At 73.0% G+C, this 56,328-nt stretch carries 47 protein-coding genes (2 of these 47 running past the window's edge); 15 read left to right on the forward strand and 32 right to left on the reverse strand.

Going from position 1 to position 56,328, the window contains the following annotated elements; genetic code table 11:
* The 4 genes in view from ACZ4VF_RS06660 to sbnA are tightly spaced (at most 44 nt apart) and all read left to right on the forward strand, a layout consistent with a single transcriptional unit that may run on beyond the window.
* A protein-coding gene (locus ACZ4VF_RS06660) for a non-ribosomal peptide synthetase (RefSeq protein ID WP_467923529.1) crosses the window boundary here: on the forward strand, positions 1–2,604 show its 3' portion. 648 nt of this gene lie to the left of the window's left edge; 2,604 of the gene's 3,252 nt are visible here — the last part of the coding sequence; the start codon falls outside the window, past its left edge; the stop codon is at positions 2,602–2,604.
* A gap of 44 nt (positions 2,605–2,648) precedes the next feature.
* Positions 2,649–3,653 (forward strand): TauD/TfdA family dioxygenase, encoded by a 1,005-nt coding sequence (locus tag ACZ4VF_RS06665; RefSeq protein ID WP_467923530.1) that lies wholly within the window; start codon positions 2,649–2,651, stop codon positions 3,651–3,653.
* Positions 3,650–4,720 (forward strand): 2,3-diaminopropionate biosynthesis protein SbnB, encoded by a 1,071-nt coding sequence (gene sbnB / locus ACZ4VF_RS06670; RefSeq protein WP_467923531.1) that lies wholly within the window; start codon positions 3,650–3,652, stop codon positions 4,718–4,720. Before ACZ4VF_RS06665 ends, sbnB begins: the two co-directional genes overlap by 4 nt.
* 36 nt (positions 4,721–4,756) lie before the next feature.
* Positions 4,757–5,779 carry a 2,3-diaminopropionate biosynthesis protein SbnA gene (gene sbnA, locus ACZ4VF_RS06675; protein WP_467923532.1) on the forward strand — a complete coding sequence of 341 codons (1,023 nt, stop codon included), beginning with the start codon at positions 4,757–4,759 and terminating at the stop codon, positions 5,777–5,779.
* Positions 5,780–5,794: 15 nt separating this feature from the next.
* On the opposite strand, the gene ACZ4VF_RS06680 is transcribed toward sbnA, so the two are convergent.
* The 9 genes from ACZ4VF_RS06680 to ACZ4VF_RS06720 all read right to left on the reverse strand — a co-directional run bounded on the left by ACZ4VF_RS06680 (position 5,795) and on the right by ACZ4VF_RS06720 (position 15,774).
* Positions 5,795–6,964, reverse strand: coding sequence for an MFS transporter (locus tag ACZ4VF_RS06680; protein WP_467923533.1), 1,170 nt, complete (start codon positions 6,962–6,964; stop codon positions 5,795–5,797).
* Positions 6,964–7,479, reverse strand: coding sequence for a GNAT family N-acetyltransferase (locus ACZ4VF_RS06685; protein ID WP_467923534.1), 516 nt, complete (start codon positions 7,477–7,479; stop codon positions 6,964–6,966). Before ACZ4VF_RS06685 ends, ACZ4VF_RS06680 begins: the two co-directional genes overlap by 1 nt.
* On the reverse strand, positions 7,476–8,684 hold the full coding sequence (locus tag ACZ4VF_RS06690; RefSeq protein ID WP_467923789.1) for a type III PLP-dependent enzyme domain-containing protein: 1,209 nt from the start codon (positions 8,682–8,684) through the stop codon (positions 7,476–7,478). The genes ACZ4VF_RS06685 and ACZ4VF_RS06690 overlap by 4 nt, the downstream gene beginning before the upstream one ends.
* Positions 8,651–9,940: a DUF6271 family protein gene (locus ACZ4VF_RS06695; protein WP_467923535.1), complete on the reverse strand. Its 1,290-nt coding sequence runs from the start codon at positions 9,938–9,940 to the stop codon at positions 8,651–8,653. Before ACZ4VF_RS06695 ends, ACZ4VF_RS06690 begins: the two co-directional genes overlap by 34 nt.
* Positions 9,937–10,968: a phytanoyl-CoA dioxygenase family protein gene (locus ACZ4VF_RS06700; RefSeq protein ID WP_467923536.1), complete on the reverse strand. Its 1,032-nt coding sequence runs from the start codon at positions 10,966–10,968 to the stop codon at positions 9,937–9,939. Before ACZ4VF_RS06700 ends, ACZ4VF_RS06695 begins: the two co-directional genes overlap by 4 nt.
* A gap of 104 nt (positions 10,969–11,072) precedes the next feature.
* On the reverse strand, positions 11,073–12,584 hold the full coding sequence (locus ACZ4VF_RS06705) for a glycoside hydrolase family 3 protein (protein ID WP_467923537.1): 1,512 nt from the start codon (positions 12,582–12,584) through the stop codon (positions 11,073–11,075).
* A gap of 8 nt (positions 12,585–12,592) precedes the next feature.
* Positions 12,593–13,423: a carbohydrate ABC transporter permease gene (locus ACZ4VF_RS06710; RefSeq protein WP_467923538.1), complete on the reverse strand. Its 831-nt coding sequence runs from the start codon at positions 13,421–13,423 to the stop codon at positions 12,593–12,595.
* A complete protein-coding gene (locus ACZ4VF_RS06715; protein WP_467923539.1) occupies positions 13,420–14,418 on the reverse strand; it encodes a carbohydrate ABC transporter permease in 999 nt (332 codons plus the stop codon). The genes ACZ4VF_RS06710 and ACZ4VF_RS06715 overlap by 4 nt, the downstream gene beginning before the upstream one ends.
* A 78-nt stretch (positions 14,419–14,496) precedes the next feature.
* Positions 14,497–15,774, reverse strand: coding sequence for an extracellular solute-binding protein (locus ACZ4VF_RS06720; RefSeq protein ID WP_467923540.1), 1,278 nt, complete (start codon positions 15,772–15,774; stop codon positions 14,497–14,499).
* A gap of 302 nt (positions 15,775–16,076) precedes the next feature.
* Here ACZ4VF_RS06720 and ACZ4VF_RS06725 point away from each other — a divergent pair, with 302 nt between their 5' ends.
* Positions 16,077–16,901: a GntR family transcriptional regulator gene (locus tag ACZ4VF_RS06725; protein WP_467923541.1), complete on the forward strand. Its 825-nt coding sequence runs from the start codon at positions 16,077–16,079 to the stop codon at positions 16,899–16,901.
* Here the strand turns inward: ACZ4VF_RS06725 and ACZ4VF_RS06730 are convergent.
* The 3 genes from ACZ4VF_RS06730 to ACZ4VF_RS06740 form a co-directional block, all read right to left on the reverse strand.
* Positions 16,888–17,313 carry a DUF6299 family protein gene (locus ACZ4VF_RS06730; protein WP_467923542.1) on the reverse strand — a complete coding sequence of 142 codons (426 nt, stop codon included), beginning with the start codon at positions 17,311–17,313 and terminating at the stop codon, positions 16,888–16,890. The two genes, ACZ4VF_RS06725 and ACZ4VF_RS06730, sit on opposite strands and share 14 nt — an antisense overlap.
* Positions 17,314–17,449: 136 nt before the next feature.
* The gene (locus tag ACZ4VF_RS06735; RefSeq protein WP_467923543.1) at positions 17,450–17,848 is read right to left on the reverse strand and encodes a RidA family protein; all 399 of its coding nucleotides are present in this window, start codon (positions 17,846–17,848) and stop codon (positions 17,450–17,452) included.
* Positions 17,845–18,975: an acyl-CoA dehydrogenase family protein gene (locus ACZ4VF_RS06740; RefSeq protein WP_467923544.1), complete on the reverse strand. Its 1,131-nt coding sequence runs from the start codon at positions 18,973–18,975 to the stop codon at positions 17,845–17,847. The genes ACZ4VF_RS06735 and ACZ4VF_RS06740 overlap by 4 nt, the downstream gene beginning before the upstream one ends.
* Before the next feature lie 217 nt (positions 18,976–19,192).
* On the opposite strand from ACZ4VF_RS06740, the gene ACZ4VF_RS06745 reads away from it, so the two are divergent.
* Both ACZ4VF_RS06745 and ACZ4VF_RS06750 read left to right on the forward strand, forming a co-directional pair.
* Positions 19,193–20,785 (forward strand): AMP-binding protein, encoded by a 1,593-nt coding sequence (locus ACZ4VF_RS06745; RefSeq protein ID WP_467923545.1) that lies wholly within the window; start codon positions 19,193–19,195, stop codon positions 20,783–20,785.
* Between the two features lie 15 nt (positions 20,786–20,800).
* Positions 20,801–21,613, forward strand: a complete 813-nt coding sequence (locus tag ACZ4VF_RS06750; RefSeq protein WP_467923546.1) for a PaaX family transcriptional regulator — start codon at positions 20,801–20,803, stop codon at positions 21,611–21,613.
* A gap of 27 nt (positions 21,614–21,640) precedes the next feature.
* On the opposite strand, the gene ACZ4VF_RS06755 is transcribed toward ACZ4VF_RS06750, so the two are convergent.
* Together ACZ4VF_RS06755 and ACZ4VF_RS06760 are read right to left on the reverse strand one after the other, a co-directional pair.
* On the reverse strand, positions 21,641–23,962 hold the full coding sequence (locus ACZ4VF_RS06755) for a bifunctional salicylyl-CoA 5-hydroxylase/oxidoreductase (RefSeq protein ID WP_467923547.1): 2,322 nt from the start codon (positions 23,960–23,962) through the stop codon (positions 21,641–21,643).
* Positions 23,963–23,968: 6 nt separating this feature from the next.
* Positions 23,969–24,796: an enoyl-CoA hydratase family protein gene (locus ACZ4VF_RS06760; protein ID WP_467923548.1), complete on the reverse strand. Its 828-nt coding sequence runs from the start codon at positions 24,794–24,796 to the stop codon at positions 23,969–23,971.
* Positions 24,797–25,091: 295 nt separating this feature from the next.
* Between ACZ4VF_RS06760 and ACZ4VF_RS06765 the strand changes: the two genes are divergently transcribed.
* Positions 25,092–25,544, forward strand: coding sequence for an ATP-binding protein (locus ACZ4VF_RS06765; RefSeq protein WP_467923549.1), 453 nt, complete (start codon positions 25,092–25,094; stop codon positions 25,542–25,544).
* On the opposite strand, the gene ACZ4VF_RS06770 is transcribed toward ACZ4VF_RS06765, so the two are convergent.
* From ACZ4VF_RS06770 to ACZ4VF_RS06785, 4 genes are all read right to left on the reverse strand, one after another.
* A complete protein-coding gene (locus ACZ4VF_RS06770) occupies positions 25,504–26,952 on the reverse strand; it encodes an amino acid permease (protein WP_467923550.1) in 1,449 nt (482 codons plus the stop codon). The genes ACZ4VF_RS06765 and ACZ4VF_RS06770 overlap by 41 nt on opposite strands.
* A gap of 110 nt (positions 26,953–27,062) precedes the next feature.
* The gene (gene argF / locus ACZ4VF_RS06775; protein WP_467923551.1) at positions 27,063–28,085 is read right to left on the reverse strand and encodes an ornithine carbamoyltransferase; all 1,023 of its coding nucleotides are present in this window, start codon (positions 28,083–28,085) and stop codon (positions 27,063–27,065) included.
* 62 nt (positions 28,086–28,147) lie between these two features.
* A complete protein-coding gene (locus tag ACZ4VF_RS06780; protein WP_467923552.1) occupies positions 28,148–29,371 on the reverse strand; it encodes an arginine deiminase in 1,224 nt (407 codons plus the stop codon).
* A 175-nt stretch (positions 29,372–29,546) separates the two neighbouring features.
* Positions 29,547–30,971: a macro domain-containing protein gene (locus tag ACZ4VF_RS06785; RefSeq protein ID WP_467923553.1), complete on the reverse strand. Its 1,425-nt coding sequence runs from the start codon at positions 30,969–30,971 to the stop codon at positions 29,547–29,549.
* 38 nt (positions 30,972–31,009) lie between these two features.
* Here ACZ4VF_RS06785 and ACZ4VF_RS06790 point away from each other — a divergent pair, with 38 nt between their 5' ends.
* Positions 31,010–31,924, forward strand: coding sequence for a macro domain-containing protein (locus ACZ4VF_RS06790; protein WP_467923554.1), 915 nt, complete (start codon positions 31,010–31,012; stop codon positions 31,922–31,924).
* Positions 31,925–32,013: 89 nt separating this feature from the next.
* Here ACZ4VF_RS06790 and ACZ4VF_RS06795 read toward each other — a convergent pair whose 3' ends face one another.
* From ACZ4VF_RS06795 to ACZ4VF_RS06830, 8 genes are all read right to left on the reverse strand, one after another.
* Complete coding sequence (locus ACZ4VF_RS06795) at positions 32,014–32,766, reverse strand: TIR domain-containing protein (protein WP_467923555.1); 753 nt, start codon at positions 32,764–32,766, stop codon at positions 32,014–32,016.
* The gene (locus ACZ4VF_RS06800) at positions 32,763–34,301 is read right to left on the reverse strand and encodes a hypothetical protein (RefSeq protein ID WP_467923556.1); all 1,539 of its coding nucleotides are present in this window, start codon (positions 34,299–34,301) and stop codon (positions 32,763–32,765) included. Before ACZ4VF_RS06800 ends, ACZ4VF_RS06795 begins: the two co-directional genes overlap by 4 nt.
* 19 nt (positions 34,302–34,320) lie before the next feature.
* Positions 34,321–34,944, reverse strand: a complete 624-nt coding sequence (locus ACZ4VF_RS06805) for a nuclear transport factor 2-like protein (RefSeq protein ID WP_467923557.1) — start codon at positions 34,942–34,944, stop codon at positions 34,321–34,323.
* 155 nt (positions 34,945–35,099) lie between these two features.
* Positions 35,100–35,639 (reverse strand): DUF5825 family protein, encoded by a 540-nt coding sequence (locus ACZ4VF_RS06810; RefSeq protein ID WP_467923558.1) that lies wholly within the window; start codon positions 35,637–35,639, stop codon positions 35,100–35,102.
* Positions 35,636–37,483, reverse strand: a complete 1,848-nt coding sequence (locus tag ACZ4VF_RS06815; RefSeq protein WP_467923559.1) for a RiPP maturation radical SAM C-methyltransferase — start codon at positions 37,481–37,483, stop codon at positions 35,636–35,638. The genes ACZ4VF_RS06810 and ACZ4VF_RS06815 overlap by 4 nt, the downstream gene beginning before the upstream one ends.
* 201 nt (positions 37,484–37,684) lie before the next feature.
* Positions 37,685–40,264 (reverse strand): polynucleotide kinase-phosphatase, encoded by a 2,580-nt coding sequence (locus tag ACZ4VF_RS06820; protein WP_467923560.1) that lies wholly within the window; start codon positions 40,262–40,264, stop codon positions 37,685–37,687.
* Entirely contained in the window at positions 40,261–41,766 is a 1,506-nt protein-coding gene (locus ACZ4VF_RS06825) for a 3' terminal RNA ribose 2'-O-methyltransferase Hen1 (protein WP_467923561.1), read from the reverse strand. The genes ACZ4VF_RS06820 and ACZ4VF_RS06825 overlap by 4 nt, the downstream gene beginning before the upstream one ends.
* Positions 41,767–41,858: 92 nt before the next feature.
* A complete protein-coding gene (locus tag ACZ4VF_RS06830) occupies positions 41,859–42,800 on the reverse strand; it encodes a hypothetical protein (protein ID WP_467923562.1) in 942 nt (313 codons plus the stop codon).
* Positions 42,801–42,961: 161 nt separating this feature from the next.
* Here ACZ4VF_RS06830 and ACZ4VF_RS06835 point away from each other — a divergent pair, with 161 nt between their 5' ends.
* Positions 42,962–43,918 (forward strand): D-alanyl-D-alanine carboxypeptidase family protein, encoded by a 957-nt coding sequence (locus tag ACZ4VF_RS06835; RefSeq protein ID WP_467923563.1) that lies wholly within the window; start codon positions 42,962–42,964, stop codon positions 43,916–43,918.
* A gap of 196 nt (positions 43,919–44,114) precedes the next feature.
* Here ACZ4VF_RS06835 and ACZ4VF_RS06840 read toward each other — a convergent pair whose 3' ends face one another.
* Positions 44,115–45,038, reverse strand: a complete 924-nt coding sequence (locus ACZ4VF_RS06840; protein ID WP_467923564.1) for an LLM class F420-dependent oxidoreductase — start codon at positions 45,036–45,038, stop codon at positions 44,115–44,117.
* A 235-nt stretch (positions 45,039–45,273) separates the two neighbouring features.
* Between ACZ4VF_RS06840 and ACZ4VF_RS06845 the strand changes: the two genes are divergently transcribed.
* Positions 45,274–45,438, forward strand: coding sequence for a hypothetical protein (locus tag ACZ4VF_RS06845; protein ID WP_467923565.1), 165 nt, complete (start codon positions 45,274–45,276; stop codon positions 45,436–45,438).
* Positions 45,439–46,065: 627 nt separating this feature from the next.
* Here ACZ4VF_RS06845 and ACZ4VF_RS06850 read toward each other — a convergent pair.
* From ACZ4VF_RS06850 to ACZ4VF_RS06865, 4 genes are all read right to left on the reverse strand, one after another.
* Positions 46,066–46,551 (reverse strand): DUF6099 family protein, encoded by a 486-nt coding sequence (locus tag ACZ4VF_RS06850; protein WP_467923566.1) that lies wholly within the window; start codon positions 46,549–46,551, stop codon positions 46,066–46,068.
* A 173-nt stretch (positions 46,552–46,724) separates the two neighbouring features.
* Positions 46,725–47,090 (reverse strand): nucleotide pyrophosphohydrolase, encoded by a 366-nt coding sequence (locus ACZ4VF_RS06855; RefSeq protein WP_467923567.1) that lies wholly within the window; start codon positions 47,088–47,090, stop codon positions 46,725–46,727.
* Positions 47,087–48,283, reverse strand: a complete 1,197-nt coding sequence (locus ACZ4VF_RS06860) for an AAA family ATPase (protein WP_467923568.1) — start codon at positions 48,281–48,283, stop codon at positions 47,087–47,089. Before ACZ4VF_RS06860 ends, ACZ4VF_RS06855 begins: the two co-directional genes overlap by 4 nt.
* A gap of 456 nt (positions 48,284–48,739) precedes the next feature.
* Positions 48,740–49,129, reverse strand: coding sequence for a cell division protein SepF (locus ACZ4VF_RS06865; protein WP_189298640.1), 390 nt, complete (start codon positions 49,127–49,129; stop codon positions 48,740–48,742).
* A gap of 280 nt (positions 49,130–49,409) precedes the next feature.
* Here ACZ4VF_RS06865 and ACZ4VF_RS06870 point away from each other — a divergent pair, with 280 nt between their 5' ends.
* The gene (locus ACZ4VF_RS06870) at positions 49,410–51,128 is read left to right on the forward strand and encodes a hypothetical protein (protein WP_467923569.1); all 1,719 of its coding nucleotides are present in this window, start codon (positions 49,410–49,412) and stop codon (positions 51,126–51,128) included.
* Here the strand turns inward: ACZ4VF_RS06870 and ACZ4VF_RS06875 are convergent.
* Complete coding sequence (locus ACZ4VF_RS06875; RefSeq protein WP_467923570.1) at positions 51,109–51,624, reverse strand: YceI family protein; 516 nt, start codon at positions 51,622–51,624, stop codon at positions 51,109–51,111. The genes ACZ4VF_RS06870 and ACZ4VF_RS06875 overlap by 20 nt on opposite strands.
* Before the next feature lie 117 nt (positions 51,625–51,741).
* On the opposite strand from ACZ4VF_RS06875, the gene ACZ4VF_RS06880 reads away from it, so the two are divergent.
* The 3 genes from ACZ4VF_RS06880 to scpA form a co-directional block, all read left to right on the forward strand.
* Positions 51,742–52,239 (forward strand): MarR family winged helix-turn-helix transcriptional regulator, encoded by a 498-nt coding sequence (locus ACZ4VF_RS06880; RefSeq protein ID WP_467923571.1) that lies wholly within the window; start codon positions 51,742–51,744, stop codon positions 52,237–52,239.
* 113 nt (positions 52,240–52,352) lie between these two features.
* Entirely contained in the window at positions 52,353–54,161 is a 1,809-nt protein-coding gene (locus ACZ4VF_RS06885; protein ID WP_467923572.1) for a methylmalonyl-CoA mutase family protein, read from the forward strand.
* On the forward strand, positions 54,161–56,328 hold the 5' portion of the coding sequence (gene scpA / locus ACZ4VF_RS06890; RefSeq protein WP_467923573.1) for a methylmalonyl-CoA mutase. 7 nt of this gene lie beyond the right edge of the window; only the first 2,168 of its 2,175 coding nucleotides appear in the window; the start codon lies at positions 54,161–54,163; its stop codon lies off the right edge, out of view. The genes ACZ4VF_RS06885 and scpA overlap by 1 nt, the downstream gene beginning before the upstream one ends.

Genomic DNA, 56,328 nt, shown 5'->3' on the forward strand with positions numbered 1-56,328 from the left:
TCGGCCGAGGAGGTGCGCGAGCAGCTGGAGGGGCTGGCCGGTCCCCTCCGGCCGCTGCCGGACGCCCGCGCGCACGAGCTGTTCGAGCAGCGGGTCCGGGAGCGGCCGCAGGCGGTGGCCGCGGTGCACGGCGAGCGGGAGTGGACGTACGCGGAGCTGAACGCGCGCGCCAACCGGCTGGCCCGGGCCCTGCTGGCCCGGGGGCTGGGCCGGGAGGACGTGGTCGCCGTCGTCACCGAGCGCAACCTCGACTGGCTGGCGGCGACGCTGGCGGTGTTCAAGGCGGGCGGGGTGTACCTGCCGATCGAACCGCACTTCCCGGCCGGCCGCATCCAGGCAACATTGTCGCGGTCCGGGTGCCGGCTGGTCCTCACCGAGTCCGGCAGCACCCGGACCCTGGACGAGGCGCTGGCCGCCGTACCGGGCACCGAGAAGCTGCTGGTCGAGACGGCGTACGCGGAACCGCACGACGACGGTGACCCCGGGGTGCGGGTCGACGCCGGGCAGCTGGCCTACATCTACTTCACCTCCGGCTCGACCGGCGAGCCGAAGGGGGCGATGTGCGAGCACGCGGGCCTGCTCAACCACCTCCACGCCAAGATCGACGACCTGGGCGTCGGCGAGGGCTCCGTGGTGGCGCAGACGGCCCCGCAGTGCTTCGACATCTCGCTCTGGCAGCTGGTGTCCGCGCTGCTGGTGGGCGGGCGGACCCTGCTGGTCGGCCAGGACGTGGTCGTGGACGTGGAGCGGTTCCTGGACACGCTGGTGCGCGGGCGGGTCACGGTGACCCAGCTCGTGCCCTCCTACCTGGAGGTGGTGGTGTCGTACCTGGAACGGCACCCGCGTGCCCTGCCGGACCTGCGGTGGGTGTCGGTGACCGGTGAGGCGCTGAAACGGGAGCTGGTCCAGCGCTGGTTCGCGCTCCAGCCGGACATCCGGCTGCTGAACGCCTACGGGCTGACCGAGACCTCCGACGACACCAACCACGAGGTCCTGGACGGCGTGCCCGACCGGGTCCTGCTGGGGCGTGCGGTGAACAACGTGCGCGTCTACGTCGTGGACGAGCAGCTGTCCCTGGTGCCGCTGGGCGCCCCGGGGCTGATCGCGTTCTCCGGAGTGTGTGTGGGCCGGGGGTACGTCAACGATCCCGAGCGGACCCGGGAGGCCTACCGGACGGACCCGTACCGGCCCGGGGAGCGGCTCTACCTGGGTGGTGACTGGGGCCGCTGGCACCCCGGCGGGAAGCTGGAGTTCCTCGGCCGCCGGGACAGCCAGGTGAAGATCCGCGGCTTCCGGATCGAGATAGGCGAGATCGAGAACACCCTGCTGCGGGTGGACGGGGTGCGCGACGGTGCCGTGGTCGTGGCCGAGCGGGGCGGGAGCGCACAGCTGATCGCCTTCCACACCGGGCGGCGGCACGAACCGGAGGTGCTGCGCGAGGCGCTCGCGGCGGCGCTGCCCGCCTACATGGTCCCGGCCGCCTTCCACTGGCGCGAGAGCCTCCCGCTGACCGCCAACGGCAAGACCGACCGCAAGGCGCTGACCGCCGAGGCCGTCCGGGCGGCGCCGGACGCCGAGGCGGAGGGCGGGCACCGCGAGGCGCTCAGCCCGGCCGAGCGGCGGCTGGCGGCGGCCTGGGCGGAGCTGCTGGGCGTGCCCGAGCACCGGATCGGCCGCACGGACCACTTCTTCGACTCGGGCGGCACCTCGCTGACGGCGGTCAAGCTGAGCATCGCGCTGGACCGGGCCGTCTCGCTGAAGGACATCACCCGGCACCCGGTCCTCGCCGACCTGGCCGCCCTCCTCGACGGCGCGGCCCGGCGGCGCCCGGAGCTGCTCCAGCCCCTGTCGGAGGCGGGCGGTGCGGCGGAGTGCGCGCTGGTGTGCTTCCCCTACGCGGGCGGCAACGCGGTGAACTACCGGCCGATGGCGGCGGCCCTGGCGGGCAGCGGCCTGGCGGTCCTCGCGGTGGACCTGCCCGGTCACGACCTGGCGGCCCACCGGGAGCCGTTCGCGTCGATCGAGGAGGTGGCCGCCCAGGTCGCCGCCGAGGCCGGCGCGCGCGGCCTGAGCCGGGTCATGCTCTGGGGCCACTCCTCGGGCACCGCGCCGGCCCTGGAGACGGCCCGCCGCCTCCAGGAGCGGGGCGTGCGGGTGACGCGGGTGTTCCTCGGCGCGCAGCTCCTCGGCACCGCCGCCGAGCGCGATGCCGCCGTCGCCGAGCTGACCGGCCGGAGCGACGCGGAGATCGCGGCGCGGCTCACCGAGGACAGCGGCTACACGGAGCTCGCCGAACTCAACGGGCGGCACGCCGAGCACATCGGTGCCGCCTACCGGCACGACTGCGTGTCCGCACACCGCTACTTCGCGGCGGCCCTGCACTCCCCGCCGCCGGTACGGCTGTCCGTGCCGGTCACGGTGGTCGTCGCCGCCGACGACCCGCACACGGCGGGCCACGCCGACCGCCACCGCGACTGGCTGCTCCTGGCCGAACACGTCGATCTCCACGAACTCGCCGACGGGGGCCACTACTTCCTGCGCACCCGTCCGGCCGAGGCGGCGCGGGCCGTGCTGACCGCGGCCGTCCCCCTGGCCTCCACCTGAGGTCCGTACGAACCACCGACACGGCGACCGAAAGGAACCCCGAGATGCCGTCCTCATCCCTGGCAGCACCGCTCGACGTGGAGCTGCGGCCGGACCGGCCGGCGATGCTGCGCGTCGATCCGCCGCAGGACGCGGCGGCGTGGGCGGCCGAGTACCGCGAGGCCCTGCGGGCGCAGGTCACCGAGCACGGGGCGCTGCTCGTGCGCGGCCTCGGTCTGAAGGACGCGGACCAGGTCGGTGCCGTCTTCGCCCGGCTGGCCGGTGAACTCCTGCCGGAGCGCGAGGCGTTCGCCCCCCGGGAGGCGCACGGAGCGGGGCTGTACTCCTCCACGCCCTGGCCGGCCAACCAGCCGATGTGCATGCACCACGAGCTGAGCTACCCGCTCCAGGTGCCCGGTCTGCTGCTGCTGGCGTGCCTGACCGCGCCCGAGGACGGCGGGGCGACGGCGGTGGCCGACGCCACCGCGGTCCTCGACGCCCTGCCCGCCGAGCTGACGGAACGCTTCGAGCGGGAGGGCTGGCTGCTGACCCGCACCTACAACGACGAGATCGGGGCGTCCCTGGCGGAGTCCTTCGGCACCGACGACCGGGACGCGATCGAGCGCTACTGCCGCGCGAACGCCATCGACGTCCGCTGGCAGGACGACGGCTCCCTGCACACCGAGCAGCGCCGCTGCGCCGTCGTACGGCACCCGCTCACCGGCCGGCGGTGCTGGTTCAACCAGATCGCCTTCCTCAACGAGTGGACGCTCGCCCCGGAGGTGCGCGAGTACCTGGTGGACGAGTACGGCGCCGACGCGCTGCCGTTCAACACCCGGTACGGCGACGGAAGTCCGATCCCGGAGGAGGTCGTCCAGCGGATCAACACCGTCTACGAGGAGCACACCCGGCGCGAACCCTGGCAGGCCGGTGACCTGATGCTGGTGGACAACATCGGCACCGCGCACAGCAGGGAGCCCTTCACCGGCGAGCGGCGGATCCTGGTCGGCCTGGCCGAGCCGCGGCGTCCGGCCGACTCCTGCCCGGCGGGGGAGGCGAGCGGGCGATGACCGAACTGCTGTCGCCCAGCCCCGAGCCGGCCACGCCCGGCCCCGTCTCGCCGCCCACCTTCGCCGTGATCTCCGGCAAGCAGGTGCGGCAGGCGCTCGGCGGGCGGGAGAGGGAACTGGTGGAACTGGTCGAGGCCACCTACCGGCTGCACGGCGCCGGGGACTCGGTGAACCCGCCCTCGTACTTCCTGCGCTTCACCGACCGGCCGTCCTCGCGGATCATCGCGCTTCCCGCCTCCCTCGGCGGCACCACGCGGGTGGACGGACTGAAGTGGATCTCCAGCTTCCCGGACAACGTGCGCGCCGGCCTCCCCCGGGCCTCCGCCGTGCTGATCCTCAACGACCACGACACCGGGTACCCCTTCGCCTGCCTGGAGAGTTCCGTCATCAGCGCGACCAGGACGGCGGCCTCCGCCGCGCTGGCCGCCGACTGGCTCAGCCGCACCCGGACCCGCCCCCGCCGGGTCGGGTTCTTCGGGACGGGCCTGATCGCCCGGTACATCCACACCTTCCTCGCCGGCACCGGCTGGACCTTCGACACGATCGGCCTGCACGACCTGTCCGCCGACAGCACCGACGGCTTCCGCGGCTACCTGCGCCAGGCCGGTGCCACCGGGCAGGTCACCGTCCACGACAGCGCCGAGGACCTGATCCGCTCCAGCGACCTGGTGGTCTTCGCCACCATCGCCGGCCGGCCGCACGTCACGGCCCCGAGCTGGTTCGAGCACAACCCCCTCGTGCTGCACGTGTCGCTGCGCGACCTCGCCCCCGAGATCCTGCTCGGCGCGGCCAACTTCGTGGACGACGTCGACCACTGCCTCCAGGCGGACACCTCCCCGCACCTGGTCGAGCAGCGCACCGGAAGCCGCGACTTCCTCAACGGCACCCTCTGCGACGTGATGCTCGGCCGGGCCGCCCCGCCGCACGACCAGCCGGTGATCTTCTCCCCCTTCGGCCTCGGCGTCCTCGACCTGGCCGTCGGCAAGTACGTCTACGACCGAGTGGCCCGGGCGGGAGAACTCCGCCTCATCGACGACTTCTTCCACGACCTGCGCCGGTACGGCTGAGGCCGTTGTCCTCAGTCCTGGCACCAGGAGGCTGCCGTGCCCGTCATCTCCGCTCCCCACGCCTTCAACGAGGGAAGCCTCTTCGTCGATCTGGAGCCGGTCTTCGGACAGCGCCTCTACCTCAAGTGCGAGGGCTTCAACTTCGCCGGCTCCATCAAGTTGAAGGCCGCGAACGAGATGGTCGAGAGCGCCGAACGGGACGGCAGCCTGACGCGGGACTCCATCCTCGTGGAGTCCTCGTCCGGCAATCTCGGCGTCGCCCTCAGCATGATCGCGGCCAGCAAGGGCTACCGGTTCCTGTGCGTGACGGACTCCCGGTGCAACCTGTCGACCAAGCTGCTGATGGAGGCCCTGGGCAGCCATGTGCACGTGGTGACCGACCTGGACGCCAACGGGGGTTTCCTCGGCACGCGGCTGGAGTACGTCCGCGCGCTGTGCGCGTCCGACGACCGGTACGTGTGGCTGAGCCAGTACACCAACGCGGGCAACTGGCGGGCCCACTTCCGTACGACCGCTCCGGAGATCGCCGGTCAGTTCCCGCGCCTGGACGTGCTGTTCGTCGGGACCGGAACCGCCGGCACGCTGATGGGCTGCGCCCGCTACTTCCGCGAGTGGCGGCGGCCGGTGCGGATCGTCGCCGTGGACAGCATGGGCTCGGTCGCCTTCGGCGGCACGCCCGGCCGCCGGATGATCCCCGGCCTGGGCATGAGCATGCGTCCCCCGCTGCTCGACGAGTCGTACGTGGACGAGGTGGTCCGGGTGGAGGAGGCGGACACCATCCGCACCTGTCACCGCATGGCCCGCCACGGCTTCCTGTTCGGCGGTTCCACGGGCACGGTGGTCAGCGCCGCGACGGACTGGCTGTCCCGGCACGGCACCCGCGGCCTCACGGCGGTGGCCATCGCCCCCGACCTCGGCGAGCGCTACCTCGACACCATCTACCAGACCAACTGGCTGCAGGACCTCTACGGCGAGAACCTGCTGGACTCGGCCGAGGCGGACAGCCCGTGGCAGCAGGACTCCGCGTCCCGCGGCCAGGGGCACCGCCGCAGTCCGTGACGGCGCCGGCCGGACTCACCCGGCCGGCTGCGGGGTACGGGCCCGCCACGGGATGCGGAACGCGGTCGCCGTGACGACCAGGGCCGAGGCCGCCACCGTGGCCATGCCCGCGGTCAGACCGGCCGCCCCGGCCACGAAGCCGATCAGGGCGGGCCCGGCCAGCAGGCCCGTGGTACCCGTCGCGGCGACCAGCGCCAGCGCGTCCGGGCCACGGCCGGCCGCGGCCACGTACACGCACGGGGTGACGGCTGCCGCGCCGAGGCCGACGCAGGCGAAGCCGAGCAGCGTGGGGACCGCTCCCCCGGCGAGCAGGGCGAGGGCCAGGCCGACGGCGGCCACCGCGCTGCCGGCGCGCACCACCCGCCCGTCACCCCAGCGGGTCCGCCAGCGGTCCGCGCACAGCCGGGCCAGCAGCATCATCACGGAGACGACGGCGATACCGAGGGGGGCGACGGTCGCCGACGCCTTGACGACCTCCTTCAGGTACAGCGTCGACCAGTCGTTCATGGCGCCCTCGGTGATCGTGCCGAAGACCATCGCACAGCCCAGCAGGAGGGTCGTCGCGGAGGGCAGGCCGCGCCGGCCGTGCCGCGTCGGTCCGCCCTCGCCGGCCGGGTCCGGCTCCTCGCGCGGGAGCAGACCGGGGCGGGCGCCGGCGAGCAGGAGCAGCAACAGGGCGCCGGCGGCGGCGAAGTGGACGGGGACGGACCCGGTCAGGGTGGTGACGCCGGACGCCAGCAGGGCGGCGGCGAGCAGCCCGCCGCTGAAGGTGGCGTGCAGCTGTGCCATGGCCGTACGCCCGTGGAGGCTCTCCAGCGCGGCGCCCTGCGCGTTCATGGCGACGTTGAGGCAGCCGACGGCGATGCCGTCGGCGCACACCGCGAGCAGCGCCAGCGGGTAGTCGGGGACGACGGACAGCGCGGCCAGCACGGCGATCAGGGCGGCGGCGGAGGCGAGGGACAGCAGCCGGGAGCCGAGGCGCCGCATCAGGGCGGCGACCAGCGGGAAGGAGGCCGCCGCTCCCGCCCCGCAGGCCATCAGCAGCAGGCCGACCTCGCCGGCGCCCAGGTCCAGCCGGGTCTTCAACGCGGGCAGCCGGGAGACCCAGGTGCCGTACTGGAGGCCGAGGAAGCAGAACAGCGCGGCGATCGACCACTTGCCGCGCCGGTAGGAGGGTGCGGGCATCAGCTCGCCCTCCGCGGGGCGGCGACCGGCGCCGACATGTACACCGCGCCGCTGCCGTACCCGGCCGGCACCCGCGCGTCGGGGTGGGGGCGGTAGCCGTTGGCCCGCCAGAAGGGCTCCCGGCCGGCGAGCGCGACCAGCGACAGGGTCGCGAAACCTCGGGAGCGGGCCACGTCCCGGAGGTGCCGGGCCAGGCGGGTGCCCAGGCCCCGGCGCCGCAGGGGCGCGCTGACGACCAGGTCGTGCAGGTGGAGGTTGGTGGCGTGGCCGGTGGCGTGGTGGACGGGCTCGTCCTGGCGGGCCGGGTCGGGACAGTGGAACCGCCGGTAGGGCAGGGCGAGGACGTAGCCCGCGATGCGGCCGTCGAGGTCCAGGACGAAGCTGGTGCCCGCCGAGGCCCGGGAGCGCAGGCCGGCCTCCCCCTCGGTCAGCGGGGTGTCCGCGTACGCCCCGGCCTCCAGGGCCGCGACCTGGGGCCAGTCGGCCTCGGTGATGCCCCGTATGAGGCCTGTCATGTCAGTGCTGTCCTTCCCGGGCGTCCTCCGCCGTCACGCGTGCACACGCACGGCAGCGGGTGGATGCCGTTGAATCCCTGGGTCGCGTAACTGGCGGCGTAGGCACCGGCGGAGAGGATCCGCACCGGGTCGCCGGAGCGGACGGACCGGGGCACCCGCACCGGGTACCGGCCGCCGCCGTAGGCGTCGTCGCTGTCGCAGGTGGGGCCGGCGACGACGGCGGGGACGTGCTCCTCGCTCTCCCGGCCGGGGAAGACCAGCGGGTGGGTCACCTGGTCCATTTCGTACAGGCCGTTGAACTTCCCCACGCTCAGGTACAGCCAGCGGGCCCGTCCGCCGTCCGGCTGCGCCCGTTCGGTCAGCCGCACCACACGGGCGCGGATCACCCCGTGGTCGGCGACCAGGTGACGCCCCGGCTCCAGCACGAAGTCGAGCGGCGCCGCGGCCTGCGCGCCCAGGCGTTCCATGCCCTCGCGGAGCACGGTGAAGATCTTGTCGAGGGGCGGTTCCAGGGGGATGCCGTGCCGGTCCTGGTAACCGAGGGCGGGCAGCCCGCCGCCGAGGTTCACGTGGTCGACGACGATCCCCCGCCCGGCCAGCGCCGTCAGCGTCCCGGCGAGCGTGTCGAGGGCCTGCTGCCAGGCCTCGCCGGTCATCTGCTGCGAGCCGACGTGCACGGACAGGCCCGCCGGGACGAGGCCGGCCGCACGGGCCGCGTCCAGCACCCGGACGGCGTCGTCCGGCGCGCAGCCGAACTTGCGGTTCAGGCCCCACAGGGCGCCCTCCCCGCTGGTGGCGAGCCGGCAGAACACCCGGGCGCGGGGCGCGTGCGCGGCGATGGCGGTGACGTCCTCGACGCTGTCGGTGGCGAACGTGCGCACACCGAGGCGGTGGGCCTCGGCGATGTCCTGGTCCGACTTGACGGTGTTGCCGTAGTGGACGTGGTGGGGGTGCGCACCGGCCCGCAGGGCCTGGGCGATCTCGGCGGGGCTGGCCGCGTCGAAGCCGGCGCCGCGCTCCGCCAGGCAGCGCAGGACCTCGTCCACGGGGCAGGCCTTGAGGGCGAAGCGGACGCGGATTCCGGGCAGTTCGCCGAGCAGGGTGTCGTACTGGCGCTCTATGCCGGTGAGGTCGTAGACGATGCGGTCGGTGTTCCGCCCCTCCGGGGCGCTCACGGCCGGGCCGCCTCGACGAGTGCCGGCCAGGACTCGGTCAGGTGGGCGAAGTCCTCGATGTCCCTCTCCGCCTGGTCCAGCAGCTCCGCTCTTTCCGGCACGAGTCGCTCCGCGAACGCCGCGTACCGGCCGCCGAGTTTGCGGTACGCCGTGTCGACCCGGTCCAGACGCCAGATGTTCTCCGCGCGGTCCAGGCCCGTGCTCTCCCGGAGGAACTCCACGATCCGGTCGGGCCGGACCCGCTGCCGGGGGTCCAGCAGCCCGGCGCCCTCGGCGGCCATCCGGCCGTAGACGTGGTGGAAGTACGGCATCGACAGCAGGAACTTCACGAACCGCCGCTGGTAGGCGGGGAAGCCGGTGTCGGTGCGGCGTTCGGGGGTGTGGAAGTTCTCGATGTGGCGGTTGTGGAGGATGCCGGGCAGGCCCGCGTCGTGGACGAGGTGGAGGAGGAAGTAGTCGCTGCCGATGGTGTCGGTGGCGGGCGGGAGCGGGACCGTTTCGTACACCGCGCGGTCGAAGGCGATGTTGCACATGTCGACGCGCAGGGGGTCGACCACGGTGAGGGTCGAGTGGTCCCCGGTGAAGGGGGCGGTGCCCGCGCCTGTGAAGGACTCCTCGGCCAGGGCGCGCCTGCGGTCCTGCGGCCAGTCGGCGGGGGCCCAGAGGCCGACCACGTCGTGGTAGACGGTCTCGTCCAGGCGCCGTATCTCCCCGACGTCCACGGAGAGTTCGCCGATGAAGGAGGCTCCGGCGAGGGAGACCGGCCGGTGGGCCAGTGCGGGGGCGAGGTCGGTGCGGGTGACGGCGGCCGAGGCCTCCGCGGCGGGGCGGCCCAGCCAGGGCAGCTCGTGGTGGACGGGGAACACCGGTTGCCCGGCGTGGAGTTGGTAGGTGCTGTCGGAGTCGCGGCGGTGTACCGAGTCGCAGCCGAGGGCGGCGGCCAGCAGGAAGGCGCGGTTGGTGCAGGCGCCGTAGGAGACGGCGGGCGGGAGCATGAGGCGCAGCAGGCGCTCGGGGTCGGGCGGGCCGGCCCTGCGCACCGCCCCGCGCAGGAAGTCCCGCTGGGCGTCCTCGTCGAGGTGGTGGACGGTCACGCCCCGGTGTAACGGCAGGGCGGCGACCGTACGGGTGTGTCCGGCGCGGGCGGCGGCGTCGGCGGAGTCCAGGATCAGCAGCTGGACGTCGGCGCCGAAGTGCCGTGCGGCGTAGGCGGCTTCGGCGTGCAGGGCGGTGATGGTGGCGGAGCAGGCCCGGTTGGTGGGCAGGGCGAGGCAGACGCGGTTCACCGGGCACCGTCCGCGGCGGTCCAGGAGTCGAGGCCGAGCAGCCTGCGCCCCAGGTCGTTCAGTTCGGCGGGGCCGTAGCGGAGGGCTTCGGGCGTGCGGGCGTCGCCGAGGAGGGTGGCGTTCCAGTCGGGGGTGGCGAGGGTGCGCCAGGAGTCCACGCGGGAGTCGCGCAGGGCCGTGTGCTCCTCCAGTGCGGGCATCATCGACAGGTACTGGACCGCTCGGACAGCGTTGTCGGAGAGGTTGGGCGCCACGCCGTGGGCGAGCAGTCCGTTGAAGATCAGCAGGTCGCCGGCCTGGAGGTCGGGGCGGATCACCGGGAACTCGGCTCGGTCGACGGCGGGCCGGACCGGGTCGCGGCCGGGCGGCTGGGCGAGGCGCCACTGCTCGAAGCGGCGGAAGAGCTCGGGCGCGCACTGGAAGCCGCCGAGTTCGGGGCGGGTGTCGGTGAGCGCGATGATGCCCTGGACGCGCTGCGGCAGCACGGCGAGGGTGGTGTCGACGTCCCAGTGCAGTTCGATGTCGAAGCCCTCGTCGGTGGGTTCGATCAGGGAGCGGGAACGGGTGCGGACGTTCGGCGGGTTGAGGTTGAGGCGGTCGAGGGTGACCCACAGTTCGGGGCTGTCCCAGACGTCCACGAAGGCGTCGTGGACGCGCTGGTTCTGCCGGCTGTCCCACAGCAGCTGGTGGTGGTAAGCCTCGACGAAGCCGTAGATGTACAGGTGGCGGTCGAGTTCGGAGCGGAACTCCGGCTCCTCGTACCAGCTGTCGGGGCGGTCGGGGTCGAGCCCCTGGAACTCCCAGGCGAAGTCCAGCAGGGCCTTGGCCTCGCCGGGGGTGACGGCCTCGCGTACGACGACGTAGCCGTACGTCTGCCAGAAGGCGAAGTCCGCTTCGGAGAGGACCCTGAGCGGCTGGGTCTTCACGAGGTCGCGCAGGGGGGTGGGGGCGAGGTAGGTCTCGCCGTCGGCGCTGAAGTAGGGGCGGCCGGTCGCCGCGCGGTGCAGGTGGGGGTGGGGCGTCTGCATGCGATTCCTCTGGAACTGGAACACGGGGTGCGGTTGAGATCCGGGAGAAGAGCACGATCGAGCGGGCCGCCCGCGCTCGCGGGCGGCCGGTGAACCCCGTGGGGTCAGCCCGCGACGACGGCCTCGGCCGCCGCCACCCCGCAGACGCGGGCGGCGCCGTAGGTGGCGATGTGCAGGGCGCCGCGCGGCGGGGCCTGCGGCAGGCCCATCTCGACCACGACGGTGTCGGGCCGGGCGGCGAGCAGGGCGGTGAGCGCGGAGCGCATCCAGTCGTGCCGGTGCTCGTCGCGGACCACGGCGACGATCCGGCGTCCGCCGGCCGCGGCGAGTACGGCGTCGCCGGCGCCCTCGCCGGTGAAGGAGCCGGAGGCGCTGCCGGGCAGCAGCCGCTCCAGCTCGGCGGCGACGCCCCAGGGGGTCTGGTCGCCGACGGCGATGTTCGGGGCGGGGTTGAACTGGGCGACGTAGACCGGCCCGGTGACCGGTGCGGCGGCGCCCGCCCGGGTCACGGTCAGCGCGCGGCGGGCCGCGACCAGGCCGATCTCCGGGTCGGCCGGGGTCCGCTCCGCGTCACCGCGGGCCGCGGCGGTCCAGGCGGCCAGGTCACGCACCCGGGCCGCCGCGTCGGCGAGCCGTTCCTCGGGCAGTTCCCCGGAGCGCACGGCGGCCACGAGCGCGTCGCGGAGCTTCAGCACGGTGCCCTCGTCGCACAGCCCGCCGCCCACGCAGATGGCGTCGGCGCCGGCCGCGATCGCGAGGACCACGCCGTGCTCCAGCCCGTAGGTGCCGGAGATCGCGCGCATCTCCATGCCGTCGGTGACGATCAGGCCCTGGTAGCCGAGCTCGCCGCGCAGCAGCTCGGTGAGGACGCGCCCGGACAGGGTGCCGGGGCGGTCGGGGTCGAGGGCCGGGACGAGGATGTGCGCGCTCATGATCGCCCGGGTGCCGGCGGCGATCGCCGCGCGGAACGGGGGCAGTTCGCGCTGGTAGAGGGTGTCGGCGTCGACGTCGATACGGGGTACGGCGTGGTGGGAGTCGACGTTGGTGTCGCCGTGGCCGGGGAAGTGCTTGGTGCAGGCGGCGACGCCGGTGGACTGCAGGCCCTCGACCCAGGCGGCGGTGTGCCGGGCGACCAGGTCGGGGCTCGCGCCGAAGGAGCGGACGCCGATGACGGGGTTGTCCGGATTGGCGTTGACGTCGGCGGAGGGCGCCCAGTCGAAGGTGACGCCGCAGGCGGCCAGGCGCCGGCCCAGTTCACGGGAGACGGCCCGGGTGAGACCGGGGTCGTCGACGGCGCCGAGGGCGTGGTTGCCGGGGAAGGAGGAGCCGGTGCGCACGTCGAGGCGGGTGACGTCGCCGCTCTCCTCGTCGATGGCGACCAGCAGGTCCTCGCGTTCGGCGCGCAGCTGCGCGGTGAGCGCGGTGACCTGGTCCTCGCTGACGACGTTGCGGCCGAACAGGGCGACGGAGGCGAGGCCCTCGCCGAGGCGGCGGCGCACCCAGTCGGGCGCGGTGGTGCCGTCGAACCCCGGTTGCAGCACCGCGAGGGCGTCCCGGGCCAGGGTGTCGCCCGCGGCCGAACCGCTGCCGGACGCGGTGGTGGCGATGGTGGTCATCGGGGGCGTCATCCCTTCACGGCGCCGTCGGTCAGACCGCTGACAGCCTTGCGTTGCAGGAAGATGAAGAGGATCAGGATGGGCAGCGCGAACAGGGACGAGGCGGCCATGGTGGCGCCCCAGTCGTCGCCGAAGGCGGTCTGGAACTGGGACAGCCACAGCGGCAGGGTCTGCTTCTCCACGTCCTTGTTGAGGATCAGGACGAGCGGGAACTCGTTCCAGGCGGTGATGAAGCCGAACAGCGAGGTCGCCATCAGACCGGGCGCGAGCAGCGGGAAGATCACCTTGACGAAGGCCTGGACGCGGGTGCACCCGTCGACCATCGCCGACTCCTCCAGCTCCTTGGGCACGGCGGCGACGTAGCCGCGCAGGGTCAGGATGGTCAGCGGGAGCACCATCATCGTGTAGAAGACGGTGAGCGGGACCAGGCTGTCCAGCATGTCGTTGTCGCGGACGATCATGTAGATGGCGATGATCATGACCTCCCAGGGGGCCATCTGCGCCAGCATGAACGTCACGATGAGTCCGCGCCGCCCCTTGAACCGCATCCGCGCGAGGGCGAAGGCCGCGAACAGGGCGATGACGAGGGAGAAGAGCACCGACAGGGCCGTGACGGTGACGGAGTTGAGGACCAGGGTCCAGAAGTGGTCGGCGTCGACGGCCTTCTTGAAGTGCGCGAGGGTGGCGTCCGTGGGGAACCACACCGGGTCGTCGGCGATGATGTCGCCGGTCGGCTTGAAGGCCGTGGCGAACATCCAGTAGACGGGGAACACGAAGCCGACGAAGAGGACGACGGCGGTCGCGTTGGGCCAGATACGGCCGAAGAGCGAGCGCTTCACAGCTCGTCCTCCTCTTGCTTGAGCACCATGCGCAGGTAGTACGAGGTGATGGCGAGCAGGACCAGGATGGTCAGGAAGGAGATCGCCGCGCCGAGCCCGAAGTGCTGGTTGCCGACGCCCTCGACGTAGGCGTAGATCGGCAGGGTCTCGGTGAGGTGGTCCGGGCCGCCCTCGTTCATCGCGAAGATCTGCGCGAACGCCTTGAACACCCAGATGACTTCGAGGAACGTCGTGGCGTACAGGAACGGCCGCAGGAACGGCAGGGTCACCGAGGTGAAGCCCTTCCAGGCGCCGGCGCCGTCCAGGGAGGCGGCCTCGTACAGCTCCCGGGGGATCGTGGTGGTGGCCGCGTAGAGGTTGATCGCCACGAAGGGTATGGACTGCCAGACGATCAGCAGGGTGACCACGGCGAAGGTGGAGAACTGGGTCTCCAGCCAGTTGTGGTCGGCCATCGAGTGCCAGCCGAGCTTGTCCAGCACCCAGTTGACGACGCCGAAGCGCTGGGCGAACAGCCACTGGTAGACGGTGGTGGCCGCGATCACCGGCATGGCCCAGGCGAGGACGAGCCCCACCATGAGCAGCAGCCGCATCTTCCTGCCGAGACGGGCCAGCAGCAGCCCGGTCAGCGTGCCGATCGTCATGATCAGTACGACGTTGGCGGCGGTGAAGAGGACGGAGCGCTCGACGACGCGCCAGAAGTCGCCGCCGCTGAGCACCTCCTGGTAGTTGTCGACGCCGTTCCACTCGGTGAGGTGCTGGATGAGCTGGCGCGGGTTGAGGTTCTGGAACGACAGCATGCCGTTCTTGACCAGGGGCCAGCCGAGCAGCACCACGGTGGCCAGCAGCGCGGGCAGCAGGAGCAGGTAGGGGGTGGCGGCGCGGCGCCGGGACGGGGCGCCGGGGTCACGGCTGTCACCGCGCGGCGGGGCCGGCACCCGGGCCTTGCGGACAGCGGGCTCCCCGGCCGTGTCCGTGCCTTCGGTCTGCACTGACATGAGTTGCCATCTCTTCCGTGGCCGTACGGACGACACAGGTGAGCCGGGGGCGCGAGCGTGGCGCCCCCGGCGCGGTCATCAGTTCTGCTGGGCCAGGCGCTTGTTGATCTCGTCCTCGACCTGCTGGGCGGCGTCCGCCGGGGACTTGCCGTTCAGCACGGCCGTCATGTACGACTTGATCGGGTTGGGGGTGTTCTCCACCGCGCCCCACTCGGGGATCAGCGGGGTGGTGCCGCCGACCGCGGCACCCGGGGCGATGGCCTCGGCGACGACGTTGCCCTTGAGGTTGGTCTCCAGGGACTTCTTGTTCGGGATGACGCCGTTGAGCTTGGCGAGTTCGCCCTCGTACTGGTCGGACAGGGCGATCTTGAGGAACTCCTTGGCCAGGGCCTGCTTCTTGCTGCCCTGGGCGACGGCGAGGTTGGAGCCGCCGAGGAAGACGCTCTCGGGCTTGGCCGCGGTCTCGCCGGGGATGGGGAAGTAGCCGAGGTCCTTCTCGATGGCCTTGTTGGCGGTGACGGCGGTGCCGGCCTCCCAGCCCATGCCGATGAACGCGCCGGTCTTGCCCTTGGCGAAGACCTCGGCCTGCTGCGGGGTGGCCTCGTCCTTGTCCTTGGGGGCCTTGGAGTAGGAGGCGTACTTCTTGTAGATCTCCATGGCCTTGCCGACCTTGGGGTCACCGAGGTTGGAGACGTACTTGTCGCCCTGCTTCTTCACCAGGTCGGCGCCCTGCCCGATGGTCAGGCCGTCGAAGAAGTACCAGTTCTGGCCGGGCAGGTAGAGCGGCTCGGCGTCGGTCTTCTTGCCGATGGTCTCCAGGTCCTTGAAGAACTCGTCCCGGGTCTTCGGGGTGTCCTTGATACCGGCCTTGGCCCAGATCTTCTTGTTGTAGATGACCACGCGGCTGGTGAAGTACCAGGGCGCGGCGTACTGCTTGCCGTCGTAGACGGACGACTGCGAGACCGACGGCGTCCAGTCGGCGCCGATCTCCTGCTTCAGGTCGCCCAGGTCGGCGAGACCGCCGGTGGCCGCGTAGGCCGGGGTCTGGGTGTTGCCGACCTCCAGCACGTCCGGCGGGGTGGACTCGGAGAGGGCGGTGGTGATCTTCTGCTGGATCCCGTCCCACTTCTGCGTCTCGAACTTCAGCTTCGCGCCCGTCTTCTTCTCGAAGGCGGCCGTGACGTCCTTGACCCACTGGTCCGGCGTGGAGCCGTCCATCGCCCAGACCGTCAGGGTCTGGCCCTTGAAGCTGTCCGGCCCCGCGTCCTTGCCGCTGTCGTCGTCGTCCCCGCCGCACGCCGACACGGAGACCATCATGCCCGCGATCACGATCGCGGCCGCAAGCTTGCGCTTCACGCCACCCTCCTCAGGGATGCCACTAACCCCCCACGCCCTCGGCGGTGACCTGCGTACGACGCTGTTGCACGTAGGGCTCGGGACCTGGCCACTAATGGTGTAGACCAGTACGGTGGAGCTTGGCCTAGACCTTTTGGAGTGTCAAGGGTGGTTCGGGAAGCCGGTCGCGGCCGTTACGAGAAAGTCACCGGAGCGCGTCCGTCCGCATTCCGTCCCTTTCGCCCGGACCGTTCAGTTGGACTAGACCATAAGGGAGTTGGTCGCTATAACGGGAGCCCATCGACACAGCCGGGAAGGCAGGCATGACCACCGACGTCAGCAGCGCCCAGCCGCACAGGGGGACGCCCGGGCGCACCGCGCGCGTGCCGAAGTACTACCGGATCAAACAGCAGCTGCTCGGCATGGCCGAGGCACTGCAGCCCGGTTCGGCCATGCCGGCGGAACGTCTGCTCGCCGTCCGGTTCGACACCTCGCGGACCACCGTCCGGCAGGCGCTCCAGGAACTCGTCGGCGAGGGCCGGCTCGACCGGATCCAGGGCAAGGGCACCTTCGTCGCCCAGCCCAAGCTGTACCGCACCCTCCAGCTCACCTCGCACACCGAGGACATGCGCGCCCAGGGCCTCACCCCGGCCTCGCAGGTACTGGACATCGGGGAGGTGCCCGCCGACGAGAAACTGGCGGGCCTGCTCGGCATCGGGATCGGCGAGAAGGTGCTGCGCATCGAGCGGCTGCGGCTGGCCAGCGGCGACCCCATGGCGATCGAGACGACCCATCTGTCCGTACGGCGCTTCCCCGGCCTGCGCCGCTCCCTCGCCGTCTACCCCTCGCTCTACACGGCGCTCGCCGAGGTGTACGGCGTCCATCTCGCCGAGGCCGACGAGACCATCGAGACCTCGCTGTCGACCCCGCGCGAGGCCCAGTTGCTCGCCACCGACGTGGGCCTGCCGATGCTGCTGCTGTCCCGGCACTCACGGGACGCGCAGGGCTCCCCGGTGGAGTGGGTCCGCTCGGTGTACCGGGGCTCCCGCTACAAGTTCGTGGCCGCCCTGCGCCGTCCGGGCGGCACGGTGGTCCGGCGGAGAGCGGCCCCGCCGGACCGGGACGGGCTCGGCGTCACCCCTGCGTGAGCGTGATGTCCTGGTTGCTCACCGCGTGGAAGGCGGGCAGCAGGATGAAGCCCGAGGGGCGCAGCTCGGTGAGGGTGGCCTCCACGTGCGCCGCCCCCGCCCTCACCGCCTCCCCCGAGACCTTGCCGGAGTTCTCCCAGCGGTGCTCGGTGCCGTCACAGCGGGCGGCGCCGCCGCCGATGCCGTGCTTGAAGCGGGCGTCGCCCTGGCTGAGCGAGGAGCCGACGAACACCGGTCCGCTGCCGGCGGTGCAGCGGTAGGTGCCGGAGAGCGTCACCGTGCCGTCCGGCGCGATCCGGCCGACCGGGTCGACGGTGACCAGTTCGGTGGGGTCGGCGCAGGCCGGGGCGACGGCGGCGCACAGCAGGGCCGCGGCGCCGAGGGCCGAGGCGACGACGGGGCGCAGGGACATGGGGGTACCTCCCGGTTCCAGGGGTTCGAGGGTCTCCACTGGTACCGGGCGGCCGGGCCGGCGGGCGTGACCGTCACCCCATCGGTGGCGCGTCATGAAACCGAACGGGCCAGGTCACGGCGGGTGCGGCGGCGGGTCAGGGCAGTACGGCGAACCCGTCCAGCTCCACCAGCGCCCGCTCGTCCCACAGCCGTACGACCTCCACGACGGCCATCGCGGGGTAGTCGCGGCCGGCCGACTCACGCCAGATCCGGCCCAGTCGCGGTGCGTGGGCGCGGTACGCGGCGACGTCGGTGGCGTAGACGGTGACCCGGGCGAGGTCCGCGGGGGTGCCGCCGGCCGCGCGCAGGGCGGCGAGGAGGTTGCCGAGGGCCTTCTCGAACTGCTCGGGCAGGGTCTCGCCGGTGATCTCGCCGTCGGTGTCCAGGGCGGTCTGGCCCGCGAGGAACACCACGCGGGAACCGGCCGCGACGACGGCGTGCGAGAAACCCGTGGGCGGGGACAGCTCGGGCGGATTGACGCGCTCGGTCGTCACCGGTCCTCCTTCTGGGCGGCGGCGTACAGCTCCTTGGCGATGATGCTCCGCTGGACCTCGCTGGCGCCCTCGTAGATACGGGGCGCGCGCACCTCGCGGTAGAGGTGTTCGAGGAGGTGGCCGCGGCGCAGGGCGCGGGCCCCGTGCAGCTGGACGGCGGTGTCGACGACGTACTGCGCGGTCTCGGTGGCGAGCAGCTTGGCCATCGCGGCGCGCCGGGGGACGTCGGCGGCTCCGGCGTCGTGGGCCGCGGCCGCCGCGTAGACCATGAGCCGGGCCGCCTCGGTGCGCAGGGCCATCTCGGCGACCTGGTGGGACACCGCCTGGAGGTCCATCAGGCGGCCGTGGAAGGCCTCGCGGTCGCGGGTGTGGCCGACGGTGGCGTCCAGCGCGGCCTGCGCCATGCCGACCGCGAAGGCGCCGACGCTGGGACGGAAGAGGTTGAGGGTGCCCATGGCGACGGCGAAGCCGCGGCTGGGCTCGCCGAGCAGGTCGGCGGGGCCGACGGGCACGGCGTCGAAGTCGAGGGTGCCGATGGGGTGCGGCGAGATCATCTCCAGCGGGCCGCCGGTGAGTCCGGGCCGGTCGGCGGGGACCAGGAAGGCGGTCACTCCGCGGGCGCCGGCGCCGGGGGTGGTGCGGGCGAAGACGGTGTAGAAGTCGGCCTCCGGGGCGTTGGAGATCCAGCACTTGGCGCCGGTGAGCCGCCAGCCGTCGCCGTCGGGCTCGGCGGCGAGGGACAGCGCCGCCGCGTCCGACCCGGCGCCGGGCTCGCTGAGCGCGAAGGCGGCGACCGCGCTGCCGTCGGCGACCCGGGGCAGCCAGCGCCCGCGTTGCGCCGGGGTGCCGTGGGCGTGCACCGGGTGGGCGCCCAGGCCCTGCAGGGCGAGGGCGGTCTCGGCCTCGGTGCAGACCTGGGCCAGGGACTCCCGCATCAGGCACAGGTCCAGCGCGCCGGAGCCGAACAGCCGGGCGAGCAGGCCCAGTCGGCCGAGTTCGACGAGGAGCGGCCGGTTGACGCGGCCGGGTTCGCCGCGGTCGGCGAGCGGGCGCAGGCGTGCGGCGGCCAGCTCGCGCAGCTCGGCGCACCAGGCGGTCTGCTCCGGTCCGAGTGAGAATGCGGACACAGCCGGTCCTCCCTCCGGGGGCGCCTCCGGGACGGGTCCCCCTGCCTTCCCTACCCACCCCCGACGTTATCGCGCGCAGTTGACTGCCGTCATCAACACGATACGCTGGGGGCGCCCCCTCTGGGGGAGCGCGAGCCCACCAGGAAGCCCGTTCGGATGTCCGTCCCGGACGTCCCGGACGTCCCGGACCTCTGTCACGGCAAGGGGGCGGACCGCCATGCATCTCTCGGCCCACGTGGACACGTTCGCGCGCGACCATCTCCCCCCGCCCCACGAGTGGCCCGAGCTGCGGTTCGACCTGCCGGAGCTGCGGTACCCCGATCGGCTCAACTGCGCCGCCGAGCTCCTCGGCCACGCCGATCCGGCCCGCCCGGCGTTCCGGACCCCGGACGGCGCCGTCTGGACGTACGGCGAACTGCGCGCCCGGGTCGACCGGATAGCGCACGTGCTCACCGGCTCCCTGGGCGTGGTCCCGGGCAACCGGGTGCTGCTGCGCGGCCCCACCACCCCCTGGCTCGCCGCGTGCTGGCTGGCGGTGCTGAAGGCGGGAGCGGTCGCGGTCACCGTGCTCGCCCAGCAGCGCCCGCACGAACTGGTGACCCTGTGCGAGATCGCCCGGGTGGGACACGCGCTGTGCGACATCCGGGCGGTGGACGACCTGGCGAAGGCGGCGATACCCGGGCTGCGCATCACCACGTACGGCGGTGACACCCCCGACGACCTCCTGCGCCGCCCGGTCCCCGCCGGCCCCTACCCGGCGGTGGACACCGCGTCCGACGACGTCGCCCTGATCGCGTTCACCTCCGGCACCACGGGCCGCCCGAAAGGCTGCATGCACTTCCACCGGGATGTGCTCGCAACAGCCGACACCTTCTCACGGCATGTGTTGCGCCCCCATGAGGACGACGTGTTCACCGGCAGTCCCCCGCTCGGCTTCACCTTCGGCCTGGGCGGGCTGGTGATCTTCCCGCTGCGGGCCGGGGCCAGCACGCTCCTCCTCGAACACGCGGGCCCCCGCCGGCTGCTCCCCGCCATCGCCGAGCACCGCGTCTCGGTCCTGTTCACCGCGCCCACCGCCTACCGCGCCATGCTGGACGACCTGGACGGGTACGACGTCTCCTCCCTCAGACGCTGCGTGTCGGCCGGCGAGAACCTGCCCGAAGCCACCTGGCGGGCCTGGCACGACCGCACCGGCCTCGGCATCATCAACGGCATCGGCGCGACCGAGCTGCTGCACATCTTCATCTCCGCGTCCGACGCCCGGATACGCCCCGGAAGCACGGGCCTGCCGGTGCCGGGCTGGCAGGCCCGGATCCAGGACGCCGACGGCAGGCCGGTGCCCGACGGCGAGCCCGGCCTGCTCGCCGTACGCGGCCCGGTCGGCTGCCGCTACCTCGGCGACCCGCGGCAGCGGGAGTACGTCCGGGGCGGCTGGAACATCACCGGCGACACCTACGTCCGTGACCCCGACGGGTACTTCCGCTATGTGGCCCGCGCCGACGACATGATCATCTCCGCCGGGTACAACATCGCCGGCCCGGAGGTGGAGGAGGCGCTGCTGCGCCACCCGGACGTCGCCGAGACGGCGGTCGTCGGCCGCCCCGACGAGATCCGCGGCCAGATCGCGGTGGCCTACACGGTGCTGCGCGCCGGGGCCCGGCCCGACCCGGAGGCGCTGCGCGCGTTCCTCACCCGTGAGCTGGCCCCGTACAAGTGCCCGCGCTCGTTCGTCTTCCTCGACGCGCTGCCCCGCACCGCCACCGGCAAGCTCCAGCGGTTCCGGCTGCGCACCGAAGGCGACCAGCAGTGATGCCGACGACCTAAAATGATCAACGTGTCCGAGCAACACGCCCCCAGGTCCCTCATCGTCACGCTCTACGGGGCGTACGGCCGCTTCATGCCCGGCCCGGTGCCCGTCGCCGAGCTGATCCGGCTCCTGGCCGCGGTCGGGGTGGACGCGCCCTCCGTGCGTTCCTCGGTGTCCCGGCTCAAACGGCGCGGGCTGCTGCTGCCGGCCCGCACGGAGTCGGGCGCCGCCGGGTACGAACTCTCCGCCGAGGCGCGGCAGTTGCTGGACGACGGCGACCGGCGCATCTACGCGGGCACACCGGTGGCCGACGAGGGGTGGGTGCTCGCGGTGTTCTCGGTCCCCGAGTCGGAGCGGCAGAAGCGGCACGTGCTGCGTTCCCGGCTGGCCGGCCTGGGCTTCGGCACGGCGGCCCCGGGGGTGTGGATCGCCCCGGCCCGGTTGTACGAGGAGGCGGAGCACACCCTGCGCCGGCTGCGCCTCGACCCGTACGTCGACTTCTTCCGCGGCGAGCACCTGGGCTTCGCGGCCACGGCCGAGGCGGTGGCCCGCTGGTGGGACCTGGCCGCGATCGCCAAGGAGCACGAGCGCTTCCTGGACGCGCACGCGCCGGTCCTGCGCGCCTGGGAGCAGCGCGCCGACACCCCGCCCGAGGAGGCCTACCACGACTACCTCCTCGCCCTCGATTCCTGGCGCCACCTCCCCTACACCGACCCCGGCCTGCCCACCGGCCTCCTGCCCACCGGCTGGCCCGGTGTCCGTTCGGCGGAGGTCTTCCGGGGGCTGCACGAGCGGCTGCGGGACGCGGGCGCCCGGTTCGCGGGGCTGTGACCCCCCGGGCCACCGGGACCGCGGGCCTCAGCCTCCCAGGGAGAGCCGGGGCTTGGGGGCGTCGGTGCGGCCGGTCCGCGGGGGCCGGCTCCCGGCCCGGTAGGGGGCGGGCCAGGTGACGCCCGGGCCCTCGTAGCCCTGCTCGGCCGCCGCGTGCAGGGTCCAGTGCGGGTCGTACAGGTGCGGCCGGGCCAGCGCGCACAGGTCCGTACGGCCGGCGAGGATCAGGGAGTTGACGTCGTCCCAGGAGGAGATCGCGCCGACCGCGATCACCGGGACGCGGACCTCGTGCCGGATCCGGTCGGCGAACGGCGTCTGGTACGACCGCCCGAACTCCGGTCGCTCCTCGGCGACCACCTGGCCGGTGGAGACGTCGATGGCGTCGGCGCCGTGCGCGGCGAAGGCGCGGGCGATCTCGACGGCGTCCTCGGCGCTCGTCCCGCCCTCCGCCCAGTCGGTGGCCGAGATCCGCACGGTCATCGGCCGCTCGGCCGGCCACACCCCGCGCACGGCGTCGAAGACCTCCAGCGGGAAACGCAGCCGCCGCTCCAGCGAGCCGCCGTAGGCGTCGGTGCGCCGGTTGGTGAGCGGGGAGAGGAAGCCGGAGAGCAGGTAGCCGTGGGCGCAGTGCAGTTCCAGCAGGTCGAAGCCGGCCCGGGCGGCCCGCCAGGCGGCGGCCGCGAACTGCTCGCGGATGTCGGTGAGCTGCGCGCGGGTGAGTTCGCGCGGGGTCTGGCCGCCCGGCCTGTACGGCAACGGGGAGGCGGCGACGAGGGGCCAGTTGCCGGTGGGCAGCGGTTCGTCCATGCCCTCCCACATCAGCCTGGTGGAGCCCTTGCGGCCGGAGTGTCCGAGCTGGACGCCGATGGCGGCGCCCGGCACCTGGCGGTGCACGAAGTCGGTGACGCGCCGCCATGCCTCGGCCTGCCGGCCGGTGTAGAGGCCGGCGCAGCCGGGGGTGATCCGGCCCTGCTCGCTGACGCAGACCATCTCGGTCATCACCAGGCCCGCCCCGCCGAGGGCGCGGGCGCCCAGGTGGACGAGGTGGAAGTCGCCGGGGACGCCGTCGGTGGCGGAGTACATGTCCATCGGCGACACCACGACCCGGTTGCGCAGGGTCAGTCCGCGCAGCCGGAACGGCGTGAACATGGGAGGCGTGCCGGGCGGGCAGCCGAACTCGCGTTCCACGGCCTCGGTGAAGCGGGCGTCGCGCAGCCGCAGGTTGTCGTGGGTGACGCGGCGACTGCGGGTGAGCAGGTTGAAGGCGAACTGGCGGGGCGGCTGACGCAGGTACAGCGGGAGGTTCTCGAACCACTCCAGGCTGGCCCGGGCGGCCCGCTGGGTGGAGGCGACGACGGGCTTGCGCTCCTCCTCGTAGGCCGCGAGCGCGCTGGGCACGTCGGGCTGTTCGCGCAGGCAGGCGGCGAGGGCGAGGGCGTCCTCCACGGCGAGCTTGGTGCCGGAGCCGATGGAGAAGTGGGCGGTGTGGGCGGCGTCGCCGAGGAGGACGGTGTTGCCGTGCGACCAGCGGTCGTTCACCACCGTGCGGAAGGTGGTCCAGACGGAGTTGCCGGAGCGCAGGGGGCGTCCGCGGAGGACCTCCGCGAAGACCTTGGCGCAGCGTTCGACGGATTCCTGCGGGGGGAGTTCGTCGTGTCCGGCCGCCCGCCAGACCTCCTCGCGCATCTCGATGATCACCGTGGAGGCGCCGGACGGACCCGGCGGTCCGGAGGGCCTCGCCGCGTGGTGGTGCCCGGAAGACGGGCGGGCGTAAGGGTAGCCGTGCAGTTGCATCACGCCGTGCTCGGTCTCGGCGATCTCGAAGCGGAAGGCGTCGAAGGCGAAGTCGGCGGCGAGCCAGATGTAGCGGCAGTGGTGTGCGGTCACATGGGGGCGGAACACATGGGAGTACGTCTCACGGGTGGCGCTGTGCACACCGTCGGCGGCGATGACGAGGTCGTACTCGGCGGAGAGGACGTCCGGGTGGGGGGCCTCGGCGCGGAAGACGAGCCGCACGCCGAGTGCGCGGCAGCGTTCGTGGAGGATGGCCAGGAGCCGGTGCCGGCCCAGTGCGGCGAAGCCGTGTCCGCCGGAGCGGTGGCGTATGCCCCGGTGAGCGATGTCGATGTCGTCCCAGCGGACGAAGTCCCGCCGGAGCGCCTCGTAGACGACGGGGTCGGCGTGTTCGATGCCGCCGAGGGTCTCGTCGGAGAGGACCACGCCGAAGCCGAAGGTCTCGTCGGGGGCGTTGCGTTCCCAGACGGTGACGTCACGGGCGGGGTCGAGCCGTTTGAGCAGGGCGGCGGCGTAGAGCCCGCCGGGGCCGCCGCCGACGATCGCCACACGCATGGTCCGTCACCTGCCCTGCCACTTCGGCGGGCGCTTCTCCGTGAAGGCCGCGTGGAACTCGGCGTAGTCCTCGCCGTTCATCAGGAGGGCCTGGGTGGAGGCGTCCAGCTCCACCGAGGCCGCCAGGGGCATGTCCAGTTCGGCCGTGAGCAGCGCCTTGGTCTGGGCGTGGGCCAGGGCGGGGCCGTCGGCCAGGCGGCGGGCCAGGCCGGCGGCCGCCTCGTCCGCGCGGCCCTCGTCCACCAGCTCGCTGATCAGGCCGATGCGCTCGGCCTCGGGGGCCCGGACCGGGTCGCCGAGCATGAGCAGGCGGGTGGCGTGTCCGAGGCCGACGACCCGGGGCAGCAGGTAGGCCGCGCCCATGTCGCCGCCGGACAGGCCGACCCGGGTGAAGAGGAAGGCGAAGCGGGCCGAGGGGTCCGCGACCCGGAAGTCGGCCGCGAGGGCGAGGACGGCCCCGGCGCCCGCGGCCACCCCGTGCACCGCGGCGACCACCGGGAACGGGCACTCCCGGATCGCCCGGACGACCTGGCCGGTCATCCGGTTGAAGTCGAGCAGCCGGGCGGTGTCCATGGCCAGCGTGGCGCCGATGATCTCGTCCACGTCGCCGCCGGAGCAGAAGCCGCGGCCCTCGCCGGCCAGCACCAGGGCGCGGACCGCGCGCTCCCGGGACAGTTCGGCGAGCAGGTCCCGCAGGTCGGCGTAGGCGCCGAAGGTGAGGGCGTTGAGTTTCTCGGGCCGGGCGAGGGTGACCGTGGCCACCCCGTCGGCGACCCGGATCCGCAGGTGCTCCCAGTCGGCGGTGCGGGCGGCGGAACCGGTGAAGGGACTCATGACGTGCGGCCTCCTTGCGCGGCGGTGCCGTACGTTGCGCTGTCCCTCGAAGTTATCACCTGTTTGTGACCGTCGTCACGGGGGCGCGACACATGGGCCGTGATCGGCCGGGTTCCGTCACCTCGGTCACCGGTTGTCGACAGCGCCGTAACAGTGGGGGCGCGCAGGCGAGGCGGGGCGCCCGACCGGGTAGGCCGCCGGTACCGGGACGGGGGGTCCCGGACGAAGCCCGCCGCCGGTCCGCGGCGGCCGGGCCCGTACCATTCCTACAGTCGAAAGCAGGACAGCCTGCTCCATGAACGGACTCGCCTTGCACGAACGCCCAGCCGCATCGGCCTCCTGGCGCATCGCGCTGCCGCACACCACCGCGGCGGTGCCCGTGGCGCGTGCCCTGGTGCGCTCGGCCCTCACCGAGGTGGAGCACGCCGCCGACTGCGACACGGCGGAGCTGCTCACCGCCGAACTGGTGGCCAACGCGGTGGAGCACACCGCCGGGCGCGGCCCGATCGAGCTGGTGGTGGAGCTGGCGCCGCACGGCTGCCAGGTCGAGGTGCACGACCCGGACCCGGCGCCGCCCGGCCATCTGACCCGGCCGGTGATCGAGGAGCCCGACGTCTGGCAGGAGGGCGGGCGCGGGCTGCTGCTGATCCGCGCCCTCAGCTCCTCCTGCGGTCACCGCCCCACCCCGTCGGGCAAGGCGGTGTGGTTCACACTGCCTGCGGTTCCCGCTCAGCGGCGGCCGGTGTGACCTCGTCCCGCGCGGCCGCGGCGAGCGTGGAGTGCCGGCGGCCGTAGGCGGCGTAGACCAGCAGGCCCACCGCGAGGAACACGGCGAACTGCAGCCAGGTCCGCCAGCCGGTCTCGTACATCAGGTACAGGCAGAAGGCGACGCCGAGCAGCGGGGCCACGGGGTACAGCGGCACCCGGAAGCTGCGGTCCAGTCCCGGTTCGCGGCGGCGCAGGGCGATCACCGTGATGTTGACGACGGCCATGATGGCGAGCGTGCCGATGGTGCACAGGTTCATCACGGCGTCGAGGGAGGCGAAGGCCGCCGGGACCGCGAAGACGACCGCCACGATCAGCGTGCCGGCGACCGGCGTGGACGTCCGCGGGGAGACCTTCTCGAAGACGCGCGGGATCAGGCCGTCCCGGGACATCGACATCAGGATGCGGGTCTGGCCGTACATGACCGCGAGGACGACCGAGGCGATGGCGACGACCGCGCCGAAGGCGATGACACCGCCGCCGACGGCGGAGCCGGTGACCTCGTTGACGACGTAGGACAGGGCGGCCGGGCGGCCGGCGACCTGGTCCCCGCCGATGGCGCCGATCGCGGCGACCGCGACCGCGCAGTACAGCAGGGTGACCAGGCCCATGCAGACGAGGATCGCGACGGGGATGTCCCGGCGCGGGTTCTTCGCCTCCTCGCCGGCGGTGGTGATCGCGTCGAAGCCGATGTAGGAGAAGAACGCGGCGGTGGTGCCCGCGCCGATACCGCCGAGGCCGGCCGGGGAGAACGGGGTGAGGTTGCCGTCCTTGAAGGCGCTGTAGCCGATGGCGCAGAAGGCGAGCAGGATCGCCAGCTTCACGGCGGCCATGGCGGCCGTGGCCCGGGCGCTCTCCCGCACCCCGCGCACCAGCAGCACGGAGGCCAGGGCGATGACGATCACGGCGGGGAGGTTGACGATGCCGCCGTCGCCGGGGCCGGCGGAGAGCGCGGCCGGGAGCTGGAGGCCGGTGAGGCTGTGCAGCAGCTCGTTGACGTACTGGCTCCAGCCGACCGCGACGGCCGAGATCGAGATGCCGTACTCCAGCAGCAGGCACCAGCCGACGAGGAAGGCGGTGGACTCGCCGAGGCCGGCGTAGGCGAAGGAGTACGAGGAGCCGGAGACCGGGATCGCGCCGCCCAGCTCGGCGAAGGAGAGGGCGGTGAAGACGCAGGTGATCGCGGCGAGGACGAAGGAGACGACGACGGCCGGGCCGGCCTGGGCGACGGAGTCGGAGAGGCCGACGAAGATGCCGGTGCCGACGATGGCACCGACGCCGAAGCAGATGAGCTGGAAGAGGCCCATGGTGCGCTTCAGGCCGTGTCCCTCGCGGTCGGCTCCGGATTCGGCGACGAGCAGGTGCGGGGACTTGATGCGGGGAGCGGGCATGCGGGTGGTGCTCGATTCTGGTGGTGCGGGCGCCGGTCGTAGCGGCGCGGCGACGGTCGCGGAAGGGGTGGTTCCGGGCCGCCGGTCAGGATAAGGCCTGGTGAGGCGGGTCAGGCAAGGCTTTCCCGGGCGAGTGTGGCCACCAGCACCGCCTTGATGGTGTGCAGGCGGTTCTCGGCCTCGTCGAAGACGACGGAGTGCGCGGACTCGAAGACCTCGTCCGTCACCTCCAGCGAGGTGAGGCCGTGGGCCGCGTGGATCTGCCGGCCCACGGTGGTGCCGAGGTCGTGGAAGGCCGGCAGGCAGTGCAGGAATCTCACGTCCGGGTTGCCGGTGGCGCGGAGCACGTCCATGGTCACGGCGTAGGGGGCCAGGGCCGCGATCCGCTCGTCCCACACCTCCTTCGGCTCGCCCATGGAGACCCAGACGTCGGTGGCGACGAAGTCGGCGCCGGCGACGCCCTCGGCGACGTCGTCGGTGAGCGTGACGCGGGCGCCGCTGGAGGCGGCGAGCGCCTGGGCGCGGTCGACGATCTCCGGGGCCGGCCAGTAGGTCTTCGGGGCGACGATCCGGACGTCCATGCCGAGCAGGGCGCCGGTGACCAGGTAGGAGTTGCCCATGTTGAAGCGGGCGTCGCCCAGGTAGGCGAAGGAGATCTTCCGCAGCGGCTTGGTGCTGTGCTCGGTCATGGTGAGCACGTCGGCGAGCATCTGGGTGGGGTGCCAGTCGTCGGTGAGGCCGTTGTAGACGGGCACGCCGGCGTGCGCGGCCAGCTCCTCGACCTTGGCCTGGCTGTCGCCGCGGTACTCGATCGCGTCGAACATCCGGCCGAGCACCCGGGCGGTGTCCCTGACCGACTCCTTGTGCCCGATCTGTGAGCCGGCGGGGTCGAGGTAGGTGGTGTGGGCGCCCTGGTCGGCCGCGGCGACCTCGAACGCGCACCGGGTGCGCGTCGAGGTCTTCTCGAAGATCAGCGCGATGTTCCTGCCCCGCAGGTACCGTGTCTCGGCCCCGGCCTTCTTGGCGGCCTTCAGCTCGGCGGCCAGCTCGACCAGGCCGCGGAACTCCTCCTCGGTGAAGTCCAGCTCCTTGAGGAAGTGGCGGCCGGCGAGGGCGGTCGGGACTGTCGCCATGGCGGGACGCTCCAGGGTACGACTACGGGGAACGGTGGAAGTCTATACGACTCTTCACATTTCTATACGGCGTCTCGCTGGACGGGACAGCTCATGCACCGGGGACCTCCCCGACCGCGGCCCAGCTCGCTGCCCGGGATCTCTATCACCTCGATGCCCTCCTTGCGCAGGTGCGTGTTGGTGGTGGAGTTGCGTTCGTAGGCCACGACGACACCGGGTTCGACCGCGAGCACGTTGCAGCCGTCGTCCCACTGCTCGCGCTCGGCCGCGTGCACGTCCTGGGTGGCGGTCAGCACGCGGATCTCACCGAGGCCGAGCGCGGCGGCGATCGCGCGGTGCATGTGCTCCGGGGGGTGGTCGGTGACCTTCAGCTCGCGTTCGCCGACCCCCGGCTCGATGGTGTACGAGCGCAGCATGCCGAGGCCCGCGTACTGGGTGAAGGTGTCGCCGTCGACCATCGTCATCACCGTGTCGAGATGCATGAAGGCGCGCCGCTTGGGCATGTCGAGCGCGACGATGGTGCGCGCCGACCCGGCCGCGAACAGCTTGTGCGCCAGCATCTCCACGGCCTGCGGGGTGGTGCGCTCGCTCATGCCGATCAGCACGGCGCCGTTGCCGATCACCAGGACGTCACCGCCCTCGATGGTGGAGGGGAAGTCGGCCTGCCCCCGGGACCACACGTGGAACGTTTCGTCACGGAACAGCGGGTGGTGCCGGTAGATCGCCTCGAAGTGGACGGTCTCGCGCTGCCGGGCGGGCCAGCGCATGGCGTTGATGGAGACGCCGTCGTAGATCCACGCCGAGGTGTCCCGGGTGAACAGGTGGTTGGGCAGCGGGCGGAGCAGGAAGTCGTCCAGCTCCATGACGTGGAAGCGGACCGAGGTCGGTTCCGCGTGCTCCGCCAGGAACTCCCGCTTGGTCATGCCGCCGACCAGGGCCTCGGCCAGCTCCCCCGGGGTCATCCGGTCGAAGGCGGCACGCAGGTGGTCGGTGGCGAGGGGACCGTACTCCTTCTCGTCGAAGACACGGTCCAGGACGAGGGCGCGGGCCTGCGGGAGCTCCAGGGTCTCGGCGAGCAGGTCCCCGAAGAGGTGGACCTCGACCCCGCGGTCGCGCAGTACGTCGGCGAACCCGTCGTGCTCGGCGCGCGCCCGGCGCACCCAGAGCACGTCGTCGAAGAGCAAGGCGTCCTTGTTGCTGGGGGTGAGCCTTTTGAGCTCAAGATCCGGCCGGTGCAGGATGACGCGGCGCAGCCGCCCGGCCTCGGAGTCGACATGGAATCCCATGCCTCCATCCTGACCACCGGGGCCCCGCTTCACCCGCCGCTCGGTGGTTTCCGCGCCACGGGTTCTCGCGCTCGCCACGGAGGTCACCCGGGACGGACGGACCGGAAGCGCTCCGGAAGCGGGTGGAGGCTGTCGGCGGAAGCGCCCGCGGGGCTTTGCTGGGGGCGTGAACAGATCAGCCGATGCCGGTCGGCGGCAGTACCGGCCCCCGCTCGTCCACCCGCCGCAGGAAGTCCTCGACCGCCGACAGGTCGGTCCGCTCCAGCTCGTCGGCGCGGATGACGACGCGCAGCTCGGGACAGACGGCGGGGTCCTGGCCGAGGCTGCGGGTGAAGGTCTCCACGATCAGCAGCAGCAGCTGGGTGCGGTCGAGTTCGACCAGGCGGGACAGGCCGGCGCCGATCAGCGGTGTCGCCACCGGCTTGAACAGGCCGTACCGGGCGACCGCCGGCCACAGGCGCTCCAGGCTCAGCCGCAGCTCGGCCGGGGCGGAGCGGGCCCGCAGGTCGTTGCCCAGCCGGGAGTAGGCGAGGGCGAAGACCCGGCGCTTGCCGGCCGGGACGGCCACCGCCGTGCCGATGGGATAGCGGGTACGGCGGCCGCGCCGCTTGGCCCGGACGCTCTCCGTGGCCAGCGGGGTGACGTCCTTCAGCCCCCGGCGCAGGGCGGCGTCCAACAGCCGGTGCCGGCCCTCGAAGAGACGGTCGACGAGCTGGCCCTGCACGCTCTCCCGGCTGATCACGACGTCGTCGGTGAAGGTGTCGAAGGTGTCGGAGAAGCCCACGACCAGGTTGGCGTCCTCCTGCTCGAACAGGTCGCCGCGCAGCACGACGACGTCCACCCGCAGCCCGCGCAGGGTGTGGCGCAGCAGTTCGTCGCCGTGCCGCTCGCGCAGCCGGGCGTTCAGCCGGGCCAGCGTGGCGGCGGCCTCGGGGTCGTCGGGCCGTTCCCGGACCGTCTCCTCGGCCACCGGCAGGGCGAGGTCGTAGCGGCCCAGCGCGGTGTGGCCGGCGACCAGTTCGCGCAGCGCGGTCTCCCTGAGCCGGTTCAGCCGCCGCACGGCGGCGACCGCGAAATCCTCGTCCTGCGCCTCGGTCAGCGGCAGGCCGCGCCAGAGCCCCAGGGCGTCCGTGAGCAGCCGCACGGCCGAGGCCGGTGCCGCGTGCAGCGCGTCTCCCACCAGGCGGGTGAACTCGGCGCTGTCCAGTTCCTCGTCGGACAGCTCCAGCCGGTACGTGCTCTCCGCGCCGCGCGCGGTCGGCAGCTGGCCGGTGCGCAGGATCCGGGTGCCGTGGCCCGGCCCGGCCCGGTCGAAGGCGCGCCGCAGCTCCAGGATCCGCTTCTGCACCTCGTTGCGGTTGCGCAGGTCCTGGTGGGGCAGTTCCACGGTCTGCTGCCAGACGTCCCGGTACAGCCGGCGCGCGGTCACGGTCCCGCCCTCGGCGGCGACCAGGCGGACCAGCAGACGTGCCGTGAGCGGGGTGAGGTGTACCGGAGTGCCGTTCACGGCCAGCCGGACCGGACCCAGGACGCTCACACGGACGCGCGGTGGCCGGGTCTGCACGCGCCTCGCCCCCTCCGCCGCGTGACGTCCCGTCATCTGTGCGGTCAGCGTACCAAGGTGCCCTGGAGGGAAGCATGCGGTTGACCGGCCCCCGTCCGCCGTCCCGCTCCGCCCGGCGCCGGCTTCCGCGGTCGTGGCGCGGGCGGCGGGTGTTCACGGGGAGCGTGCTGGCCGCCTTCGGCGGGGTCTCGGCCGTCGTGCAGTTCGCCGGCCAGCTGTTCCCGGGTGTCGTCTCCCGGCCCGGGCCGGTGCTGGCCGCCTCGGTGGCCCTGTGCCTGGCGTGGGGGGTGGTCCGGGCTCGTCCACAGGCCGCCGTGCGGCAGGAGTTCGGGCGTCCCGGGATGACGGTGGTGGTCGAGGAGGGCGACCTGTTCGACCAGCCCGGGCATCTGGTCGTGGGGTTCACCGACACCTTCGACACCCTCGTGGACGGCGGTGTCGTCATCAACGACGCCAGTGTGCAGGGGCAGTTGCTCGCCCGCCGGTACGCGGGGGACGCCGGCCGGCTGGACGCGGAGCTGGCCGCCGCGCTGGCGGGGGTGACCCCGGTGGCGTGGGAGAGCCCCCGGGACAAGCCGCGGGGCAAGCGGGCGCGGTATCCGATCGGCACGGTCGCCGTCCTCGGCACCCGGCCCGACCTCGTCTTCGGCGTCGCCTACAGCAGGATGGGCAACGACTGCGTCGCCTCGTCCGGCGTCGAGGACCTGTGGCTGGGCCTCGGCCGGCTGTGGGACGCGGTCCGCCGGCACGGCCAGTTGGAGAGCCTGACCATGCCGCTGACCGGCGCGGGGCTCGCCCGGCTGCACGACCTGGACGAGGACAGCCTGCTGCGGCTGATCCTGCTGTCGTTCGTCGTGCACTCCTGGGAGCGGCGGGTCTGCCGCGAGCTGCGGGTGGTGGTCCGCCCCGGCGAGCTGGGGCGGATCGACCTGCCGGAGACCGGCGCCTTCCTGGCCGGCCTGGCGGCGGGCGCCCGGCGCCACACCTGACGGCGCCGGCGGTGCACCGCCGGGCGGTACGGGCCCCTCCCCCGGCCGTGGACGACCACCGGGCCCGTACCGCGGTCCAGCGCGGCGGTTCAGCGAACCGGGGGCGTGCCCCGTCCGCCGCGGCCGTACGCCGACAGATGGCGGTACGGCCAGGTCTGGAGCCAGTCGGAGCGGGTGTCGTCCACGGTGCAGCCCGCCAGCCTCAGCCGCTGGGCGATCTTGCGCAGGGCGGTCTCCGAGCCGTCGAACCTGATGACGTTCCTGCCGGCGATGTCGGCGATCGGGCGCAGCGCGCCGACCTCGACCATCAGCGTGCGCTCCGGGTAGGCCATCAGCACCATGCCCAGCTCGATCAGCACGTTCGGCCGGGGCTGCCCGGTGGGCTCGGTCTCGTACGGCGGCTCGGTCGCGCCCCGCAGCTCCGGGTGGAGCTCGACGAGGTCGTCCGGGGTGAGCAGCACGAGGGCCGCCTGGGCCTGCTCGGGGGCCTTGGCGACGACCTCGCCGAGGAAGGGAGCCGTCTTGCCGGTGGCCCGGACCAGGTCCTCCCATTCCAGCGGGTGCAGGTCGAGCAGGCGCAGCAGGTCGAACATCTTCACCCGCACCTCCTCGTCGCGCCCGTGGACGACGAAGACGTTGCGGCGGCGGTCCGGGGAGGGACGGGAGAGGTCCTGCTCCTGATGGGTGCGGCCGGCGGGGACGGGCGCGGGAGGGGTGCCGTGGAAGTTCTGCGTGCCCGAGTTGGTGGTGTTGCCGTTGCCGGTGACGAAGCTGTTGCGGCTGCCGAAGTCGTTCCGGCTGCCGTAGTCGCTGCTGTTGCCGCCCGTGGGTGTGTGCGTCATGCGGATCCCGTCCCCTTGGCGCCCTCGGAGCCGCCGAAGTGGTTCTGCGTCCCCGAGTTGGTGGTGTTGTTGTTGCCGTTCACGAAGCTGTTGTTGTGCCCGTAGTTGTTGAGGATGTTCATCTGGCGGGCCTCGTGTTCCGTCAGGTCCACGTTGTGCTCGTACAGGAAGTCCCGGACGATCTGGAGGAGTTGGCGCTCCACGATCTGGGTGTACTTGATCGTGTCCGTCTCCTGGAAGAAGTGGTGGAAGGTGGCGCTGGTCGCCATCTCCCGCACGCTGGTGACGGCACCGCGGTTCAGCATGGCGTCCGCGTAGCGGCCGAGGCCGAACTCGCTGCTGTCGGCCGGCTGCGGCTCCCGGATCCGGTTCTTGCGCCAGGGCAGCAGCTCGGACAGCTGGGAGCCGGCCTTGCCGCGCAGGGGCCGCGTCGCGGACCCGGACGCGCCCCTCAGGGTGTGCCAGGCGAGCTTGAGCAGCAGCCCGCCGTCCAGGGCGGCGGGCAGCCGGTCCACGAGCCGGAAGCTCTTCTTGATCGGCCCCAGCACGTACGAGTAGAACTCGGTGTGCAGGGTGTTGCCCTTGAGGTCGAAACCCACGAACGCCGTGGTGACCAGCTCCTGCTCCCAGGACCCGACCCGGATGCACAGGTACGCCCGTCCCGCGTCGTAGGCGTCGTCCCTGGGGCCGTCGAGCTGGTCCAGGGTGGGCTCCGTCACCCCGCGGAGCGTCGTGACGGCCGTGGTGAAGGTGCTCTCCTCGACGGCGAGCCCGTCGATGCTCTCCCCCGGCCGGGTCCGGTCGCGCAGCCGGGCGGCCATGTGGTCGGCGACGTAGTCGGTCATCTCCTCGACGGTGAAGGGGATGACCTCTTTCCGCTTCGGCTCCGAGCCGTTCACGGCGGGGGCCGCCTGCGCGCCCGGCACACGCTGTCCGTCGAACACGGTGATCGGCGCGCCGAGCAGCAGTTCGGCGTTGGCCCAGCGGCGCACCTGCCCGCCCGCGCCCACGAAGGGTTTGTAGCCGCCGTAGCGGACCAGGGTGCCGTCGGAGGCCTGCTCTCGCTTGATCTTGCTGACGAGGTCGGGCGTCAGCTGGGGGTGCTCGGGGTACGCGCCGTCGAACCCGCTCGTCGCGCCCGGCGTGCCGGTGCCCGGCCGCAGCCTGCTGACCAGCAGCTGGAGGGTGACGAGGCGCCGGAAGTACGCGGTGGCCCACAGCAGCCACAGCATCACGAGCAACGCCGTGAACTTGTTCAGGAAGCCGACGGTCATGAGCACCCAGACGAGGACGGCACCCGCCGCGAGGACGGCCAGCCGCACCCGCTGCAGCCGGCGTGCCGCCAGGGCGTGTGCGAGCACGGGGACCGCGTCGTACCCGTACGACGGTGCGACCACCCGGTACCGGCGGGTGAGCAGCTCGCGGATGACGGCGGCGCGGTACACCGGGTCGAAGTAGGTGCCGGCGCACAGCAGCCGGGTGGCGTCGCTCGCGGCGTTCGGCGGAGCGGTGACGGTGACGGTGTCGGTCGACATGGTGGTTGCTCCGCTCTGCTCAGCCGGCCGGGGCCATCGAGGCCCGGGTGATGGTCCCGTCGACCACGGTGTACTGACCGCTGTACGACTTCTGCGTGCCGTCGGTCTGCAGGGCGAGGAGGTTCACCGAGACCGTGTCGCCGTCGACCGAGGTGATGGTGACGTCGTCCCGCTCGGTGGTGGTGAAGCCCGCCACGAACGAGCCGTAGGACGCGTCGATGTTCTTGCCGCCCAGTTCCCAGGCCTTGTCGTAGTCACGCCGGTTGATCGCGTCGAAGAACGCGGTCACCGTGTCGGCGGGGCCGGCCGTGCCGTCCGTCGTCTCCGCGGTGGTCTCGGTGCCGTACGACGGGTACGCGTCCGTGGTCTCCGTGCCGTACGAGGGGTACGTGTCCGACGTCTCCGTGCCGTAGGACGGGTAGGGGTCCGACGTCTCCGTGCCGTACGACGGGTACCCCTGCGGCGTCTGGGTCGAGTACGTGCCGTACCCCGGCGGGCTGTCGTCGCCGTCGTCCGAGGACAGGTGGGACACGACGGCTATGAGCAGGATCAGCAGAAGGGGGACGCCGGCGATGAGCAGGGCGTGCGTGCGCTCCTGTCCGCCGGCGGGTAAAAGGCTCGGCGGCTCGTAGGTGCCGTTCATGGTTCCTCGCAACTCCCGGCAGAGCGCCGGGGTCTCGCTTGTGCCGTCGGTATGACGACAGTCACTCTGCCCGACATCCGTCGGCCGGGCGCTGGTTTCGCGCTTCCGATGCGCTTCCGATCCCGCCGGTGCCCCGGCCGTGCCCGCCGGGCGGTTCAGATCGCGGTGCAGGGCACGGGCCAGCGCCGGATGCGCGGGGGCAGCGTCACCGCCCAGCCGCCGCGGTCCAGCACCAGCCGCTCGGCGGCGAGCAGCGCGAGCGCCTCCCGTCCGGCCGGGTCCAGCGCGGCCACGGGGGTCGGCTCCAGGAGGCGGAGGAAGGTGCCGTGCAGAGCGGGGTGGTCGAGGGTGAGCCGGACGGCCGTGCCCCGCTGCCTGCGGTCCAGGACGGTGACGAAGTCCGGGCCGCGCCGGTGGTAGAGGGCACCGTGGGTGTGGTCCGCCCGCCAGGCCGCCAACGCGTCCGCGTCGGCGGGGAGTTCCTCGGGCGGCGGCAGATGACGCAGCACGGCGAGGTCGTACGAGGGGGTGCCGGCCGCCCGCCAGCGCACGCTCAGGCCGTGGCCCTGGCACTCGCGCAGGAACCGCACCGCCTCCGCCGTCGCGCGCCCCGCCCCGCTCAGGTCCAGGGGTGCGGCGGCCTCGACCCGGTGCCCGGTGCGCCGGTGCGGCACACCGCCGGGCAGCCCGCTCATCGCGCTCCCTCCGGCAGCCGGACCGGCTCGCCCCAGGTCGGCAGGGAGAGGCAGGTGGCGCCGTCGCGGAACACCAGGCCCAGGCCGACGGCGTGCCGGACCCAGGCCTCCAGGGCCCCGTCCGGCACGTCGTGGCCGTCGGCGGACAGCAGCCGGCGCAGCGCGGGTACCGTCCGGCCGTCCTCCAGGTGGCGCAGGGCCGCGGCCTGCCAGCCGGTGAAGCGGTGGGTGGCGGGGGGCCGGCCGTGCCGGCGGTCGTGCACCAGCAGTCCGGCGCCGTCCTCCTCGAACAGCAGCCGGGAGTCCGCGTGCCCGGCCCGCCAGGCGGCCACCGCCTCCCGCAGCCGCCGCTCCACCGCGCCGCCGATGCCCGCCGGCTCGGTGTCGAACAGGTAGACGAGGTCCGCGAGTTCGTCCTCGGGCAGGTCGTAGACGTGTTGGTACATCGCGGCCGGGCGGCGCTTGCCGAAGCCGAGGTCCGGGTCGGTGAAGTGGGGGCTGAACCGCTCCAGCTGGATGCGGTGGGCGCCGCTCGGCGGCTGGAGGTGGACCAGCGCCGGGAGCTGGTCGATGACCGGCGTGTAGTCGTCGTCACGCTCGCCGGGGAAGCCGTAGAGCAGGTTCCACGAGCAGGTCAGGGCGTGGTTCTCGCACTCGCGCAGGGTGCGCACGTTGCGGGCGCCGGTGACGCCCTTGTCCATGAGGTCCAGGACGCGGCTGCCGAGGCTCTCGATGCCGGGCTGGATGTGCACGGTGCCGGAGTCGCCGAGGAGCCGGAGCTGGGCGGGGGTGAGGTTGGACTTGACCTCGTAGTGCAGCCGCAGGTCCCAGCCGCTGGCCGCGACGCGGGGCAGGAAGTCGCGGAAGTACGCCATGTCGATGATGTTGTCGACGGTGACCACGTCGAGGATGCGGTGGCGGCGCACCAGCCGGTCGATCTCCGCCCACAGCCGCTCCCCCGGCTTGGCTCGGAAGGCCATGGCGGAACCGTTGAGCCCGCAGAAGGTGCAGTGGTGCTTCTCGCCCCACCAGCAGCCCCGGGCGCCCTCCACGACGAGTTTCGGGTGGAGGTACTCCTGGACCGGGGAGGCGTCCAGGGCGGCCTGCCACTGGTCGTAGTCGGGCGAGGGTATGTCGGCCGGGGGCACTGTTCGCCGGGTTTCCGTGGTGGCTCGTGACACCGGGCCGTCCCACCAGCACAGGCCGGGCACGTCCACGGGGTCGGTGCCGGCGTCGAGGTGGTGCAACAGGGCCGGGAAGGCGTACTCGGCCTCGCCGCGGACCACGTGGTCCACGAAGGGGTGGTTGCGGTGCAGGGCGTGGCCCATGGGGCCGTCGCAGTTGCTGCCGCCGAGGACGACCGTCAGCCCCGGGCGCCGCCGTTTGAGCGCGCGGGCCAGGGCGAGGGAGGGGACGTTCTGCATGAAGGTGCTGGTGACCCCGACCACGTCCGGTTCGGCCGCCAGGATCTCGGTGGCGCAGGCCTCGACGAAGGGGGCGGCGTAGGGGCGCATCGCCAGCGCGGTGTCGATGAAGACGTCCCGTTCGGCCGCGTAGTGCCGCAGCCGGGCCGTGCCCCAGCCGGGGTCGTCGTAGAGGGCTCCGGAGAAGACCCAGTCGCCTAGGCCGTGGAAGATCGCGTCGCTGCCGACCTCCACGCAGTCGCCGGGCGTCAGCCGGCCGCCGGAGTGCTCCAGCAGGAACTCCGCCCAGCGCAGGGAGCCGTGGAACTCGGTGACCTCGTCGCCGGGGCGGGCCCGCCGCACGATCCGGTTGAGCAGGCCCAGTTGCAGCGAGGGCAGATCGAGGGGGTGCCACGGCATCGTGACCAGGTGGACGCGCATGCTCAGCGGGGTGGCCGCTTCTCCAGGATGGCCGGCCGGCGGGTGGTGCTCCCCCGGTCCTCGCGGACCACGACCTTCTTGATCTCCACGCCCACCACTCCCCTCGCCGCGTGCCAACGCCCTTGTGCCGCACGGCTGTCCACACTATGGACAGCGTGTGTGCGGCACAAGGGCGTGCCGTGACGGCCCGGGGGCGCGCGGTCACAGACGCGGGTCGACCGGCTCCGACTCCAGCGCCAGCACCCCGAACACCGCCTCGTGCACCCGCCACAGCGGCTCCCCGTCGGCGAGCCGGTCCAGGGCCTCCAGGCCGAGGGCGTACTCGCGCAGCGCCAGGGACCGCTTGTGGTTCAGGAACCGCCGGCGCAGCCGGTCGAGGTTGTCCGGCCGCGTGTATTCGGGGCCGTAGACGATCCGCAGGTACTCGCGGCCCCGGCACTTGACGCCGGGCTGCACCAGCCGGCCGTCCGGTCCCCGGACCAGCGCGCCGAGCGGCTTGACGACCATGCCCTCGCCGCCCCGGCCGGTCATCTCCAGCCACCAGTCGACGCCCGCGCGGACCGACTCGGGGTCGCCGGTGTCGACGTACAGCCGCCGGGTGGTCTGCAGCAGACCGGTGCCGTCGTGCTCCACCATCCGGTCGATCAGGGCCAGTTGCTCGTCGTGCGGGAGCGCGGCGAGGCTGCGGCCCTGGACCGCCAGCAGCTGGAAGGGGGCCAGCCGGACCCCGTCCAGCCCCTCGGTGGTCCAGCAGTAGCGGCGGTAGGCGTCCGTGAACGCGGCGGCGTCGGCGGCGCGTTCCCGCTGCCGGCCGAGCAGGCCGCCGACGTCCGCGCCCCGGGCGGCGGCGGCCTCCAGCGCGGCCAGCGCGTCCGGGAACACCGCGCCCGCGGCGGCGCCGACAGCCGCGTACTGGCCGCGCAGCAGCCCCGAGGCCTTCAGCGACCACGGCATCAGCTCGGCGTCCAGCAGCAGCCAGTCCGTGCGGAGCTCCTCCCACAGCCCGGCGTCGGTGACCGCCGAGCGCAGCCGGCCGAGGATCTCCTCGGTCACCTGCGGGTCGTCGAAGAACGGCCGCCCGGTACGGGTGTAGAGGGAGCCGGTGGGCCCTCCCCCACGCTCGGCTTCGCTCGCGCGGGAGGTACCCCCGACCCCGAAGCGCTTCCGAGCCGTCTCCGCGTCCCGGCACACCAGGGCCACCGCCCGCGAGCCCATGTGCTTCTCCTCGCACACCACCCGCGCGACCCCGTCCCGCGCGTACTGCGCGAAGGCCTCCTCCGGGTGCTCCAGGTAGCCATCGATCCCGGAGGCCGCCGTGGGGGCCATGGTCGGCGGCAGGTACGGCAGCAGGCGCGGGTCGGTCGCGAAGCGGCTCATGACCTCCAGGGCCGCCGCCGCGTTCTCCTCGCGGACCGCCACCATGCCCGCGTGCCGCGTCTCCACGGCCCGCCGGCCGTGCACGTCCGCCAGGTCCAGCGGCCGGCCGTCCAGCCCGCCGGGCGCCTCGGTGCGCAGCGGCCGCGCCGGCTCGTACCAGACCCGCTCGGCCGGTACGTCGACCAGCTCGCGCTCCGGCCAGCGCAGCGCGGTCAACTTGCCGCCGAAGACGGCACCGGTGTCCAGGCAGATGGTGTTGTTGAGCCAGGTCGCCTCGGGCACCGGGGTGTGGCCGTACACCACGGCCGCGCGGCCCCGGTAGTCCTCCGCCCACGGGTAGCGCACCGGCAGCCCGAACTCGTCGGTCTCGCCGGTGGTGTCGCCGTACAGGGCGTGCGAGCGGACCCGGCCGGAGGTGCGGCCGTGGTACTTCTCGGGCAGGCCTGCGTGGCACACCACGAGCCGGCCGCCGTCCAGGACGTAGTGGCTGACCAGTCCGTCCAGGAACTGCCGGACCTCGGCCTTGAACTCCTCGCTCTCGCCGTCCATCTGCGCGACGGTCTCGGCGAGCCCGTGGGTGTGCTGGACCTTGCGGCCCTTGAGGTACCGGCCGTACTTGTTCTCGTGGTTGCCGGGCACGCACAGGGCGTTGCCGGACTTCACCATCGACATCACGCGGCGCAGCACGCCGGGGCTGTCCGGGCCGCGGTCGACCAGGTCGCCGACGAACACGGCGGTACGGCCCTGCGGGTGCACCCCGTCGGCGTAGCCCAGCTCGGCCAGCAGCGCCTCCAGCTCGGCGGAGCAGCCGTGGACGTCGCCGATGATGTCGAAGGGGCCGGTGAGGTGGGTCAGGTCGTTGTACCGCTTCTCGGTGACGACGGTGGCGCGTTCGGCCTCCTCGGTCCCGCGCAGCACGTGCACCTTCCGGAAGCCCTCGCGCTCCAGGTGGCGCAGCGAGCGGCGCAGTTCGCGGATGTGCCGCTGGATGACCCGGCGGGGCATGTCCGCCCGGTCGGTGCGGGCCGCGTTCCGCTCGGCGCAGACCTCCTCCGGGACGTCCAGCACGATGGCGATGGGCAGCACGTCGTACTTCCTCGCCAGCTCGACCAGCTGGCGCCGGCTGTCCTGCTGCACGCTGGTGGCGTCCACGACGGTACGGCGGCCGGCGGCCAGCCTCTTGCCGGCGATGTAGTGCAGGACGTCGAAGGCGTCCCGGGTGGCGCTCTGGTCGTTCTCGTCGTCGGAGACCAGGCCGCGGCAGAAGTCGGAGGAGAGCACCTCGGTGGGCTTGAAGTGGCGGCGGGCGAAGGTGGACTTGCCGGAGCCGGAGGCGCCGACGAGGACGACGAGGGAGAGGTCGGTGACGGGGAGGACCCGTCCCTCGTGCTGGGTGTCGGTCATGCCGCCTTCGCCTCCTTCTGGTTGCCGATCGTGAAGGTCGCCATCTGGGTGGGCGGGCCCACCTGCGGGTCGTCCGGGCCGACGGGGGTGAAGACGACCTCGTACCCGTGCCGTTCGGCGACGGCCGTCGCCCAGGCGCGGAACTCCTCGCGGGTCCACTCGAAGCGGTGGTCGCCGTGCCGGACATGGCCGGCCGGCAGGCTCTCCCAGCGGACGTTGTACTCGACGTTCGGTGTGGTCACGACGACCGTGCGCGGGCGTGCGTGCCCGAAGACGGCGTACTCCAGGGCGGGCAGCCGGGGCAGGTCGAGGTGTTCGACGACCTCGCTGAGCACGGCGGCGTCGTAGCCCTTGAGCCGGTTGTCGGTGTAGGTGAGGGAGCCCTGCACGAGCCGGACGCGGGCGGCCTGCCGTTCGCCCATGCGGTCCAGCTTCAGCCGCCGGGCGGCGATGGTCAGGGCCCGCACCGACACGTCGACACCGACGATCTCGGTGAACCGCACGTCCTTGAGCAGCTCCTGCACCAGCTGGCCCTGCCCGCAGCCGAGGTCGAGGACCCGGGCGGCGCCCGCGGCCCGCAGTGCCCCGGTGACGGCCTCCCGGCGCTGTACGGCCAGCGGGGCGGGCTTCTCCTCCGTCCCGGTCTCGTCCTCGACCGCGTTGTCGATGTCGTCGACCGCGTTGTCGATGTCCTCGACCGCGTTGTCGATGTCCTCGACCGCGCTGTCGTCGGCCTCGGCGAGCCGCACCAGCTCCAGTCGCTCCCTCGCCTGCCGGGTCAGCGACCAGCGGCGGGAGAGGTAGCGCCTGGTGATCAGCTCCTGTTCCGGGTGCTCGGACAGCCAGCCCTCGCCGGCCCGCAGCAGCTTGTCGACCTCGTCGGCGGCGACCCAGTAGTGCTTGGCGTCGTCCAGCACCGGCAGCAGCACGTACAGGTGGCGCAGCGCCTCGGCGAGGGTCAGCCGGTCGGACTCCAGCAGGAGCCGGACGTACCGGGAGTCGCCCCACTCCGGGAAGGCGGTGTCGAGCGGGACGGGGTCGGCGGTGACCGTCCAGCCGAGCGGTTCGAAGAGCCGGCGTACGAGGTCCGGGCCGCCGCGTGCGGGCACGGCGGGAACCTCGACGCGCAGCGGCAGCGGGGCGGCGGCCCGTTCCGGGCGGGCGGTGCACACCCCGCGCAGGGCGCTGGAGAACACACCGCTGAGCGCGACGGCGAGGAGCGAGGAGGCCGCGTAGGGGCGGTCGTTGACGTACTGCGCGAGGGCCGCGTCCGGGGCGCCGCCACGGCCCTTGCCCTTCCCGCGGCGGACCAGCGCGACCGGGTCGATCTCCAGCAGCAGGGCGGCCGTGCACCGCTCGGCGTCCGCCTCGGGGTAGAAGACGTGGGCCGTGCCGTACGAGGTGGAGAACGCCTGTGCCTTCCCTGGGTGCTTGTGCAGCAGGTACCCCAGGTCGGTGGCCGGGTTCGCGGCCGTACCGGTGGTGGAGATCGTCAGGAACATGCTGTCGAGTCTCCTGGGTCCCGAACCCCCTGACCACCGGTTTTCCGCGGGCCACCGGCCTCTTGCGCGACGCGCCGCCCGGGGCCGCTCGCTCAGGACCCGTCGTCGGCGATCTTCCGGGCGTTCGCCATGGCCCGCTCGTCGGCGGCCCGCCGTGCGTCCAGCGCCTTCTTGTTCCTGGTGACGGCCGTCTTCTGCGCGCGGCTCTCGACGGCGTGCACGGTCTGGATGTAGCGGGTGTCGAGTTTGCACCGCGCGTCCGCGACGGCGGTCTCCTTCTCCTTCGCCGACGGCTGCGCACCGCGGAACCAGTCGCTGTCGGTGGACGCCTCGTCCGGGTCGGGGTAGTGGAAGCCCTTCTCCTTCATGCAGTCCGACCACTCGCGGTCGGCCTTCTTCCAGGCGTGGTCCTTCCGTGCCTCCTTGTGCGCCTGGTACCAGTACTGGGCGGCGAGCGAGTAGGGGCCGCTGAGCCGTATGCCGCCCACCTTCACGGGCTTGGGCTCGGGGCCGTAGATCTTCCGGAGCGCCTCGCCCATGCAGCCCTGCTTCGGGACGGGGTTGCCGTGCGCCCGGTGGCTCTCGCCGGGCTGGAAGGAGCCGGTGAGAGCCGCGTACTGGTCGGCCGGCCACTCCATCGGCTGGGTGTCGGACTCCTCCCGCCGCGTGTTGTGGTAGCCGTGCTCGGCCGCCAGGTCCGGATCGTCCACCCCGTACGGGCTGTCGTCGCCGACCTTGCTGCTGCCGACGAGGCTGCCCTGCCGGACCGGGTAGGTCGACTCCACGCTCCTGATGCCGAGCGTCCTGAACCCGGTGAATCCCAGCCGGACCATGCACTGCCTGGCGAGGATCCACTGCGCCCTGCCGACGGCCTTTCCGTCAGGGGACTCCGCGTCCGGCAGGTAGGCGCTCAGCGGCAGCGACTTCATGGTGTTGAGGCGGCGGGCCTCGTCATCGGGGTCGTCGCCGCCGGCGAACTGGCACGCGGACACGGCGAGCAGGCCGGTCAGAGCGAGGGGGAGGATTTTACGCACGCGGTCATAGGACCAGCCGGAGATCATGTGCGCTGTGATGGAAGCCACAGTTCCGCCACACGGTGCGCACAGGAGACCCATGTGATCTCCGTTACGGCCGCACGCGTCCGGACCTGATGGAGTGAGCCCCCGTCAACTGACCAGTGACTGAAGGGGGAACCATGACCCACGGCCAGGGCTTCCGGATCCGCAGAACCGCCGCCGTCGCGACGGCGGCCGGAGCCGTGCTCGGCGCGGGCGTCCTCGCGACCGCTCCCGCCCAGGCGGCCGCGGCACCGTCCGCGGTCTCCGCCCCGCGCTCCGCCGCGGCGGCGCCGCAGGTACCCGCCCAGGGCGCGTTCGCGCTGAACGCGGCCACCGGAAAGCAGCTGTTCGGCAAGGCGCCGGACGCACGGCTGCGGACCGGCTCCACCACGAAGATCATGACGGCGCTGGTGGTGCTGTCGCAGCGCAACGTGGACCTGAAGAAGAAGGTCAAGATCAAGAAGGAGTACACCGACTACGTCATCGACCCGGTGACGCAGCTCCAGCGGTACTCCAGCGCGAACCTGATCCTCGGCGACTCGATGCCGGTGGGCGACCTGCTGTACGGACTGATGCTCCCGTCCGGCTGCGACGCGGCCTACGCGCTGGCGGACACCTACGGCACGGGCTCGACGACGGCCCAGCGGGCCAAGTCGTTCATCGGCAAGATGAACAGCAAGGCGCGGGAACTCGGCCTGAAGAACACCCACTTCGATTCCTTCGACGGGGTGTCCAACGGGAAGAACTACTCCTCGCCCCGGGACCTGGCCAAGCTCGCCCGGACCGCACTGACGAACAAGACGTTCAAGAAGGTCGTCGGCACCAAGGTCTACGACGACATGAAGTCGTACCAGCCCGGCGGCGGCACGCACGCCATGAAGCCGTGGAACAACTCCAACAAGCTCCTCACCTCCTACCGGGGTGCGATCGGCGTGAAGACCGGCTCCGGGCCGGAGGCGAAGTTCTGCCTGGTGTTCGCCGCGACGCGCGGCTCCAAGACGGTCGTCGGGACCCTCCTCGCGGACACCTCGCCGGACCAGCGCTTCAAGGACGCGGCGAAGATCCTCGACTACGGCTTCAGCCAGCGCGGCTGACCGGGTCGGTACCGGCCGCCGTGCCGCGGAGGCGTTCGGACAGCGCTCCGGCCGTCCCACCGAGCGGCACGGCGGCCAGGACCAGGCGTCCGTCGGGGCCCCGGCGGGGCCGCCCGGCCGGGACCGCGGGGTAAGCCACAGGGCCGGTCACCGCCTCGTCACGGCCGGGCGGGGGGGGCGGTCCGCTGCCGGCCGGTTACGACAGTTGCGACTGGACCTGGGCCGAGATCAGCTCCAGGTGGTCCAGGTCGCCGAGGTCCAGGATCTGGAGGTAGATCCGCCGGGAGCCGATCTCGGCGTACCGGCCGATCTTGTCGACGACCTCGGCCGGGGAGCCGGCCAGCCCGTTCGCCTTCAGCTCGTCCACCTCACGGCCGATCGCGGCGGCGCGGCGGGCCACCTCCTGGTCGTCCTTGCCGACGCAGACGACGAGCGCGTTCGAGTACGTCAGCTCGTCCGCGTCCCGGCCCGCCTGCACCGCTGCGTCCCGGACCCGGCCGAACTGCCGCGCGCTGTCCTCGACCGAGGCGAACGGGATGTTGAACTCGTCGGCGTACCGGGCGGCCAGCCGCGGGGTACGGGTCGCGCCGTGGCCGCCGATGAGCACCGGGACCTTCTTCTGGGCGGGCTTGGGCAGCGCCGGCGAGTCGGTGAGGTCGTAGTACGCGCCGTGGAAGTCGAAGGTCTTGCCGACCTCCGTCGCCCACAGACCGGTGACGATCGCGAGCTGCTCCTCGAGCCGCGCGAACTTCTCCTTCGGGAACGGGATGCCGTACGCCTTGTGCTCCTCCTCGAACCAGCCCGCGCCGAGGCCGAGTTCGACCCGGCCGCCGGACATCTGGTCGACCTGGGCCACCTGGATGGCGAGCACGCCGGGCAGGCGGAAGGTGCCGGCGGTCATCAGGGTGCCGAGACGGATGCGCTTGGTCTCGCGGGCCAGGCCCGCCAGGGTGATCCAGGCGTCCGTGGGGCCGGGCAGCCCGTCCACGCTGCCCATGCGGAGGTAGTGGTCCGAGCGAAAGAAGGCGTCGAAGCCAAGGTCCTCGGTGGCCTTCGCCACGGTGAGCAGGGTGTCGTAGGAAGCCCCCTGCTGGGGCTCGGTGAAGATTCGAAGGTCCATGCACCTATCCTGCACGGCGCCGGCCGGGGGCGGCACGGCGGTACGGTCCGGCGCGGCCCTGCCCGACCGGGTGAAATTCGTCCGTCCCGCGCACGGGTCTCGCGTCGGGCCGGTGACCGGCCCCGGCGATGATCGTTGGGCCGTCGGAGCCGGACCGCCCGGCGCCCGCGCCGGACGGTGTCCCGTCGCGCGTCACCGCGCCGGCCCGGCCGGGCCGGGGGCAGAGGAGGCCGTCGTGTCCGAAGAGTCCGTTCCCCAGCAGGGAGCCGCCACCGGCCGCCCGAAGGGGCTGCTGGAGCAGATGGAGGAGCTGATGGCGGCACTGAACGCGGACCTGTCGGCCCTGGCGGACCTCCAGGCGGGGACGCCGGCACGGGGGACGGCGGACGAGGCGGACTGAGCGGCTGTGGGGGGCGGCGGGTGAAGCGGGCCGAGCGGCTGTGGGGGGCGGCGAGTGAAGCGGACCGAGCGGCTGTGGGGGGCGGCGAGTGAAGCGGACCGAGCGGCTGTGGGGGGCGGCGGACGAGGCGGACCGAGCGGCTGTGGGGGGCGGCGGACGAGGCGGACCGAGCGGCTGTGGGGGGCGGCGGGTCGGTGACCACTCCGTGGGCGCGGTCACCCCCACGCACGGTCGTCGGCGCGGCTACCCGCACGCTCCGACGTAAGCCCGACCGTCTCCCGCACCCCGCCGTCAACCCGGCCGGCCTGACACTGGGACGCCTCCCCGACCGTCCCCGCACCCGGCCATCAACCCGACCGCCTGACACGCGGACGCCTCCCTGACCGTCCCCGCACCCGGACATCAGCCCGGCCGTCCCCCGCACCCGGTCGTCAACCCGGCCGCCTGACACGCGGGTGTCCCCCCAGGCCGGCCCCGCACACGGCCCTCTGGGGAGGACGCCCTCGGCGTGGCGGCCAGCCGGCCGGGCATTCGTCGTTCGCCGTTCGCCGTTCGCCGTTCGTCGTTCGTCGTTCGTCGCGGTCGCCGGAGCGGTCGTAGACGGCCGGGCGCTCCGCTCCCCCGCTCTCACACGCCGGAGGGGCTGTCCTGGGCGTCCTCCGGTAACACCTCTTCGCGGGCCGCCAGTTTGCGCAGCATCTCCAGGACGCGGTCGCGGGACTCGTCGGCCGCGTCGATGGCCTCCATGCACTGCCAGTACGTCGTCTCGTCGGCCGCGGCGCTGGCCATGCCGACCAGGGCTATGCCGACCTCGCCGAGCAGGCCGCCGAGGCAGAGCAGGGTCTCCCGGGCGTCGTCCAGCCGGGTGAGCTGGGCGGCGCGCAGGTCGCCGGGGTCGAGTTCGGGCGGGTCCAGAACGCCGCAGCCGCGGCCCGCCAGCTCGGTCAGCCCCAGTGCCTCGCCCCGCAGCTCCGGCGGGCCGGAGACCGCGAGCCGGCTCCCGATCGCCTGCGCCAGGGCCGAGGCCTGCCAGACCTCCGCCATCATCTCCGCCGTGTCGGCGCCGCCCGCGAGGGCTCGCCTGCTCGTGAGGATCAGCCGTACCGCATCCATGTGGTGCCCCCGTCCCTCCGCCGCGCCGTCCGCACGACCGCCGGCTGACTGCACTCGATTGTTCACTACCCAGAGTGAGGGTCCGTGGGACGAAAAGCCAGAGGAAGACCGAAATCTGTGGACAACAATTCGGATTCGACGCCGAATTCAGATACGGAGAGTAATAACGGAACTCAAGACTCCGGCTGTTGCTCCCCGTCATCTCCCTCGGCGCCCGGCAGGGGGAACCGGCCTTCGTTGCGGTCGATCTTGGCGGCCAGGGCGGCCAGCGGGTCGATGCCGAGGACCTCGCAGAACTGGAGCAGATAGGCGAGGACGTCCGCGACCTCGTCCCTGACCCGGTGCGCGGTGCCGGGGTCGTCCATCACCCGGGCGGACTCCTCCGGCGTCAGCCACTGGAAGATCTCGACCAGTTCGGAGGCCTCCACCGAGAGGGCGGCGACGAGGTTCTTGGGGGTGTGGTAGGGCTGCCAGTTCCGCGCGGCGGCGAACTCGGCCAGCCGGTGCTGGAGTCGGGCCAGGTCGGGGTGTTCCGTCACGCGTCCAGGTGTACCACCGTGACGCCCGGTGTCCCGGCGGCCCAGGAGGCGTCCTGCACCGCGGCGACACACCGGATGTGTCCCCGCTCCCCCATGCGCCCGGCCGTCCGCAGCAACTCCCGGCGCTGACGGGGGTCGAGGCCGCGGTCGAAGCAGTCGGCGAGGACGGTGAGGGTGCGCAGGGCGTCGGGCACCTCCCCCGGGGCGTCCAGGTCCAGCACGTCCGGACCGGTCAGCAGCACCAGTGCCAGCGCGAGATAGCGCAGTTCGCCGTCGCCGAGGCGGGCGAGTTCGGTGCGGAAGCCGTCGCCGCGGTCGAGCAGCGCCCGTACCGTGCCGTCGGCCAGCGGCTCGGCGACCAGATCGGTCACCGGGCCGGCGCATCCCTCCCGCAGCGCCTCGACGAGCTTGCCGTGCCGCCGGGCGCACTCGGCGCGCGTGCGCCACAGGACGTCGGCGAGGTTGTCGCAGCCGGGCAGCAGCCGCCCGGAGCCGGTGGGTACGGGGGCACGCATGCACTCGGGGCGGGGGTCGCAGGGGAAGACGGAGCGCAGGGCGACGACCATCTGCTCGGCCGCGGCGAGCACATGGCGCTGGCCGTCCGTCTTGCCGGCCACCCGCAGCGGGAGCAGGGCCGTACCGAGGCGGTCGTCCGGGAGCGGGGCACGGGTCACCGGGGCGGAGCCCGCGGTGTGCCAGGCGGCCTGGACGGTACGGCGGCCGGGGTCGCGCAGTGCGCTCTCCAGCAGGACCACTCCGCGCGCGGTCAGCCGTTCGCCCACGATCCGCAGCTCCGGTTCGGCCTGTACGGCGAGGTCGAGCCGGACCGGCCCCTCGGCGCCGTCGGCCGTACAACCGATCCGGAAGCCCCGCCGCCGCCCGGCGTCGGGACGGGCGCGCTCCGGCACGCGGGCCGCGGGGTCGGGGAACGCCTCGGCGAGACAGGCTCCGCCGCCGAGCCGGGCCAGCGCCTCGTACGCGGCGAGCGCGGTCGTCTTGCCGGATCCGCTGGGCCCCGCGAGCACCGTGACGGGACCGAGCGGGAACGCGGCCCGCCGGTGCCCGGCGAAGGCCGACAGCCGCAGCTCGGTGATCCGGGAGCGGATGTCGAGCGGCGGACGGGACCGCGCGGGGACGGCGGCGACGGACGCGTCGGCCGCCGGAGACTCAGCGGACACGGAGGGCACGGCCATACCCGGACCGTAGGCCCGCGCCCGCGCGCCGAACCGTTTCACTGCCGGGACGTTCCTACGATCGGGGGACTGGCGGCGTCCGGCGGCCCCGCGGACCACACGTCGGCGGAAGACGAGGATCCTGTGGCCGTCAGGTGATGCTCCTGTGGTCGTTGTCGGTGCTCACCGCTACTCTGCCCGGGTGCAGCACCGGGAACCGAAGGCGCCACCAAGGGCCGAAGGCATCACCAAGCACCGAAGGCTCCACCAAGGTCGTCGGCGCCGCCAGGCACCGCCCGCGCCGCCCGCACCGCCCCAACGCACGCCGGCACCGCCAAGCCACGCCGGCGTCACCGAGGGGGCCGAGCCGCCGAGGCCGACAAGCCCGGGGCGGTGCCGCAAAGACAAGGCCGGGTTCGGGCGGGACGGCGGAGGCGTGAACCGATGGGGTGGGACGGGGGCCGGCGGTGCGGCCGTTCAGCCGCCCGAGATCCCCGCCCCCTCCATCAGGCCGCTGACCTCCGTGCCGGGCGGGGTCAGGAGGAAGACGTTGCGGTCCACGCGGTGCATCCCGCTGCCCAGACCGAAGACGACGCCGGTGCTGAAGTCGAGGACGCGCTTGGCCACGTCGCCCTCCGCGCCGGACAGGTCGAGGAGGACCGGCACCCCGGCCATCAGGGTCTCGGCGACCTCGCGGGCGTCCGCGAAGACGTTGACGCGCAGGACCACGAACCGGCGCCGGGTCTCGGTCTCGGCGTCGGGCAGCGAGCGGTGGTTCACCGCGGACGGCCAGGCGTCCCGGCCCCGCAGCGGCACGACCTGGGCGAGCCCTTCCCACTGTTCATCGGTGACGTCGTAACGGCTCACCGGCTCCCCCCGACCTGACTCGCACTCAATCCCTGCACCAGCCAATTCTTACGCCAAGTCACCCGTTCGGCCCAACAACGACACGGTGTGCGACCGGAGGATGAGGCTGCGCGGGAGAATTCCGATTGAAATATGTCCGGGATTCAGCCGGTTCTTACCAGGTTCATACCTTGCTCTTCACCGGCCTCCGTGCCCCGCTCACCCGTCACCGATAGCGTCCGGTGCCGTGCACTTGGCAGAAACACAGCAGGTGACACCCGGTCGGCGGACATCGTCGGCGGTGTCCGCCGTCCCGGGCGCCCGTGCGGGGGCCCCGGACGGGCCCGCGCAGTGGCACCGCGTACTGACACTCCTCGCGGACGTGAGCCTGTTCATCGGCACGCGGTCGGTGTGGACCCAGGCGGCCAGGCACCAACTGGTCCTCGCGGGTGTCGTCTCGGTCTGCTACGCCTCGATCCTGGTGACCGGCGTACTGGCCCTGACCGTCCGCCGGACCCGCTCGCTGGCCCGTCTGGACCTGGTGGTGCTGGCGACCGCGGTCACCCTGACCCTGTGCGCCTGGGCGCTGAACCACGCCGGCGGCGACGAGGCCGCCCTCACCACGCAGGCCGCGCGGGAACTCCTCGCCGGCCACCCGGTGTACGGGCAGCCGTGGCCCTGGCTGTTCCACGCCAAGGGCGTCGCGCTGACGCCGACCATAGACGGCGGGTACGACTTCACGTACGGCTATCCCCCGCTGACCCCGCTGCTCACCGCCCCGCTGCTGTGGCTGGGCCACGGCGGCGCCCCGGCCACGGCGGCGGCGACGGTCGCGCTGGTCGTGGGCGCGGTGGTGCTGTGGCGGCTGCTGCCGGTGCCGTGGCGCTCGGCGGCGACGATGGTGTGCCTGGGCTTCGGTTTCCTGCCGATGTACGCCCGGCAGGGCTATCCGGCGATCGTCGGCCTGGCGCTGCTGATGCCGGTGGTGGTGCGCTGGCCCCGGCTCGGCGCGCGGGGCCGGCTGGGCGCGGCCGGGGTCGCGCGGGCCGCGTGCCTGGGCGCCGCGTGCGCCGCCCAGCAACTGCCGTGGTTCGTCACTCCGTTCCTGCTGGCCGGGATCTACGCGGTGCGGCGCGGCGAGCTGGGCGGGCGGGCGGCGGCGCGGGTGGTGCTGCGGATCGCCGGGATCGCCGTGCTCACCTGGCTGCTGGTGAACGCCTACGTCGCGGTGACCGAGGCCGGCCGCTGGCTGGCGGGCATCGCCCTGCCGCTGACCCAGGGCGCGGTGCTGCACGGCCAGGGTCTGGTGGGCGTCTCGATGTACTTCACCCACGGCAGCGACCGGCTCGACTGGTACGGCCACGCGAGCGTGCTGCTCGCCGCCGGTCTGCTGGCGGTGTTCGTGCTGTTCGTGCGGCGGCTCGGGCCGGCCGCGACCGTGCTGCCCTGGTGCGCGTTCTTCCTGGCGACCCGGTCCCAGGACGGCTACTACCTGATGATGACCCCGCTGTGGCTGGCGGCGGCCGTCACCGCGCCGCTGCCGGAGTTCGCCCACGCCTGGCAACCGCGGCCGCGGCCGCTGACCGGACCGCGCCGCCGGACCGCGCTGGCCGCGGCCGCCGCGGCGCTGCTGGCGCCCGCGCTGGTGAGCGCGGCCCTGGCGGCGACCGGGACACCACCGCTGCGGATGGACGTGACGGCGGCCCGGCGCACCACGGCGCGGACGCTGTCCGGGCTGACCCTGCGGGTCACCAACACCGGCGGCACCGCGCTCACCCCGCACTACATGCTCACCACCGGCCAGGGTTCGAGCCGGTACTGGTCCCTGGCGCAGGGCCCGGCCACGCTCGCCGCGCACTCCACGGCGACCGTGGAACTGCGGGCGCCGGGGGGCGGTTTCGCGGTGCCGGCGACGAAGGACTCCCGGCTGCGGCTGCGGGCCTTCACGGGAAGCCCGCAGACGCTGTCCACCCGGGACGTGCGACGGGCGGAGCTGGGCCTCAGGCCGCCGCGCGGGTGAAGCGGAGCGCGGCCGTCACGGTGGTGAGGCCGCGCATCATCCCGAGCTGGTTCCAGCCCATGCCGAACTGGTCGCGGTCGACGGTGAACTCCGTCTCCAGGGTCAGCGCCCCGTCGCTCGCACCGGCCAGGCGGGCGGTGAGGGACAGGGGCCGGCCGACGCCCCGGACGGTCAGCTGCCCGGTGACCCGCACCTGGTCGCCGCCCTGCCGGTCGGCGCCGCGCACGGCGAAGGTGATCTCCGGGTGGCGGTCGGTGTCGAAGAAGTCGGCCCCCCTCAGGTGGGTGTCCCGCTTGGCGTTCCCGGTGTCCAGGGAGGCCGCGTCCAGGGTGACGGTGCCGGTGACCGAGCCGTCGGGCCGGACCTCGCCGGAGCCGCCGATGCCGGCGAAGGTGCCTTTCACGGTGACCAGGCCCCAGAAGGTCCGGTGCCGCAGGCCCACGGTGGACGCGGTCGGGTCGAGCTGCCAGAGGCCTGTTTCCACGGCGACGGTCATGGTCGTACTCCAGGGGGACGGATCGGGCTCCATGGGTGATCCAAATTTGGATGACCTGGGACCACGGTAGCCACTCATCCAAATTTGAACAACTGTCGGCGCTCGTAGACTCGACCCATGTCCGCCTCCGACACGCCCGCCACCGACCGGCCCGCCTGCCCCCTCACGGGCGGCGAGGGGCTGCTGCCGGACGAGCTGCGCGCCTGGATGGTGCTGCTGGCCGCGACGGGCGCGGTGGAGCAGCGGCTGCGGTCGGCCGTGAAGGAGACCCTCGACGTCTCCCACGACGAGTTCCTGATCCTGTGCCTGCTCGCCGAGCAGCCGCGCACCGGACTGCGCATGACCCGGGTCGCCGACCTGCTCGGCCGCCCCAAGACCCGCCTCACCTACCAGATCGCCTGCCTCCAGCGGGCCGGTCTCGTCACCCGCACGTCCGTGTGCGGCGACAAGCGGGGCGTGCAGGTCGCCCTCACCGACAAGGCCCGTGACCAGCTGCGCGAGACGTCCGCCCGGCTCGCCGGCACCGTCCGCCAGGCCCTCGCCGACTCCATCGGCCCCGAGCAGCGCGCGGCCGTGTGCGCCCTGGTACCGGACCTGGAGGACGAGACCCGCTGAGCCTTGGGGCGGGCCCCGGGCGACCGGAGCGGCACAGGTCACAACCGCAAGAAGAGAAACCTCACAGCCTCCGTTCCGCCTGGGCTCCACCGGCCTGCCCTAGCATCCGAGCCATGACGGTCCTGCCTGACGACGGGCTCTCACTGGCCGCCGAGTTCCCTGACGCCACACACGAGCAGTGGCAACGCCTGGTCGAGGGCGTACTGCGCAAGTCCGGCAGGGAACGAACCGGCGCGGCAGCTGAGGACGCCCTGTCCACGACGCTGGAGGACGGGCTGCGCACCCGGCCCCTGTACACCGCGCGCGACGGCGCGCCCGACCCCGGTCTGCCGGGCTTCGCCCCATTCGTGCGGGGCGGCCGCCCGGAGGGTTCCCTCGCGAACGGCTGGGACGTACGGCAGCGGCACACGGCACTCGCCGACGGCACGGACGGCGCCGTGCTCGCCGACCTGGAGAACGGCGGCACCTCCCTCTGGCTGGTGCTGGGCGAGGGCGGCATCCCGCTCTCGGAACTGGGCCGCGCCCTCGACGGCGTCTACCTCGACCTGGCGCCCGTCGTGCTGGACGCCGGCCGCGACACCGGGCAGGCCGCCGAGGCGCTGCTGCGGCTGTACGCCGAGAGGGGCGTGGCGGCGGAGGACGTGCGCGGCAACCTGGGCGGCGATCCGCTCGGGTACGAGGCCCGCACCGGCACCCCGCTCGACTTCGCGCCGTACGCCGCGCTGGCCGCGCGCTGCGCCGAGGGGTACCCGGGGCTGCGCGCGCTGACCGTGGACGCGCTGCCGTACCACGAGGCGGGCGGCTCGGCCGCGCAGGAGCTGGGCGCCGCGCTGGCCACCGGCGTGGCCTACCTGCGGGAGCTGACGGAGGCGGGGCTGACGGTCGAACAGGCCGCCGGGCAGCTGGAGTTCCGCTACGCGGCCACCGCCGACCAGTTCCTCACCATCGCCAAGCTGCGCGCGGCCCGCCGGCTGTGGGCCCGGGTCACCGAGGTCTGCGGGGCGCCCGGCGCCCAGGTGCAGCACGCGGTGACCTCGCCGGTGATGATGAGCCGCCGCGACCCGTGGGTGAACATGCTCCGTACGACGGTCGCGACGCTCGCCGCCGGGGTGGGCGGCGCCGACTCGGTGACCGTGCTGCCGTTCGACCACGCGATCGGCCTGCCCGACGCGTTCGCCCGGCGGATCGCCCGCAACACCTCGACCATCCTCATCGAGGAGTCCCACCTGGCCCGGGTCATCGACCCGGCGGGCGGCTCCTGGTACGTCGAGCGGCTGACGGACGAACTCGCCGAGGCGGCCTGGCAGTTCTTCCGGTCCGTCGAACGCGACGGCGGCCAGGCGGCCGTCCTGCGCTCCGGCCGGCTGCGCACCGACCTCGCGACGACCTGGGCGGAGCGCTCCAAGCGGCTCGCCAAGCGGCGCGAACCCATCACCGGCGTCAGCGAGTTCCCGCTGCTGTCCGAGAAGCCGGTCGAGCGCGCGGCGGCGCCCGAGCCGCCGTCCGGCGGTCTGCCCCGGGTGCGCCGCGACGAGGCGTACGAGGAGCTGCGCGCCCGTTCCGACGCCCACCTGGCGGCGACCGGCGCCCGGCCCCGGATCTTCCTCGCCACGATCGGCTCGGCCGCCGAGTACACCGCCCGCGCGACCTTCGCCGCGAATCTCTTCCAGGCCGGCGGCGTCGAGCCGGTCACCGAGGGCACCTTCGAGGAGAGCGGCGCGACCGAGGCCGTGCTGTGCTCCAGCGACGCCCTCTACGCCGAACATGCCGAGGAGACCGCCGCCGCGCTCAGGGCGGCCGGTGCCCGGCACGTGTTCCTGGCGGGCCGGGGCGACTACTCCGGCATCGACAGTTACGTCTTCGCGGGCTGTGACGCCGTGGACGTCCTGTCCGCGACCCTCGACCGCATGGGAGTGTCCTGATGGGAATCCCCGACTTCTCCGGCATCGAGCTGGGGACCCCGGTCGGCGACGCCACCGACGGCGAGTGGCGTGACGCCCTGAAGCGGGCCACCGGGGGCTCCGAGCCGGTGTGGGAGACCCCGGAGGGCATCGGGGTCAAGCCGCTGTACACCGGCCGCGACCTGGAGGGCCTGGACTTCCTGGGCACCTACCCGGGCATCGCGCCGTACCTGCGCGGCCCGTACCCGACGATGTACGTCAACCAGCCCTGGACGATCCGCCAGTACGCGGGCTTCTCCACCGCCGAGGAGTCCAACGCGTTCTACCGGCGCAACCTGGCGGCCGGACAGAAGGGCCTGTCGGTCGCCTTCGACCTGCCCACCCACCGGGGCTACGACAGCGACCACCCGCGCGTGACGGGTGACGTCGGCATGGCGGGCGTGGCCATCGACTCGATCTACGACATGCGCCAGCTGTTCGACGGGATCCCGCTGGACAGGATGACCGTGTCGATGACGATGAACGGTGCCGTGCTGCCGGTACTGGCGCTGTACATCGTGGCGGCGGAGGAACAGGGCGTACCGCCCGAGAAGCTGGCCGGAACCATTCAGAACGACATTCTGAAGGAGTTCATGGTCCGCAACACCTACATCTACCCGCCGAAACCGTCGATGCGGATCATCTCCGACATCTTCGCGTACACCTCGCAGCGGATGCCCCGCTACAACTCCATCTCCATCTCCGGCTACCACATCCAGGAGGCCGGCGCGACGGCCGACCTGGAACTGGCGTACACGCTCGCGGACGGCGTGGAGTACATCCGGGCGGGCCGGGAGGCGGGCCTGGACGTGGACGCGTTCGCGCCCCGGCTGTCGTTCTTCTGGGCGATCGGCATGAACTTCTTCATGGAGGTCGCCAAGCTGCGCGCGGCCCGCCTGCTGTGGGCGAAGCTGGTGAGGCAGTTCGACCCGAAGAACACCAAGTCCCTGTCGCTGCGCACGCATTCGCAGACCTCCGGCTGGTCGCTGACCGCGCAGGACGTCTTCAACAACGTCACGCGCACCTGTGTCGAGGCGATGGCGGCGACCCAGGGCCACACCCAGTCGCTGCACACCAACGCCCTCGACGAGGCGCTCGCGCTGCCGACGGACTTCTCGGCGCGCATCGCCCGCAACACCCAGCTGCTCATCCAGCAGGAGTCGGGCACCACCCGGGTCATCGACCCCTGGGGCGGCAGCGCGTACGTGGAGCGGCTGACGTACGACCTCGCCCGCAAGGCCTGGGCGCACATCCAGGAGGTGGAGCAGGCGGGCGGCATGGCGCAGGCCATCGACGCCGGCATCCCCAAGCTGCGCGTGGAGGAGGCCGCGGCCCGCACCCAGGCCCGCATCGACTCCGGCCGGCAGCCGGTGATCGGCGTGAACAAGTACCGGGTGGAGAACGACGAGGCGATCGAGGTCCTCAAGGTCGACAACTCCTCCGTACGCGCCCAGCAGATCGAGAAGCTGCGGCGGCTGCGCGAGGAGCGGGACGAGACGGCGTGCCGGGACGCGCTGGACGCGCTGACCCGGGCCGCCGACGGCGACGGCAACCTGCTGGAGCTGGCCGTGCGCGCGGCCCGCGCCAAGGCGACCGTCGGCGAGATCTCCGACGCCCTGGAGAAGGTGTACGGGCGGCACGCGAGCCAGATCCGTACGATCTCCGGCGTGTACCGCAACGAAGCAGGCCAGTCCCCGTCCGTGGACCGCACCCGCGCCCTGGTGGACGCGTTCGAGGAGGCCGAGGGGCGCCGGCCGCGCATCCTGGTCGCCAAGATGGGCCAGGACGGCCACGACCGGGGCCAGAAGGTGATCGCGACCGCCTTCGCCGACCTCGGCTTCGACGTCGACGTCGGCCCGCTGTTCCAGACGCCGGAGGAGGTGGCCCGGCAGGCGGTCGAGGCGGACGTCCACGTCGTCGGGGTGTCCTCGCTGGCCGCCGGTCACCTCACGCTCGTCCCGGCGCTGCGCGAGAAGCTCGCCGAGGAGGGCCGCGAGGACATCATGATCGTGGTCGGCGGGGTCATCCCGCCGCAGGACGTCCCGACGCTGCGGGAGATGGGCGCGGCGGAGGTGTTCCTGCCGGGGACGGTGATCCCGGACGCCGCCCACGACCTGGTGAAGCGGCTGTCGGCCGACCTCGGCCACGA

The sequence above is a fragment of the Streptomyces sp. NPDC029151 genome, assembly GCF_055564315.1.

Excerpts from the sequence above, each read along its gene's own strand:
- sbnB (WP_467923531.1), top strand. The coding sequence starts at position 3,650 with ATGACCGAACTGCTGTCGCCCAGCCCCGAGCCGGCCACGCCCGGCCCC.
- ACZ4VF_RS06705 (WP_467923537.1), bottom strand. The coding sequence starts at position 12,584 with ATGACCACCATCGCCACCACCGCGTCCGGCAGCGGTTCGGCCGCGGGC.
- argF (WP_467923551.1), bottom strand. The coding sequence starts at position 28,085 with ATGGCGACAGTCCCGACCGCCCTCGCCGGCCGCCACTTCCTCAAGGAG.
- ACZ4VF_RS06700 (WP_467923536.1), bottom strand. The coding sequence starts at position 10,968 with ATGCAGACGCCCCACCCCCACCTGCACCGCGCGGCGACCGGCCGCCCC.
- ACZ4VF_RS06885 (WP_467923572.1), top strand. The coding sequence starts at position 52,353 with ATGACGGTCCTGCCTGACGACGGGCTCTCACTGGCCGCCGAGTTCCCT.
- ACZ4VF_RS06750 (WP_467923546.1), top strand. The coding sequence starts at position 20,801 with ATGATCAACGTGTCCGAGCAACACGCCCCCAGGTCCCTCATCGTCACG.
- ACZ4VF_RS06765 (WP_467923549.1), top strand. The coding sequence starts at position 25,092 with ATGAACGGACTCGCCTTGCACGAACGCCCAGCCGCATCGGCCTCCTGG.
- ACZ4VF_RS06880 (WP_467923571.1), top strand. The coding sequence starts at position 51,742 with ATGTCCGCCTCCGACACGCCCGCCACCGACCGGCCCGCCTGCCCCCTC.
- ACZ4VF_RS06790 (WP_467923554.1), top strand. The coding sequence starts at position 31,010 with ATGCGGTTGACCGGCCCCCGTCCGCCGTCCCGCTCCGCCCGGCGCCGG.
- ACZ4VF_RS06795 (WP_467923555.1), bottom strand. The coding sequence starts at position 32,766 with ATGACGCACACACCCACGGGCGGCAACAGCAGCGACTACGGCAGCCGG.
- ACZ4VF_RS06800 (WP_467923556.1), bottom strand. The coding sequence starts at position 34,301 with ATGTCGACCGACACCGTCACCGTCACCGCTCCGCCGAACGCCGCGAGC.
- ACZ4VF_RS06760 (WP_467923548.1), bottom strand. The coding sequence starts at position 24,796 with ATGAGTCCCTTCACCGGTTCCGCCGCCCGCACCGCCGACTGGGAGCAC.
- ACZ4VF_RS06840 (WP_467923564.1), bottom strand. The coding sequence starts at position 45,038 with ATGGACCTTCGAATCTTCACCGAGCCCCAGCAGGGGGCTTCCTACGAC.
- ACZ4VF_RS06785 (WP_467923553.1), bottom strand. The coding sequence starts at position 30,971 with ATGACGGGACGTCACGCGGCGGAGGGGGCGAGGCGCGTGCAGACCCGG.
- ACZ4VF_RS06825 (WP_467923561.1), bottom strand. The coding sequence starts at position 41,766 with ATGTTCCTGACGATCTCCACCACCGGTACGGCCGCGAACCCGGCCACC.
- ACZ4VF_RS06725 (WP_467923541.1), top strand. The coding sequence starts at position 16,077 with ATGACCACCGACGTCAGCAGCGCCCAGCCGCACAGGGGGACGCCCGGG.
- ACZ4VF_RS06745 (WP_467923545.1), top strand. The coding sequence starts at position 19,193 with ATGCATCTCTCGGCCCACGTGGACACGTTCGCGCGCGACCATCTCCCC.
- ACZ4VF_RS06730 (WP_467923542.1), bottom strand. The coding sequence starts at position 17,313 with ATGTCCCTGCGCCCCGTCGTCGCCTCGGCCCTCGGCGCCGCGGCCCTG.
- ACZ4VF_RS06685 (WP_467923534.1), bottom strand. The coding sequence starts at position 7,479 with ATGACAGGCCTCATACGGGGCATCACCGAGGCCGACTGGCCCCAGGTC.
- ACZ4VF_RS06835 (WP_467923563.1), top strand. The coding sequence starts at position 42,962 with ATGACCCACGGCCAGGGCTTCCGGATCCGCAGAACCGCCGCCGTCGCG.
- ACZ4VF_RS06715 (WP_467923539.1), bottom strand. The coding sequence starts at position 14,418 with ATGTCAGTGCAGACCGAAGGCACGGACACGGCCGGGGAGCCCGCTGTC.
- ACZ4VF_RS06850 (WP_467923566.1), bottom strand. The coding sequence starts at position 46,551 with ATGGATGCGGTACGGCTGATCCTCACGAGCAGGCGAGCCCTCGCGGGC.
- ACZ4VF_RS06810 (WP_467923558.1), bottom strand. The coding sequence starts at position 35,639 with ATGAGCGGGCTGCCCGGCGGTGTGCCGCACCGGCGCACCGGGCACCGG.
- ACZ4VF_RS06780 (WP_467923552.1), bottom strand. The coding sequence starts at position 29,371 with ATGGGATTCCATGTCGACTCCGAGGCCGGGCGGCTGCGCCGCGTCATC.
- ACZ4VF_RS06820 (WP_467923560.1), bottom strand. The coding sequence starts at position 40,264 with ATGACCGACACCCAGCACGAGGGACGGGTCCTCCCCGTCACCGACCTC.
- ACZ4VF_RS06680 (WP_467923533.1), bottom strand. The coding sequence starts at position 6,964 with ATGCCCGCACCCTCCTACCGGCGCGGCAAGTGGTCGATCGCCGCGCTG.
- ACZ4VF_RS06770 (WP_467923550.1), bottom strand. The coding sequence starts at position 26,952 with ATGCCCGCTCCCCGCATCAAGTCCCCGCACCTGCTCGTCGCCGAATCC.
- ACZ4VF_RS06875 (WP_467923570.1), bottom strand. The coding sequence starts at position 51,624 with ATGACCGTCGCCGTGGAAACAGGCCTCTGGCAGCTCGACCCGACCGCG.
- ACZ4VF_RS06860 (WP_467923568.1), bottom strand. The coding sequence starts at position 48,283 with ATGGCCGTGCCCTCCGTGTCCGCTGAGTCTCCGGCGGCCGACGCGTCC.
- ACZ4VF_RS06815 (WP_467923559.1), bottom strand. The coding sequence starts at position 37,483 with ATGCGCGTCCACCTGGTCACGATGCCGTGGCACCCCCTCGATCTGCCC.
- ACZ4VF_RS06755 (WP_467923547.1), bottom strand. The coding sequence starts at position 23,962 with ATGCGTGTGGCGATCGTCGGCGGCGGCCCCGGCGGGCTCTACGCCGCC.
- ACZ4VF_RS06805 (WP_467923557.1), bottom strand. The coding sequence starts at position 34,944 with ATGAACGGCACCTACGAGCCGCCGAGCCTTTTACCCGCCGGCGGACAG.
- ACZ4VF_RS06665 (WP_467923530.1), top strand. The coding sequence starts at position 2,649 with ATGCCGTCCTCATCCCTGGCAGCACCGCTCGACGTGGAGCTGCGGCCG.